We start from the raw sequence: 57,671 nt of genomic DNA, 5'->3' as shown, positions 1-57,671 counted from the left end.
GCTCAACCGGAATGGAACAGCTCAATCATTTTCGTTTCAACAAAGTTTTTATGGGCATGAATGGCGCTCATCTTAAGTTTGGTTTAACAACACCGGATCCTGAAGAAGCAGCTTTAAAACGTTTGGCCATTGCGCATGCGGAAGAAGCATATGTCTTGATTGATCAAACGAAACTAAATAAAGTAACATTCACAAAAGTAACTGAACTTGATGATGTCATTATTGTCACCAATCAATGTTCTCCTGAGTTACTTGAAGAATTCCAGAAAAAAACAACGATTAAGGAGGCAATACAATGATTTACACAGTGACATTAAATCCTTCAATTGACTATATTGTTCATGTAGAAGGACTTAAGTTAGGCGACTTGAACCGAATGACCAACGACTTTAAGTTACCTGGCGGCAAAGGTATCAACGTTTCCAGAATCTTAAAAAGAATTCAAGCTGAATCAACCGCTCTCGGTTTTTTAGGCGGTTTCACAGGGAATTTCATTTCTGAATGGCTAAAAAAAGAACAAATTCAAACGAAATTTACAACGGTTCGAGAAGATACTCGAATCAACATCAAACTAAAATCTGAAACTGAAACTGAAATCAATGGATTAGGTCCTGCCATCTGTAACGAAGAAATACAAGACTTGAAACAAACATTAAGTATGATTTCAGCTGGTGATATTGTGGTTTTATCAGGTAGTACACCTGCAACACTTCGAAAAGGCTTTTATGAAGAGCTGATTCAAATTATCAAAGATAAAAAAGCTGAATTTGTCATAGACACAACTGGCAAAGATTTATTAAATGCCCTACCGCAAAAACCTTTACTTATTAAACCAAACAATCATGAACTAGCAGAATTATTTGATGCAGAATTTCAAACGATGGAAGATATATTGCCATTTGGAGAACGTTTATTAGAAGATGGTGCGCAACATGTGATCATTTCAATGGCTGGTGATGGCGCTCTATTATTCACCAAAGACGGCATCTATCGTTCAAACGTATTAAAACGAACATTGAAAAACTCTGTTGGTGCTGGAGATTCAATGATTGCTGGATTCGTAGGAACATTAACGAAATATAACAATCCTATTGATGCGTTTAAATGGGGTGTTGCATGTGGTAGTGCGACTGCTTTTTCAGATGATTTAGCATCTGTTGATTTAATCAATGAATTGATTTCAGAAGTGAAAATCGAAAAAATCAAGTAACTTGAGGAAAGAGGGAATAAAAATGAACATCAAAGACTTACTAGTCAAAGACGTTATGATCATGGATCTACAAGCGACCGACAAAAAGAGTGCAATCGATGAAATGGTTCAAAAAATGTACGATGGCGGTAGAATTTCTGATATCGAAACATATAAAGAAGGAATTCTAGCCCGTGAAGCGCAAACATCAACTGGCCTTGGCGATGGAATCGCGATGCCTCATGCCAAGAACAGTGCGGTTAAAGAAGCTACTGTTTTATTCGCTAAAAGTAATAGTGGGGTTGACTACGAAGCATTAGATGGACAACCAACTTACTTATTCTTTATGATTGCGGCTCCAGAAGGCGCAAACGATACTCATTTACAAGCATTAGCTGCGCTATCTCGCCTATTAATCGATCCAGATTTTGTAGCAAAATTAAAAGAAACTAAAGCACCTGAAGAGGTTCAAACTTTATTTCAAACTGCTGAAGAAGCCAAAGAAGCGCAAGAGAAACAAGAACAATTGGAAGAAGCAGTCAAAAATAATCAGGATACAACTCGTAAATTCGTCGTTGCCGTTACAGCTTGTCCAACCGGAATCGCTCATACCTACATGGCAGAAGATGCTTTAAAGAAAAAAGCTAAAGAAATGGGCATTGACATCAAAGTAGAAACAAACGGTTCTGAAGGGGTTAAAAATCACCTAACCACAGAAGATATTGCTCGTGCTGATGGCGTGATCGTTGCTGCTGATAAAAAAGTTGAAATGAATCGTTTTGACGGCAAAGAATTAGTAAACCGTCCAGTGAGTGATGGGATTCGTAAAACAGAAGAATTAATCACTTTAGCTACGAGTGGTACAGCTCCGACTTTTCACAGTTCTGAATCAGATACAAATGACGAAGATGGATCAGCTGATGGTTCAGTTGGTTCAAGAATCTATAAAGACTTGATGAATGGCGTCTCACATATGCTGCCATTTGTTATCGGTGGCGGAATTGCCATTGCACTTTCATTTATGATCGATCAATTTATTGGTGTTCCTCAAGATCAATTAAGCATGCTTGGTAATTATAATCAAGCTGCAAGTTGGTTCAATCAAATCGGAGGAGCGGCATTCGGATTCATGTTACCCGTTTTAGCAGGCTTTATTGCTTCAAGTATTGCTGATCGACCAGGGTTAATTGTAGGTTTTGCTGCTGGTGCGTTAGCCAATACAGGTGGTGCTGGTTTCCTAGGTGCTTTGGTCGGTGGTTTCTTAGCTGGATATGTCATTCTTTTCTTGAAAAAACTTTTCAAAGGATTACCTAAATCACTTGATGGAATCAAAACAATATTATTTTATCCGGTATTTGGTTTACTGATTGTTGGTGGTTTGATGCTTTTGATCAATGTTCCAATGAAAATCATCAATGATGGATTAAATAATTTTTTATTAAGTTTAGATGGAACAAACGCTGCACTTTTAGGTGTCTTACTCGGCGGAATGATGGCAATCGACTTAGGTGGTCCAATTAATAAAGCGGCTTACGTATTCGGCACAGCTTCAATCGCTGCAACAGTCACAGAAGGCGGCAGCATTATTATGGCTTCTGTAATGGCAGGCGGCATGGTTCCTCCTTTAGCAATCTTTATTGCAACATTGATTTTTAAAAATAAATTTACACAAGATCAAAAAGATGCTGGTTTGACTAACTTAGTAATGGGACTATCCTTTGTAACAGAAGGCGCGATCCCTTTTGCTGCGGCAGATCCAATACGTGTTATCCCAAGTTTTGTCGTTGGTTCAGCACTAGCTGGTGGACTAGTTGGTGGTTTTGGTATTCGCCTGTTAGCTCCTCATGGCGGTATCTTCGTGGCGCTACTCTTGAGTCATCCGATCTTATATCTAATATTTATTGCACTTGGTGCAGTCGTTTCTGCTGTCATTTTAGGTATTGTAAAAAAACCAGTCTCTCAATAAATTTCTATTCTTAACTAATCATTATCATCAAGCCTCAAATGACGTTGATTTCGGTCACATTTATTTGAGGCTTTTTACTTAATGAAAATCGTGATTTTTTGGATTCTATTCTTCACTTTACTAAAATTTCTACATTAAAATTATAGATAGATATACATATTCTTTACAGTTTTAAAATTTCTTCACTAGTAGACTCTGTATTTTTAGGTATAGCGTTTTTTTATGAATAGATTATTAGGTAAAGTAATATCACTCGCGGAAGCGCAAAGCAGTAATGGTATTTCAACTCTAATAGCTGTCAAAGAAGTAACAACTTGGGGTTGGTTTAAATACACTCTCTTGTATTATTTCAGAGATAACTCAAGCTGAATGGGAAGCAACGCATAGTTTTTGCCACTATAAGTAACCATGGGAAAATTGATAGTTTAGTCAATAATATTGGAATCTATTTATCAAAAATGATCGTAAATTTACAAATAGCCTGACATACGGTTTAACTGAAATGATTCCACTAATGATTAAAAACAGCGGTGGCTCGATCGTCAATACTTCATCCATTGAAGGTTTAGTAGCTTTTTCTGACAACTATCCTTACACTGCTTCTATAGATGTTATTGGTTCACTTTCCCTTAATGCCATAATTTCTATGTAAAAAAACTATGTACTTAGGGCGTGAAACAAAAGTAAAAATCGCTTCTATCTCACACCCCAAAATGAATAGTCGGTAGATCTGGCTTTTTTCTCTAAATTAAACACTTATCTCAATCTCTATTTTCTAAAAAAAGCTACTCACTAACATCCATTGTCTGATTCTTTGTCTCTAAATAACTCAAATCTAAAAATACAACGCGCAAATGATTCTTCGCTTTTTTCAAATCAAAACGTGTAGACGCTTCTTTTTGTTTCAAATTGCTAATATTTACATCGAATAATTTATCCCATAATGCTTCTAAAGGAATTCTTTTTATGGCTTCTTTTGGTAAATAAAAACGTAAAACAGAGACAAAATCATCATATTTTTTATCCAAAACATCTATTTCTAAGAATTGCCGTATATAAAATTCATACGCTGAAAGTCCATCATCAATTGCCATTTCTGGATTTAACACACGATAATTCATCATCTTGCGGCTTTTCTCATCGATCCACGGAAAATAAGCCTGAGCATTTAATATTCCTTTCTTTCGGCTTACCACATATTTTTGATGTAGCATATCATAACTTCTAGTGACAAAATATGTTGCTTTTTTCTTTTCAACTGGTTGATAATAACTATTTTGGTATTGAACAGTTTGTGTAACTTCTTCAGCAAAAGCATATTCAATATACGGCTCACGTAAAACGCCTGTCCCATTATTCCAAGTCAATTGATCATACCCCATCTGATCTCTAAACAAACGCTGATACTTTTGATTAACAGACAAATCCCAATTAAACGGATCCTTGAATAATGTCACCTGGATCACTTGATTATTCATTTCTTCTATAGATTGAACTTGCTGTACTTCCAAGAAAACTGGTTTAGGAATGATTTGATAGTATAGACTTGAATAATACATTTTCCAACATGACGTCAAACACAACCCTTTAAAATAAATATCATAGCCAGAAAATTGATTACAATCAACGATTATTACTTTTTCATTATTATAACGTTTGGGCAATTTTTCGATTTCGCTATTCGTTTCAAATGTTCTTTTTTCAATATTCTCAACGTTATTATATAAATATTCATCTAATGAACGAATATACCCATAGATGCCATTTCTAACCATTCGAGTTTCGCAATAATTTTCAACCATCGCTTGATTCGCTAGAAAAACAGCTCCATCTAAAATCGTCCGTTCATGAAGATTTAACTTAGAAATATGGAGTTGAAATTCGCCACCTTGGCTACTCACCTTGATCCATAAATTCTCTTCTTCAGTCAGCTGTTGAATCTGATGAATAATTGTTTGTAAGTCAAATATCTGCGTTTCTTCATCACCAAAACGATAGCTTTCAGGTGTTGTCAAAATTCGTAAAAAGCTTAACCAGTTAAAAATATCCAGCTTCAACTCTTCTAAAGAAATATCAGTCCGAGCGATTACCATATATATTTTCTCAGTCTTTTTCATTTGCCCACCTCATTCCTTTAGATAAGTATAACGAAAATCAAGACAGACTTCATCTAATATACTTCTGGCGTTGTAAAGTTGCTTTTGAACTGCAAAAAACATCTCTTTCTTTCAATGATGAAAAGAAATAAGACGTTTTTTGTACGCGTCTATCAATATGTGCGTTTATCCTTATCTCCAATAAAGCGATTGATGAAATAAAACAGAAAAGTTCCGATCCCTATAATTAGAATCGCTAAATAAAATGCATAAAGCTTAGAACCAGTGAGATCAGAAATTTTCCCAGTTAACGACGGTACAATAACTGAAGACGACATACCAAAAAAATTAAATACACCATACATTGTTGCCACGCTTCCTCTGGGAGCAGATTCTCCTAACCAAGAAATAATGATCGGTTCAACAGCTAATTTCCCTAAAAATCCATAAGCCATAATCCCAATCACTAAGATCGTTTGATTCGTAGTTGTCACAGTGATAAACAACACACTAGCGGCTAGTATTTCAAGTGAAATAATCAATTGAACTTTTTTCTCAGGAAAATCATCTGCAATCCGACTAAAAATAAGTGCACCTGGTATTGCAGTAAAAAACACTAATGAAGAAGCTAGCCCTACTGAAGTGCCAGAAAATCCCTTTTCAGTTTCTAAAAAATTAGGTAACCACGTATCAATCAAATAATACGTGTACAATGTTGAAAAATATAAGATATAGGCCGAAATCATTCGAGGCTTAAAAAGTGATTTAATCGAAGTTTGTTTTTCAATTTCAGATTGCATATTAATCCGCTTTTTTGGCTTTTCCAATCGAATGAAGTGTAAAAACATAACCACTGATAACAAGATTAGTACAGTCGTAGCAAAAATTAATGCTTGCCAAGGTAGCACTCTTGTTCCAACTAAATAACTAGAAGAAATCAGACCTAAACCACTGCCTATTGCTGTTCCGCTATTGATAATTGCTGTTGATAAGCTTCTTTTAGACACCGGTACATATTCGGCAGTCAATGAATAAGCAACTCCATAATAGGTTCCGCAACCTAGACCTGCTAAAACACTACCAATAAAAACAATACCGATATCTTGCGCTAATCCGACAATCAACGTGCCTAGACCGAATAATAAAAAGCCGGGAATCAGAATTTGTTTTTTTCCTAATTTATCTACTAACAGTCCTGAAGGTATTTGCATACAGACATAGCCTAAAAAATAAGAACTGGAAATATTACCAAGTTGAGCATCCGTTACTCCGCCAAAATAATCACTAATGATTGGATAAACAGGTGTTAAAACGGTTCGATAGATCCAAATAACGATCCACCCAATCGTTAATACATAAATAATCTGTTTCCAATATGGCGTTCGTCCAGTCAGACTTTTTTGTTCATCCATCGTTCACGTTCTCCTTTATTATGTTAAATCACTAAACGAGTCGTTTTTCTATTCTTTATCATAAAAATAAGAAAGATCAGACAATAAAAATAACTATTTCCATGTCTGATCTCCCTATTATTCTATTAGCTTAGTTATTTCTTGATAAAGGCACCAACAAAATCAGTTGAAACTCCATCTTCTTTCGTATAAATCACGTGACCTCTTAAAATAGTTTGGACAACTTGAGCACCGATTTCACGACCAATATATGGACTGATCTTATTGCGATATTCCAAATCTTCAGCTTTTAATGTATAAGGAGCATTTGGTTTAATCAAAACAAAGTCAGCATCTTTCCCAATACTGATTCGGCCTTTTTGATCTAAATCGTAACGATCAGCAGGATTAGCAGCAATAATAGCCGCGAATTGTTTCAATGACATCCCACGTTTTTGAACGCCTTCATCAAAGAGAACATCAACATTATTTTGAACCCCAGAGATTCCGCCCCATGCTTCAAACGCATTGTCTTTATCTTTTAAATCAGGTGTACATGGTGAATGGTCAGAAGTCACAAAGTCAATTTCTCCTGATAATACTTTTTCCCACATCCCCTTTTGATTTTCTTTATCACGAATCGGCGGAGAACATTTTACCACTGGACCAATTTGATCTAATTCATCTGTATCAAAATAAAGATAATGAGTACAGGTTTCACACGTTACATCAACACCAGCTCTTCTTGCCTTTGTTACTTCATCTACACCTTCTGGACAAGCAATATGACAAATATGGATGCGACAGCCTGTTTCTTTGGCAAACAAAATCGCTCTGCGAATAGGTTCAACTTCAGTGAACACTGGACGACTTGCAACATAAGCTTTCAATGTTGTTTCTCCATTTTTATAGGCAATTTCTCCTAATTTATCTGTAATTGCAGCATTTTCTGCATGAATTGCTAGAACTTTACCAGTTTTAGCAACTTGATTCATTCCTTCGTAAAGTGAATAATCATCGACATTCATAAAATCCCCATCGATGCTACGATCTCCACAAGTCGCCATAAAACATTTATACGCTGCAACTCCGCCATCATTTAACTCTTGAATACCGCCTGTAAGATTAAATGGCACTAAACCTCCAAATGAACCAACATCTGATTTTAGTTTACCTTTTCCAGCACTATATTTTATTTCCAACGATTCACCGTCGACCGTTGCTGGCACTTGATTTAAAGGCATTTCCATAAATGATGTAACTCCGCCTTTAGCACATGAAGCGGTGCCTGTGATATACCCTTCCCATTGATCGCGATAACCTCCGCCAGGATCAGTAATATGGACATGAGCATCTACCATACCAGGACTAACAACCAAACCTTCTGCATCAATAACTTTAGCTGCTTCACCAAGGTCACTGCCAACTGCCACGATCACTCCACCCTTTACAGCGACATCCGTCTTAACCTCTCCCGACTCTAGAATAACTAAACCGTTTTTGATCAATAAATCATAACTCATTTGCTTTCCTCCTCGTATAGATTAGCAACACTTCACTTTGGACAAATTTTTTTCTTATCAAAGAATTTTCTTAATGTTAAATATAAAACAAAAGCAGATACAAAACCAGAAATCCAAGAAATATCAGAAAATACTTTTAAAGCAGGAATAAAATTACCACTTAAACAAATAACCAATGCCACAACTGTAGCAACGTATGCTGGTTTATTTAAACCTTTATAAATATTATGACTGTTATCTATTTGTTGATCCATATACAACTGATTCAAGTCGATTTTTTGTCTCTGAACGAAATAGTAATTGGCGATCATCGTTCCTGCAACAGGTCCTAAGACCGCACCAATCGTATTCAAGAAAATAAAGATACTAGCTGCATTTTCCATTAATTTCCATGGCATAATTAGAAAACTGATGACGCTGGCAAGTAGAACACCTTTTTTATAATCGATCTTTTTAGGAAATAATGCGCATAACTGATAAGCAGCTGGAATAATATTTCCCGTTGCATTTGTAGAAACTGTTGTTAATAAGAATACTAGCATCGCAATAATAATTGCAAACGAATTATCCCAACGATCAACGATGTTTAAAATATTCCATTCTTGTATTCCATAGCGAATAGAACCACCAATTAAAATTACAACACTTGAAAAGGCAAATATTCCATAACCAATTAAAAAGCTGGCTGTCTGACCAACCGTCTGAGCTTTCGTTGACTTTGCATTTTGAGTAAAATCCGAAACGCTTGCACCAGGCGCTGCCCAAACTGCCAAAACTGAATTAATAATCATAAAATAGACAAACACTGGCGAAAGGTTATGTGCTGCCCCGGAAACATCATAAGATAAAATCGGTCCTAAACCACCTGCAGCTCCAATCGCCCAAATAGCCATTCCACCAAAAACAATATAAATCAACGGACTCAAAATAGCGGTGAATTTATTAAGAATCTTTCCTCCACCAAAGCCAATCAAGACATTCACTGTCCAAAAAATCGTAAATGCGATCAATCCTGGAATAGAAATTCCCAAGATCTTTGTATCTCCGCCAAGTGTCAAAAATCCCGGCCAAATTTTACCAAGCAAAATTAACAACGCTAATGATCCAGTATAATTTTGCAACCCAAACCAAGCAATCGCTGCTACACATCCTCTAAGAAACCCTGGCAGTTTCGCACCAATATCACCATAAGTTGAACGCAAGTGAATCGCAAAAGGAATGCCGTATTTTGATCCTGCTCGACCATTGAATGTCATGAACAAAGCAACTGCTAATGCACTCATCACTAAAGCCAACATAATGTTGATCGGAGAAAGTCCTAGAAATAAAAAACCTCCTACTGCTGCATAATTGGGAATATTATGCACCGAGCCCATCCACAGCGTAAAATAGTTCAGTTTTCCCATCATTCTTTTAGACAACGGTTTTGGAAGTAAATCTTCATTATAGCCACGTTCTCGATAACATTGAAGTTCCTCTTCAGTGATTTGATAATCTTGGTTTTCCACTATTTCGCCCCCTTTTTTTAAGCGATTACATTCACTAAAATTCCAAATATATATTATTTTATGTACTACTTCTATATAAAAATATGATGTGTTTATTTTCTATCAACTATATTTCGTCTCAGAAGATAAACACATCATTATCTCTTTCATATAATTACAAATACTTATTCAGCAGTTGCTTTCTTTTTGTTTAAGTTCGCTAGTAAGAATAGCGCCGTTCCAACTACTAATAAAATAACTGAAATATAAAAACCCATTTCTTTAGAACCAGTGGCATCAGAGATTGAACCCGTCAATGTCGGTGCGATAACTGACGACATCATTCCGAAGAAGTTAAATACGCCTAATGTTGTACCAATACCGACTTTTGGTGCATTTTCCCCAAGCCAAGAAATAATTATCGGCTCTACAGCTAGTTTTCCTAAAAATCCATATAAAATCAAGCCAATTAATAATAATGTTGAGCTTGTTGCTTGTACAGTCAATAATAACATCGCAGCTGCCAAAAATTCCAAGATAACGATAAACTGGACTTTTTTGTGCATAAATTTATCAGCTAAACGGCTGAAGAACAAAGCGCCTGGGATCGATGCAAACGCAACAAGAGATGCAGAAAAACCAATCGCTGCCCCTTCAAATCCACGTTCAGTTCCCAAAAAGTTCGGCAACCAAGTAACCGTCATATAATATGCATAACAAGTAGCAAAATATAAAATATAAGCAAATAACATTTTTGGTGAAAATAATTTTTTGATTGACACATGTTCTTTTTCAACAACTGGAGCTTCTGGTGCAGCAGCCGCTGCTTCAGCTGCCTCTGCCGCCTCAGATTGCGCTAAAAATTCAGCATCTTCTTTATTATTACGAATAATTGCAACAAATGCCACTAACATCACAGCAATCAATGCTACAGAAATGTACATCATTGTTTGCCATGGAAATTGTAATTGAACAACTAAGAAACTAGATAAAATCAAGCCTAAACCAGAACCCACAGCGGATCCACTATTTACAATGGCCGTCGAGAAACTTCTTTTTTCTCGTGGAATATTTTGAGAAGTTAGCGAATATGCTGAACCATAAAAAGAGCCACATCCTAAACCTGCTAAAACACTACCAACGTAAATCATTTGAATGTTCGTTGCTTGAGAAATCAATAAAGCAGCTAGTCCAAAAACGATAAATCCTGGAATCAATACTTTTTTCTTTCCAATTTTATCTACTAAGAAACCTGCTGGAATCTGCATTGCTACATATCCAAAAAAGTAACAAGTAGAAATAAAACCCAGTGCTGTATCAGTGATATTTCCGCCAAGTGACTCATTGATCTGCGGATATGCCGGTGACAAGGCTGAACGATATACCCATATCGTTACCCAACCAGCACATAACAAAATAACAATTTTTTTCCAATAATCCATTCCTGAACCCTTACTTTTTGCATCCATGTCTTTTCCTCCATATGTTATTTTTTAAACGTATGATAACAAAAATGTTTGTGCAATTTTCATTTCAAACATCTAAACAAATAACTTCTTATTCGTTTCAATTGTAAGCGGTAGCAAACTTTCATGCATCATAATTTTTCACAAACTTGTTAAAATGTTTGTGCAATACGAACAATCACTTGTTCTTTCACACAAACATCTTCTAATTTTTCTATTTTTTATAGATTGATAATGCTGCTTTTACAGCCTCACCTTTATTAATAGACGCTCCATAGTAATTAAGGGCACCCTCTAAAGCAGATAACACGTGAAGAACATTAGATTTTCTACTGCTGTATCCCATATTTCCAATACGCCATACTTTGCCTTGAAGCGCACCAAAAGATGAAGCAATTTCTACACCAAACTCATCCAGCATCAGCGCACGAACTGCTTCGCCATCAATACCTTTAGGAATCATGATCGGTGTAACTGTTGGCATTTTAGTCGTCAATTCACCATAAAAACCTAAGCCCATCGCTTTTATACCAGCAACAATTGCTTGATCATTTTGAGCATGTCGGGCATAAACATTGTCCATGCCTTCGTTGATCATCATTCTAAGACCTTCATGTAGCCCGTAAATCATGCTTGTCGCTTCGGTGTGATGATTAATTCGCTCCTCACTCCAATAACGCTGTAACTGGCTTAAATCAAGATAATTACTACTAATATGATTGTCATTGCGGATATCTTTACTTAATCCTAATTCTTTTTGATAACGACTCGTAAGAACTTTTTCCACTCGATCATTGTACGTGATTAATGACAAACCTGAAGGAACGCTCACACATTTTTGTGTTCCTGCAATTGCAATATCAACTCCCCAAGCATCTACTTCAAGAGGTACACCGCCATAGGTTGCAACCATATCGACAACAAAGAAAATATTATTTTCTTTACAGTGTTGACCAATTTTTTCCATTGACTGCATTTGTCCATTCGCTGTTTCACCATGTACCATAGCAACAATTTTCGGTTGAACTTTTTTGATTTCCTCAATGATTGTTTCTTGTTCAAAAGGGGCATCCCATTCTTTTTCAAGATAATGAATCTCTGCTTTAGCACGCTCACAAATCTCTCCTAAAAGATATGCAAAACGACCATATACTGGAATCAATACTTTATCTCCTGGTTCAATCAATGCAATCAAAGCCGCTTCCAGTCCTGAACGAGATGTTCCATCAATTGCAAACGCTTGCTCATTTTTTGTACCAAAAGGAATCTTAATCATTTCTTTTACTTCATCCATAATTTGTAAAAAAGCTGGATCAAATTGACCTAAAATAGAAGCAGACATCGCTCTTAACGCTACTGGATGAGCCTCAACTGGACCAGGTGTCATGATTGTTCTACTTGGTACCGAGATTTCTGAAAACATAACTAATTCCTCTTTTCTGTTTTAATTTTATCCTACCTTTATATCAAAAAAAGTCATTGTCACTTTTGAATAAAAAAATTGAATATTCGGTTATTATGTACAAAACATTCTTGAATCTGCACGCGCTATCATTTAGAATGTAGATATGTTAAGAAATACAGCAATATTATGAGTTGCTGATTTCCCATTAAAGCGTTATCGTGAAGCAGAAAAAGTTAAGATATGCTTGTGGTAAAATATGCCACCCTCAATTTTCACTATTTTTCTGTCGAGTCTGAACAAGTCTGCTTCGCTTTTAAATTAGGAGGACATCTATTGACCACTTTAGAAGATTTATTAAAAATACCAAGATTTTCCGATTTAAAATTATTAACACATCCTACAAAAGCTAATACCATTGTTGAAAGTATCGAGATTTCTGAAACACCTGATGTGGCAAATTTTATTCCTCAAAAAATTTTTCTTTTAACTACAGCTATGGTTTATAAGGATAATCAAAAAGAGCTTATCACTTTGATCGATTCTTTAAAAGAACAAGAAGCTGCTGGCATCGGTATAAAAGTTGGACGGTTTATTGAAGCGATTGATCCTGAAGTTGTCGCTTATGCAAATAAAATTAATTTTCCAATTGTTCAAGTGCCTAGTACTCAACCGCTGGGCGCTTTGTTGCACCAACTTTTAAATTACTTATGGGATACTAAAACAGAGCAACTAAGTTACGCCTTAGACATCCAAAAGCGATTTTCTGATTTATTGATTCATGATGTGAGCATCGCTCGCTTTGTCGCTGATTTTGGTAAAATGATTAACACTCCTGTGATTTTATTAAGCCCTTATCGCAAAGTAATCGCTCATTCAAAACACTTCACTCAGACGTCAAAACCCGCTGAGTATTATGTTGAACAACTCTTTAATAAATACACTAATTGGAATGAAGATAGTCATGCATCATTTATGATCGAAGATTTAAATCAAGAGCTATTGCAGATTGCAGGTTTTTCAGTAACTGTGAATAGCTACTTCCCTCATTACTTGTTGATTTTAAATCCGCAGCAAGTTCCTTATCCAATGTCAGAATTTGCAGTAGAACAAGCCTGTTTAGTCTTGTCATTTATGTTGTATAAAAATCAAAAGATTCAAGAATCTTTAGATTTTCTCAAAAGCGATTTTTTAGGTCAGTTAATCGAATATCAGCAAACACCTCATCAATCAAGACGCGATTGGCTTGACCTAGGTGCAAACTATGGATTAAAAAAAAGCACACAGTATCAAGTTGTCTATGCAGTTTGCAACCAAACTACAACCACTTCAACAAAAATCAAATATCAACAAGAAGAAAGTGATGTTGCTTATCAATGGTTATCGGAAACTTTACCAACAAGAATCAAACATATTAGTATTTTCAAAGTGAAAAATACGAATCATTTAGCTATTTTAATTCAAAGCAGAGTAGATGATTTAGAAAGAATTTTAAGTGATCTATCTTTGGAATTATCTGAAAAACTTCCGATCACTTTAACATTTGCCTTGGGAAATTTGTATGAAACGATCGAACAAATCGCAAGCTCCTTCATCGAAGCAAAAACTGCCTATGAAGAAATGCTGACAATGACTACTAACACACTTACTCATCGCTATCATCCTAAAGGAATGAAAAGCTTATTCGAAAAAATGAGCCTGGAAGACATTCATTATTTCTGTGAATCGACGCTAAAAGAGCTTGCCTATCCCGTTGAAGACTCATTTATCGAACTTCGTAAAACACTAAAATGTTATTTAAGTTTTCAATGTGAAATTTCAAAAACTGCTAAAGAACTTTACTTACATCGTAATACGATTAAATACAGAATTGATCATTGTGCTAAGTTACTCGGAAAAAATATTCAAGATCCCTCAAATAGCTTGAATTTACGTCTAGCTTTAGAGTTATCAGAACGCTCAAACCAGCATCAATAATAAAAATAGAAGTTGAAAGTAAATCGTTTCTTTCAGCTTCTATTTTTATTTTTTTATCCTACAATTCTTGTCCCTGCTCTGCCCAGTAAAGCTTGGTCAGCTTCTTCTAAAGAACAAATAATCGCTGTTTTCCCTTGTGCTGCAAACCCAATAGCAGCTTCCATTTTAGGTCCCATGCTGCCATCAGCAAAATGACCTTCATCCATATATTGTTGTGCTTGTTTTACAGAAATTGTTTCTAATTTTTCTTGGTTTTCTTTACCGTAATTAATATATACGTTGCTTACATCCGTCAACATCATGAAGACATTGGCATCCACTTGTTCTGCTAATTTTTTACCTGTACGATCTTTATCAATTACTGCTTCAATTCCTTTTAGTAGTCCATTTTGATCACGAACGATAGGAATTCCGCCACCACCGCCTGCAATAACGATCGTATTGCGGCTTAATAAATTAACGATCGAGTCTACGCCATGGATCGCTTTTGGTTGCGGAGAAGGTACAACGCGACGGTAACCACGTCCAGCATCTTCCATCATCACCCAATTTTTTTCTTGCTCCATTTTTTTTGCTTCTTCTTCTGTATAAAAAATCCCGATTGGTTTGTTTGGTTTAGTGAACGCTTCGTCTTCAGCAGAAACTTCCGTTTGAGTTAATAACGTAATAACATTACTCGTCAACCCTTTTGTCTCCAATGAATTTTTTAAACTTTGTTCTAACATGTACCCAATAAAGCCTTGAGATTCAGCATTACACACATCCAAAGGAAATGGTGGAACTACATCTTTTGCTTCTTCATTTTGTCTTAGAATATTTCCGACTTGAGGGCCATTCCCATGAGTTAAAACGATTTCATAATCAATTTCTTCTATTTTTGCAACTAGATCTGCGCTAACTTTAACATTATCTAGCTGTACCTCAAGTGTTGCTTCTTGGTTTGGTTTTAAAATTGCATTGCCTCCCAATGCGATCACGACACGATTTGCCATAAAAATCCTCCTTCATTTAGTGCTCAGTAATTTGATTGTAGTCATTAAGCCTGCCAATAAATCAACACCAGATGTGTGTCCAACTGAAATGACTCTCTTAACTATTTTTTCAATGTTTTCTTCGCTACTGTTTGTCATTAATGCTTCAATTAATTTAAGAACCGGTTCACTAAAACGATCCGATATTGCGCATAACAAATAGTGCTTGCTGATATCCGTTGTCACAGATTGTTCTGCTGACAGTTCAGTAAGTAGTAAATTGGTTAGTATAGAACTTTCTTGATTCAATAGCCGTCTTGCTGCAAGATGCCCGACAATCATATCGTCACCAGAAGGAGTTAACCCCAATCCTCTGCCTAAAAGAAAATCAAGTCCTGCTTTTTGTTGTGACTGATTCTCAAAACATAAGTTGTCAATGGCGTCTTTAAAGGGATGCATTTCCTCTAAAAATCGATACAACGTATGTTTACTCCCAGTTTCTTTTACAACTGAATTTGCATATACAAATAGTCTTTTTCGACTGGTTTCCACTATATCTCCTGTTTCCTCAAAGACAGATGAATACTGTTTTCCATGCGTCAGTAACAGATGATTTTTAGAAAAATGCAAACACTTTTGTTCCCAATTAATCCATTCACCAATTTCAATTGTTGATAATAATTGAGTAAAATCATTGGCCTCCAAGTATATACCATTTGGCATAAAAGGATAGTTAGTGGTCGTCACGACCACTAACTGTTGCTCCTTTTCGCCTTGAATATTGAAACTATTCTTATATTTACTGTGAACACGCCATTTTTGTTCTTCGAACTCATCAAACAAAAGAAACTGATCCATAAAACAAGCATTAACAAACACTATTATCACCTTTTATTCTGTAAAACCTAATTTTTTTGCATAAGCTAAAACGGCTTTTTCAAAGCAATCGATCGGCGGCGTTACTGTACCTGCTCCGATTTGACCTAAGCCTGCCTTTTTATTTGCGATCCCTGTATTGATCACAGGAAGGATTCCTGTTTCTACCACTTTTCTCGCATCAATTCCTAGACAAATCCCTTTAAAGTCCCAAGTTGGAACTGGGAAATTAGGGTTAGTGTCAATACAAATTTCTGTCATTTCATTACTTGTATTCAACGCATCATAGAAACCGCCTGAACCAACAAAACGAGTTACTGCTGGTGCTGCGATCATTGCCATACCACCGACGCCAAAAGTCTCAGTGATGGCACTATCTCCCATATCAGGCGCTGCATCTGCTTCACTAAACCCTGAGAAATATAATCCTTGAGGTGTGTTAACAGGACCTGTGAACCATTCATCACCCATTCCAGCAATACGGATACCAAATTCATGACCATTTCTACACATTGCAGTTACGATTGTTCCTTCTTGAATTTGTCTTGCCCCATCCATAACAGCTTTCGCTGAAGCCATCATAATGTTTAAGAAAAATTGATCTGTATCTGCTAAGAATTGAACCACTTCTTCACGTTTTGTTTGATCGATTTCAGTTAATCCAACAATGATTGGCGCCATTTCTTTTAAGAATGCTAATGAAGCAGCAATATTACGTTGGTGGAATTCATCTCCCATAGCAATTGCTTTAGCAACTAATACATTGATATTTAAGCCGTCTTCTTTCGTTTTCAAGGCTGCACTTAAAACAGGAGCTAAAGTGTCTCTCATCCATCTTAAACGATTGATTACTTCATCAGAATACGCACCAAAACGTAATACTGCACCAATACCTTCGTTCATCGTACAGAAAGCGAGATTGCCGTCTGTTTTGTTTTCAACAACTAAGACCGCCATGTTCCCTGAAGTAATTCCACCCATTGGTCCAACGGCATTTACATGATGACAGGGGATTAATTTTACTTCGCCAGATTCTAACATTTTTCTTGCTTCTTCTTCGGTTTCACACCATTCTTCAAATAGTGCCGCACCGACACATGCTCCTTGGATTGGATCAACCATTTTATCATAAGTAATCGGAGGTCCTGCATGTAATAGGACTTTCCCTTCGTTTAATTCTGGGATTACTGTTTTTGCTGGGACTACATCTAATAAGAAAGGAGAACCAGCAACGATTTTTGCTGCTACCGCTTGGTTTGCTTCATCGATTGTTTTATATGACATTTTGATTTTCCTCCGTTAAAAGCTGAATGAGCTTGATCAGCTCCGACTGAAAAATAGGAAAAATAGAATGTGATGCTTTTTACCACAATCTATTTTTATCTTTTTTCTGAGGAGCTAGCTCAGTAAGCTGGATAATTTATTTAGCTAATGCTACTTTATTTAAGAACTGTAATGCTTTTTGCAACGTGATATTTCCGCCTGCAACAGGTTGCCAATCATACTGAACCACTTTACCACCATGATTGATGATCGCTTCAGAGAAACTACGTAAACCGACATTGATAAATCCTTGATTTGTCAATAAGGCCAACATTGCTTCCGTTGGTTCGATTGCAACTGGAGTCACTGCTGGTGTCGATTCGATTTCTTTATCAGTTTGAGTCAATGGATGATCTAAAATAGCTAATGCTAAGCGAACTGCTTGCGCGTTACTATCGCAAATGATCACACCCGCATCTTTCATGATTGTTTCTTGCTCATGGATATTTTGAGGATCTTCATCTGTTCCTACAATCGTGCTGATTACAAACAATTCTCTGCCATCAGAGGCCGCTTGTGCTTTGATTTCTTTGATTGTTGGCGCTAATTCCTGCGCCATATTGGCATGAGAACCATAACCTAATACAACATCCAAAAGGACAATTGCTGTTTCAGAATCTCTGCCCGCTTCTTCTAGCATTTCTTTACGCTTTGTTGGATCAATCATAGGATGCGGTTTTCCTTGAGTGTAAACATCATCCCCTAAATCGATGATTTCATGCCCTTTATTTTTTAAGATAAAGCCTTCTGGTGCGTGTTCGTCACCGGTTAAAGCTAAACCTTCTTTAATTAACATCGCTGCTTCATACGCAAGAGTTCCGCCAGAGTACAAACCTTTAACAAATTTTTGTTCAGGTTTGAAAGAATGAGCTGGAACAGTCAATGTTTCTTTCACTGCTTGAACATTTTCTTTATTCAATAATTGAACAGCCGTTTGTGCAGCTTCTTCTAAAGTATACGCACGATAAAGATTTTCTTCATGAGAGGTTGGTTTTTCACCTAGGAAAATCGTTACAGCAGGTTTTGAAATACTTCTCAAAAGATTTAATACTTCATCACGAACTTCTGGTGCAGGTGGTTTTGAAATAACAACAACCACTTCTGTATTAGGATCTTTCTCTAATGTCATAATACTGTCTTTTAGTGTAATCCCGCCAATTTCAGCTTTTAAGTCACGTCCACCAGTACCGATTGCATTTGTCACGCCACCACCTAATTTGTGGATAATTGTAGTGACTTCTTGAATACCTGTCCCAGACGCGCCAACAACACCGATTTTCCCTTTACGAACAGCATTTGTGAAGGCTACAGGAATACCATTGATGATGCCAGTACCACAGTCAGGACCCATTAATAAAAGACCTGCCTCATGTGCTTTTTCTTTTAATCGTTTTTCATCTTCAATCGAAACATTATCACTAAAACAAAAAACATGTTTCCCTTCATCTAGAGCTTTTTCCATTTCAAGTGCTGCATGCGTTCCTGGAATAGAGAAAACAACTACGCCAGCATCTTTGCCAAGTTCAAACGCTTTATCCCAAGTTTTTACGACCTCTTCCCCAGTTGCATCGCCGCCACCTTTTGTTTGCTCTTCCAAAAATACATCGATTTCTGTCAATACTTGATCAATCAATGAGTCATCTTCAATATCTAATACAATCACCATATCGTTAGAAGAAGCTTTTTCTAACTCATCTGTGTATAAACCACCTGTTTTGAAAATATCTTTATTTGCAGGGGTTCCCATCATTACAGAAACATTATGAACGCCATCGATTGTATTTAATTTGTTTGTTAATAGCATCAATACGATTGAATCTTGATAGCTATTTGTTTTAATTATTGTGTGCAGCATTGAAATTCCTCCTTAAAATATATGAAACAACGTTACGCTTAACTAGATAATTTAGTTTGCAAAAAAATTATTCCGCAAACTTATTTTTATGATCATAACGATCATAATGAATGTCATCACTGATCAGATACTCATAAATATCATCCACAATTTCAATTCCATTTTCTTCATAATTTTTTTCACGTGCACGTCCCCGTTCTCCAGGGTAATTGACTTCTGTGAAACCAGGGCTAGGACTAATTTCTTTTAGCTCATCCAACATTGTCGAGATATTCTTTTTGAACACATCTAAACCAATAAAAAAGTCTGGATTAATCACAATATGAAGTTGTCCTAGTTCACGTCCTTTCGATAAATCATGATACATGGAAGACACATGTTCGCCAAAGGGTACGCCTAGTAAAATACCAGATAGAATGTCTACCATCATCATCAAACCATAACCCTTAGGACCTGCAATCGGCAGCAAAGCATTAACAGCTGTCGAATCTGTTGTAGGATTTCCTTTTGCATCAACTGCCCATGAATCTGGTATCGCTTCTTTTTTAGAACGAGCATGCAGTATTTTCCCCCACGCCTGAACGGTTGTTGCCATATCAAACGTGATAACACGATCATCGTTACTTGGTGCAGCAAAGGCAATCGGATTTGTCCCAAAGTAGGGTTCACTTCCACCAAATGGTACGACCATTGGATCAGATTGACAAACAGACAGGGCGACCATATCTTTTTCAGCCGCTCTTTCTACATAATAGGCAAGCGCTCCACTATGAGAGATATTACGTACACCAACAACTGCTACACCATTTTTCTTAGCCATTTCAATGGCTAGATCCATCGCTTTTTCTGCCGCAACAAAACCTGAACCATTATCGCCTTCAAACATACCGCAACTTGGCGCTGTTTGCTTAAAAGAAAAAGTAGGATTGTTTGTAATGCCACCTTTCGCGATTCTTTCTGAATAATATTCCACACGCATTGCACCGTGGGAATGTATTCCTCTTGCATCAGCAAATGTTAAAACATCACTTACGATTCCTGCATGTTCCTCTGACAAACCAGCTTTTTGTATTTTATTTTTAATCAACTGATGTAACTCTGATTTTTTCACTCTCATTGTAGAGCACCTCCTTATTATATTAGTAACATCATTCCGCTTTGCTATTCTTTTAGTTAGTTTCAAAACAACTTTATTTTTTCTCTCCAAACGCATTTGTATTTTCGTATCGATCAAAATGAAGTGTATCACTCTTTAAATAATCATAAATATCTTTGACAATGTCGATTCCATCAGTCAATGATTTTTCATAATTGATTTGATTGATTTCTCCTGGATAATAGACTTGCTCAAATCCGTCTGCCGCTGGAATTTCATGCAGTTCTTTTACCATGCCATCTACTGATTCTTTGAACATATCTAAATCAGTGAAACGTTTTGGATCGATCAAAATATACATTTGTCCAACGTTACGTCCTTTGCTTATATCGTCATACATAGAAGAAACGTGCTTGCCAAATGGTAACCCTAAAAGCATACCCGATAAGATGTCCACCATCATCATCAAACCATAACCTTTGGGACCTGCAATTGGTAATAATCCATTTACTCTATGAGGATCAGTTGTAGGTTTCCCCTCTTTATCAACTGCCCAAGTATCAGGAATTTCTTTGTTTTTAGAACGGGCATCTAATACTTTCCCCCAAGCTTGAACTGTTGTAGCCATATCAAACACAACTGGTTCGTGACCTTTTCTAGGAGCAGCAAATGCAATTGGGTTTGTTCCAAAATAGTTTTCTTTTCCACCAAATGGTACAACCATCGGATCTGATTGGCACATTGCAATGGCGATCAAATCTTGTTGAGCTGCTTTTTTTACGTAATAAGATAACGCACCACTATGACTTATTTTTGATATGCCAACTGCAGCAACACCTGATTTTTTTGCCATATCAATGGCGTAACTAAGGCCTACATCAGCAACGAATTGCCCAGCACCATTTTTACCGTGAACAATTCCTGAACTTGGTCCCGTTTCCTCAAATTCAATTGTTGGATCAAGCGTCACGCCGCCTTTATCGATTTGTTCTGCATAATATTCTACTCTCACTGCACCATGCGAGTGGATGCCACATGCATCCGCAAATACCAAATGTGTCGCCACTTCATCTGCATGTTCTGGTTTTAATCCAGCTGTTGTTAATTTTTTTTCGATCAAATCATGCAATTCTTCTGGTTTCACTACAACAGTTTCATTCATTCTTAAACTTCCTCTTCATTAAATTTCTGGATCACGGTTGCAATCTTTTGAATAAACATACATTAAAGGTTCATCACGTCCTACAGCGTATGCTGCTTGTTGTACGTATGAACTCATGAAAATGTAATCCCCTTTTTCGACGGGCATCCATTCGTTATCTAAATTATACATGCCTTGTCCAGAAAGTAAGTATGCACCGTGTTCTTGATAGTGTGTTTCGATATAGCCATGACTTGCTCCTGGTTCAAATGAAAGGATATGAAAGTTCATATCAAAACCTAAATCTTTCGGTAAGAAGTCCCATAACAAAACATCTTTCATGCCTTCATATTCGATGGGTTCCATGTCATTTACGTTGCCGACTACTTTATGCGCTTCATAGCCTTCTAAAGGTTGATAGCGTTTTTTGTATAAGAAAATTTCTGTATCAGTATCTTGACCATTTTCTAGATACATCAACGTGCTGGCCGGTAAATAAGCATAGCCACCTTTTATTAATTTATGTGTTTCTGTACCATCATTAACGTTTAAAACACCATCGATTACATAAACGATCGTCTCAATACCTTCTCCACCAAAACCACGTTGATTTTTACCACCTTTGTGCATTGTAATAATGTAATCTACAAAATTTGCTCCTAATTGTTTTGAACCTAAAATTGAACAATCACAGTTTTCAAAACCAGGAATTACATTATTTACTAACCCGTCATGTGGGATCAACGCATAATTATTTTTTTTGATCACAGCTCTAGATGATAATAATCCATCTAGATAACCTGTTTGATTATTTTTATAACCCATTTCTATTTCTCCTACTTTCTTTTATTTATAAGCTAATTCATATAACGTGCTAGCTAATACTTTGACACCATTGACTAAGTCTTCGATATCAGTGGCTTCTGCCGGATTATGGCTAATACCATTAATACTTGGTACAAAGATCATCGCTGTTGGAAAATTAGGTGCAATGATTTGAGAATCATGACCTGCTCCGCTATGCATTACTTTGTATTTCATATTTTCATTAATAGCTGCCGTTTCAATTGCTGTTACGATTTCTTCATTCATAGGTACAGGCGCTTCATCCATCCACAAGTCAATATTGATTTCTAAGCCATGTTCAGCTGCGATATCTTTCATCATCTGCTCAATTTCTTGCGTAAAGGTATGAAGTTCTCCACTATCCGTATGACGGCAATCCATTGTAAACAAGACTTCTCCTGGAACAACGTTTACTGTATTTGGTTTAGGTTCAACTTTACCAAACGTCAAAACTAATGGATCGCCTACTTCTAACGCACGATCGATGGCTTGTGAACAAATTTTAGCAAATCCGTAAACCGCATCCTTACGATAGCCCATCGGCGTTGTCCCGGCATGGTTTGCTTCGCCTTTCAATACAATTGTATAACGTCTTTGACCTGCGATGTTGTTAACCACGCCAATTTGTAATTGCTCTTTTTCAAGAACTGTTCCTTGTTCGATATGAATTTCTACAAACGCTTTGATGTCATCTCTAGCCGCTTTACTTTCATCTCTAAAGTCAAAACCATGACGCTGCATTTCTTCAACAAATTTCAAACCTTCAAAGTCAGCGATTTCAATAACATCTGCTTTTTTCGATTCACCAACAAAATTTTTGCTCCCCCAAAATACTGTTGGGAAACGGCTACCTTCTTCTTCAGCCATCGAGATAACTTCTAATGAACGTTTGGGTTTGCCGTGTGTTTCTAGTAAATACTGGATTGCAACATATGCTGCAATAACGCCAAATTGGCCATCTAAGTTCCCACCGTTAACAACTGTGTCGATATGAGAACCTGATAGAATTGTTTCTTCTGGATGTTCAGTTCCTTCTACTCTACCAAAGAGGTTACCGATCTCATCAAATGAAGCCGTCATGCCGATTGCTTCTAATTTTTCTTTTACAGATTTTTGCGCTTCCAACCAAGAATCAGAATATAATAAACGCGTCATTCCGCCGGTCGGATCATTGCCAATGCTTGATAAGTGATCGATATTTTCTTGTAAAACTTTTTTTAAGTCCATTTGATACATCTCCCTCTTTTATTATCATAACCATTGTAAGCGGTTGCCAGTTTTCATACACTATCCATATTTCACAAATTAACTCCTATCTTTGTGCGCATTAAACATAAATACTGGGATCATTTAGGTTAAAATGGAAATAAGTTAGTGAAATTTTCTGGATTTGCATGCCAAACTACATAGAAAAATGATAAAATACTCCTATGACCAAAATCTATAGCTTATATTTTTCTATTTTACTGTCAGGGCTAAACAAAGACTTTGTACTTTTACTTTAAAACGTACTTCCATCCATTAACTAGATGCTGAACAATACAAAGCTAACTATTGTTACTTAAAATTCAAGGAGGACTGTTGATGATTAAAAAAAAATTTCTCTATAGTAAGTTGGCCAATTTAGATTTAACTATGACTTTTTACTTCAATGAAGAAAACTTTTCTACTAAAGCTACACTCCTTTATTTTCATGGTGGTGGACTTCTTTATGGAGATCGAGATGATCTACCTGAGACCTATTGTCAGCTTTTAGTAGAGAGTGGGTATAATTTATTGACTATTGATTATCCTCTAGCACCTGAAGTCAAACTTCCAACTATTTTTAATTGTTTAAAAGAAGCAATTGACTGGTTTTTGAAAAATTATAAAAAAAAATTAGGATTAGAAAAACCTGATTATTTTTTGTTTGGACGTTCAGCAGGTGGTTTTCTTACTTATTTATTATCTGCTCGTTATCTAATGACTGAGCAAAAAGGTCTGATAGTTTTTTATGGGTATTATGACTTGAGGAATCCAGCTTTCAGTCAGCCTAGTAGTTATTACAACCAATTCCCTAAAATAGCACCGCTCACTGCTCAAGCATTGATTAAACCTAACCCAATTGCGGAAATTTCTATTAATGAACGGTTCTCACTTTATTTATCCGGACGACAATTTGGTAATTGGTTGAGTTATCTCGTTACTAACCCTGACGAAAAAGAAATATTTAGCCTTTCAGATGAAGAGCTGACAAAATTACCTCCAGTTTTTTTAGCTCACAGCTCTGCAGATCAAGATGTGCCTGTCGAAATATCACACGAGACTTATAATAAACTTTCAAATGTTACATATAAAGAAGTTGAAAATCTTCCTCATGATTTCGATGGTGATGTTACCAAATATGAGGGGCTTCACGTTTATCAGTCATTAATTGAATGGCTAGATAAAACATTAGTAATTTGATTTTAACTGGTTGAACCTAAAAAAGACATTCCCGATCACTCAGGAATGTCTTTTGGCTCTATAATTCAAAAGACTGATGAATCAAAAATGATTCATTCATAATTAAACTTTCATTTAGCTCACCAGTCCTTATTGACAAAGAGCTTGTCTTTTAAAAGTATTTTTATTTTTCAGTTGCCGTTTCAGTGACTACTTCTACTGCACGTTTCATACGGATATCATGTTTTAACATGTCTTCTGTTAAGACTTTTTTCACTTGATCGATCGGCATATTATATTGTTCAGACAATTCTTTGATTTCATTATCCATATCTTCTTGAGATACTTCAATGTCTTCCGCTTTAGCAATCGCTTCGATTACAAGGTTTGTCTTCGTGCGAACTTCTGCTTCTGCTTCAAATTGTTTGTGCAAGTCAGCTTCAGTTGTTCCAGTTAATTGATAGTACATATCTGGAGCAATCCCTTGACGTTGCATGTTGTTTAAGAATTCATCCATTGAACGGTGAACTTCATCATGTACCATTACATGTGGAAGGTCAACGATTTCTGCATTCTCAACAGCTTGATGGATAGCTGCTTCGTCTTTTGCTTCTGCTGCAGCGGCTTCTTTAGATTCTATTAATTCTTTACGGTATTTTTCTTTCAATTCATCTAATGATTCTACTGAATCGTCAACGTCTTTTGCGAATTCATCATCTAACGTTGGTAATTCTTTAGCTTTTACTTCATGAATTTTCACTTGGAAGACAGCTTCTTTACCAGCTAAATCTTCTGCTTGGTAATCTTCTGGGAATGTTACTTTTACTTCAACATCTTCGCCAGCTTTTTTGCCAACTAATTGTTCTTCAAAGCCTGGGATGAAAGAGTTAGAACCTAATTCAAGCGAATAGTTTTCGCCTTTTCCACCTTCAAAAGCTTCGCCATCTTTAAATCCTTCAAAATCGATTACGACAGTGTCACCTTCAACAGCTGCTTCGTCTTCTTTGATTACTAATTCAGCTTGTGCATCTAATTCACGTTGGATGCGTGCATCTACGTCTTCGTCTGTCACTTCACGGTCTTGTTTTTCAACTGTTAAGTTTTTATATTCGCCTAATTTAACTTCAGGTTTTACAGTCACTTCAGCAGTTACAACCCAATCTTCACCTTTGTTCATGCTTTCAACATCAATTTTAGGTTGAGCTACAGGATCGATTCCAGCTTCTTTAACGGCTGTTTCATATACTTCTGGTAAAACTGCGTTCAATGCATCTTCATATAATGCTTCTTCGCCGTACATACGGTTGAATACCTGACGTGACACTTTTCCTTTACGGAATCCTGGTACGTTAAGATTTTTTTTGACTTTATCGAATGCTTGTTTCAAGCCTTTTTCAATTAGAGTTTGATCAACTGAAAAAGTTAACACACCATCATTGGTGCCTTTTTTTTCCCATTTCGCAGACATTTGTTTCCCTCCGAATAACTTAATTTTATACATGAATTTATGTTATGCATACCTTTAAATAGTACACTATCACTGGTTAAATGTAAACATTTTAGGTGAGAAGAAGGGAAAATAAACTGATTTTTTGAATTGTAAAATGAATTACTTGATAAACGAACTAGACTAACTTGCCTATTTTTATATTTTTCGGCTAATTTTAAATACTCATTATGGATCTCTAAATCATTTGAACATTTCTTTTTGGTTTAAAATAAGCTCTTTTGACGAGTTTGCTTTTTATGCAAAGTATATTCCACTAATCAATAGTAACAGCATAATAATTGAAAAAAAAAAAAACTAGGTTCTTTATTTTGACCATACGTCATCAAAAGGATCAAAAACTACTATAAGTTAGCCCTTAAATTGTAGTTATTTATGTTCTAGCAAATAATATCAAGTAGATTATAACGCTTAATTAATACATAATTTATTGTAATTACTCCTTCTACTATCAAATACTTTCTTATTTCTCAACCAATTTTCTAAATGTTTGATCATGCTTATTCATAAAAAAGTCTATATCATCAGAAAATCGATTAAAAACATTTTCTGATTTGATTGTTAAAGTCTTTTCCAATGAGACTTGTCCATCACGAACAATAACATCTAGTGTATTATCTTCCTTTAGAGACAATAATGCTTAGTTTACTGCCTTAAGTACTTCCAAACCTTCTTATTTGTTTAGATTTTCTTATTATTTCAGCCATTTTTAGTTTCTCCCTAACCCCCTTTTTACATAGTATAAAAAAATCTGCGTGAAATCTAGTCAAAATCAACTATGACATAACGAATTGAGTAATTATCTATTAGAGTAAAAATGACAAAACTTCCAAAAAACGGAAGATAAACTTCTTATCACTATAATTTAGATATCACCGAAAAAACTATTGATATTAGGATAATTACTTTCCCTAGCACAATAGCTTTTACTATAATTATTATTAATCAGCACGAGTGAGACCGCAAATGAAAAAGCAAAAATTCTTAGTCTCAAGTTTATGAATCCTTTGTATTTATTGCGTACATTTATCAGTGAATATCAGAAACATCAGACTAAACTAGTTTTTAAGAGCAATGATTTGTATGTCGCAACCTCATAATTAAACTATTCCTTATTACGCCTCTTTCACTCGTTCTTCCAACTCTCTTTTAATCTCCGGATAAATCTTATCCAACTGATAAAATAGCATCGTCGCAACAGAACAAACAATCAACCCCATCGGAATATACAGATACATCGCCTTGATCGCCACAATCGCTTGACTGCTTTGAGCAGCTACACCAGGTCGATAATTTCCCCAAGCTAAAAGTGCACCCGCAATCCCACCAGCTAAGGCTTGAGCAACTTTTCCTAAAAAGCCATTGATTGCCGATAAAGATCCAGAAACATTCAACCCTGTTTTCCATTCTCCATAATCCACTGGATCGGCCTGCATCGAAAAGTAGATACTCTCTTTCATCCCATACCCAATCGCTGAAATAAACGCTCCCACTAAAATCAAAACATGAGCAACACCAGCAATCATCATAACCAGCAAGCCAAACAATTGCACAAGAGAAGCGGCGATATACAGATTTCGTTTGCCCAACCGCTTTGCAATCATCGGTACTAAAAAATTAGCAAACATCGGTACCACTGACAGGATCGTCGCAACCGTAATTGATAAACGTTGGCTGTTCACAACCACCGCAAAATAATACACCAACGCACTGGTTTGAATAAAAAAGCCTGTCCACATAAACAAAATATTCAATGCAAAAATCAACCACGGTTTGTTTTTTCTCAATGAGGAAAGCACATTTTTTAAAGAGACCTTTTCCGTTGAAACTACAGGAATTTCTCGCACATTGAAAAAAGTAAAAAAGAACAAACCACAACCAATGATCCCGAAAATCGCCATGACAAATTTAAAGCCAACAATTTGATTTCCATGTCCTAAACTATTTACAAGCGTGAGTGCTGTTGAACTGACGATCGTTGCCCCTAGAAAACCAAAGAATTTGCGCGAAGTCGATAACGCTGTCCGCTCATTTGCATCATTAGTTAAGCTAGGTAAAATCGAAGCCATCGGCACATTGACCAGGGTATATGCACATGAAAGTCCAAAGTAGGTAATATAAGCATAGACAAGTTTACCTGTCTCCGAAATATTTGGAACATTAAAACACAGGAAAGCAAACAGTGCAAAAGGAATTGCGCCATAAAGAAAATATGGTCGTGACTTACCCCAACGTGTATTGGTATGATCGATCAAATAACCAACGAGCAAATCCGTGATACCATCCGCAAATCTCGTCAATACAAACATCAAACTAACTGCTGCTGCACTTAACTGCATGATATCCGTGTAAAAAAACAATAAATACAACGAAATCATCTGCCAAATCAAATTGCAAGCTAAATCAGAAACACCATAGCCGATTCGTTGCCGCCATTTAGAAATCGGTTTGGTTTGTCTATTTAACCCATCCATTTTTACCACTCCCTTATCAACTAGTTAAAGAGATAGTCTTTGATCAAGTATGCTGGCGTACAGCTCCAGGCATGACAATAGCTATTGATGATTGGACTGCCATATGGTGAAAAATCTGGGTCTTCTAATTTGAATGCCTCCCAAAACGTATCAGCACCCATTTCAATCATTTTGCCCCAATAGTTTTTCATCAGTTCTTCGCCATCGTTTGTAAGTTCGGCGACAAACAAAGCTTCAACGATATGATGGTACATATAAGGCGTAGCAATCCCTGTAATTGGAAATTGCGTGCGGATGGTTTCTTCCATGATCTCCTTGTTTGTTTGTTCATCCATCACCTCAGCTAAAACCATCCAAACTTGACTAGCTACATTGATTTCACCTGTTCCTTCAATGACAAATTGTTTTTTTTCGGAATCAAATAACTGTTCTTTAGCAAAAGTTTCCATCTTATCCAAAGTAGTCTGATAAAATTTTAAGTCTTGATCACTTGCTTGACTTGCTAATTCTATAAAACGTTTCAACGTATAAATCAACACAGCTTGTCCTGCCGTCGCTTTATCAAATTCATTTGACCAGTCAATAAACACGGGCCATGCTTCATCTAAGTGCAATCGGCCAGCTTCATCCACCTGTTTCAAAGCCAAGTCGATTTGCTTTTTAGCCACTGGATAAAGGTCTTCCAACACTTCTTTATCATCAGTATGTTTCATATAATCGAATAAAATTACTGAAAAAAATAAACTATAATCAAACAAAAACGTATCATCTGGAATCAAACTAGGTGTAGTAAAAACATTTGCAGGAATCTTCCCTTCTTCTGTGGTCATTCCGCCAAACAAATATAAACAACGTTTCACTAACACTAACTCGTCAAAGGTTGCATAATTTGCTAAGGCTTGTAATCGTAAATCACCGATCCAAAGACGACGATCTCTTTTTGGTCCATCTTCAAAAACCGTTTGCATACAATCTTGTAATGTTTTGACAGATACGTCATGGATTGCTTGTAGCTGTTCATCTGCTAATTCAATTTTTTCAACATCATCCAACTGAACTGAACTTTCTGCAATAAATTTTGGGTTGCTAAAACTAGCCTGCCATTTAGGTGAAGTATCGATTACTTCAAGTTCAATATAGCGGCAACTATAACGACGAGGCAGTTCTAACGTCGTCGGTAATACATCAATATGCACAAATTCCTCTTGAATCCATGACTTAGATAACCAACCATCATATTCTTTCGAATCAGCCATCATTTCTGCTGGCACTTCAGCAAATTTCAACTGTAAATATAAAGGTGCATCCATCGGTGAACCCACAGAAGCAATATCAATCGAAAATTTACCGACATAATGATCACCTAAATCCAGTACCAATTTTTCATCACGCTTCAATCCATAATCTGACAGTTTAGCGATTTCTTTATCGCTAGAAACCGCTTTAAATCCGTTGATAAAATGATCATCCACAATAATTTCAACGATTGCAGTTGGATTGATTTCTGTTTGAATCAGTTCAGGTTTATTTTTTTCCGCTTTCTCAAGTAATCGTTCATTACGATTCCATACAACATCATCATTGATTTGAAAAGTAAAAGCCATTTTTTCATTCCTCCATTTTAAAAGAGTCCTCCCAGCCTAATAGCCAGGAGACTCTTTCGATTATTTTTGAGTATCTTGTGCGACTTTATATTTCTTTTGTAGTCGCATCATCACAATTCCTGCAATGGTAGCCAGTAACACAATCCCAGCAAAACCATACATTGACGTTTGAATTCTGGCCGGTGCCACTAAAAATGGGGTTACAAAAGCAAACAGTCCACAGCACATTCTAGAAAACCCATTGATAAATCCTTGTAATGAAGCTCGCGTTTCAGCTGGAAAAGATTCTTGTGTCCAAACTTTATAAATCGCTTCACCTGCTAACGGATTCCCAAAATTGTAAAATGCAATCGTAATAGCCAAGGCAATAAAACCTGCTCCGCCGCCAATCATAGCCATGCCAAGCATTGCTGTAAATTGAACGAATGCGCCAATAAAAAACGCTTTATTTCGATATTTTCCACCTGCGATCGATGCAAAAATAATCGTTGTCACAAGAGAAACGACATTCAAAATAATCCCTAAACCAGTCGCTTGCATTTGACTAGCCCCTGCGTTCGTTAATGCATATGTCTGAAATTGGCCCCAAGTATTCGCTAACAAATTCCAGCACACATAGAAAATCAAAATAGCGAAAAAGAAACCTAAATATTTATTTTTATTTTTTCCAAATAACACAGTTTTAAATGATACCTCTTGTGAATCGGAAGCAACAGATTTTTGTAGTGCTTGACGGGCTGCCCCTTCATCATGAAACCGTTTGAATTTACTCGAAAAACTTCGCCATAACCACGTAATAATTGCAAAACCAAAAAGAATTCCAAACACGATCCTAGCACCGAGCACACCCTGAATTCCTGACAACAGAAAAGAACAAATATAAGAAATGAAAACCCCGATTTGCCAGAAAATTTGTGTAGATGAAACTAAACTTGCAGAGGTCGTTTCATCAGGCGCATCGTGAGATACGACAGTTAAACTAATTGGCAAATCTGCACCCGAAGAAAAACCCATCACGATCACACCTGCTAATAACATCGTAAAACTATTTGACAAGATACAAATTGCGGCTCCAATCGCATAAAAAAGATTTAGCCAGTTAAAAGATCGAATCAACCCAAAACCCTTAGTAATTTGTCCAGCGAATAATGAACCGAATGCAATAGCAAACGTTAATCCACCTGAAATAATCCCGACTTGTCCTGTTGTTAAGTTTAATCCTTGTTGCCAAACAGGAATGGTTGCTGATAATCCGACAATACATCCTGAACCTAACATCGAACCGATTCCAGCTGCTGTTGCCAATGGTGAGTATTCTTTCACCAAAGCCGAATTTGATCCACTTTGTTTACTCATAAATGTCACGCTCCCTTACTCTTTTAGCTAGACTTTGAATGATTCAACTAATCATTCGTTTCGCTAACAACTATAATTGTAAGCGTATTATTCTTTTTTCACTATAGCGAAACCACACACATTTCTTTGCCAAATCACAGGTATAAAGATAAAAAAGTAGCCTCCAACAATTGTTAGAAGCTACTTTTCAACAAGTTGAATTTTCAATTCTGGTCCTTATTTAATAGGCTTTTTACTGTTTTTGGCGTCTGATCTGTATATTTACTAAATAATTTGTACAGTGAAGGAACTGCTTCAAACCCTACATCATGAGAAATATCTTCTAAACTCTTATCCGTTTCCCTCAGTAAATCTAACGCTGTTTGGTAACGCATATTATTGACTAATTTTTGAAAAGAATAACCTGTTTCTTTTTTCAGTTTATTGCTCATGTAGTTAGAATTATAACCAAAATATTTGGCTAGATCTGATAACGTTAACTCTGTAAAATGACCTTCAATATAACGAAGAATCGTTACAATTTCTTCATCTTGCTCTTGAGAATTTTCTAAGCTATCGGTTTCAATTACTCGAGTCAGTTCGATCATAAGTAAAGACAATAATAAATTAATTGAACGCATATAGTAGTTTTCTTTTTGATAATACTCCAGAATCATTTTATGCACGATTTCTTGAACCTCTTTTTTCTGACCAGACCGAAAATAAATAAAGGCATTATGATCGCTATAATCATTAGAAGCACTTAATAAAAATTCGTTAACTAAGCCATTTGATTTCACCATATTGACGATAATACCTGTCGTAATCGAATCACCTTTTAATAAGATGTTGATCAAGATATCATCCTTACCCAAAGGTTCAATTCGCTGTACGATATCTTTATCCATCAACAAAATTTCACCTGCTTGTAGGTCGATTCGCTGCTCATTCACATACTGCACGCAATGACCTGAAAGCATATAATTGAATTCAACAAATTCATGAGTATGAGCGGGCATTTCAGAGTAACGATGATGTTTATTGATAAAGATATTGCCGTCTGCAAAAAAATTAGCTTCTGGCATTTTAGGTATCGCTATTTCTTCAAAAGGCAGATGCTGATCGTTAACATTATGTCCTTCCAAGCGCTGTTCTTGCTCGATCTTATTTTCTTGCCACAATTTGATTTTTACTTCTTCAAAGTCCATCGTTTCTCTTCTCTCTATTATCCTGATCAAGTTTTTTTACCATCATTATTTCATAAGGCTCATTTATCGGGAAAAATCCCCCCACTGTTTTAAACCCCAATTGAAGATATAAATGCTGCGAATACTCTTCACTGGAAGTTGACAGCATAAGTTCTTTAAACCCTTGAACGATCATTTCACGTTCAAAAAAATGCATTAAATCTGTCCCATATTGTTTACGTCTAAAAGGTTCCAAGATAAACAACATATCCACAAATGGAATCGACTCCCAAAAGAAACTGAACCTAAGCCAACCGATCAATTCGTTTTCTTCAATAATCATAATTCTCTTTTCCTCAATAGCTAAGCGAAGTCTTTCTTGAGGTATGTGAGTATCATGTATCGCTAATAAATCTAGATCCATTAATGTTGCATTCCGTATCATCCTTGATAACCTTCTTTCATACAGCTTTATAGATTGATTATACAATAAAAAGTCTGTTTCATTTCTTAATTATTCACACTTAAAAAAAATGAGCCAAAACTAATCAATAGTTTTTAACGGCTCTATACTTTCTGATGTTGGTGAGAAATCACCGGCATCTTTTTTAATGCAAAATAATAGAAAAGACACCCTGATATCCTTTAGAATTAAGTCGTCTAATACCATTCAAAAGGAGGAAATCAAGATGTTCTATACAAATCTTATCAAAGAAATCTTAGATATTCTAGACTTAAACATTACTTTTAATGAAAATTCTTTAAACAAAGAACGCATCAAAGGACGAATCTGCCACGTATTTTCTGGTACATTGGATTATTTCGCTCACTCCTGTCCTCATTATGGTGCCAAAGAAAACGGAGCGATTATTCTTTGTAGCTTTACAACGTGTCTGATTTTACTGAATGATGTTAGAGAATGAACACGTTTCTTCATCAGGGGAATACCGGAGCGAAAAAGTATCGACACTTGAAGAAATACTGGAAACTTCTTCAAAAAAATCAATCGAAGCTTGATTTTGAAAAACGGCTTTGGCGTTCTTCCTTCCGCACCTATTTAACTGAAACAGAAATCGTTGATCGTTTACTTGCGTATGATAACGAGTTGAAAATTGGCTACACCTGTTATCAGGACTTTTTTATGCCATACAGACAAGAGATTTTGCACGGTTTTACGCCCTATTAAACGAAGTTTTCCGCTGTCTTTCTACTTATTATCAAACGACTATTGGTACTTTCAAGAAGGTCCAAAATGAAATTAGACATGCGCTAGAATTGCCTTATTCTAATGGACCACTGGAATGTCTAAATAGCCATATTAACGTGTTGAAGAGAAATGCTTATGGGGTTCGTAATTTTTACAATTTCAAGTTGAGAATTTCTTTATGTTTTGGTACCATTCTTTTCAAGTAAATAAAAAAAACTAGAGGAAAGTTCCTCTAGGAATCATACCACTTGATTTAATTCTTGGATTTTCTTTACCAACATTCGTTGACAAAGAGCCACTTTAAATTGAAATAAATAGCATAAGAAAGTTTTTTAACTTTTATTAACATTTAATTCTTTTTATCACGTTTTATTGGTATACATTATTAACTTCAATAGTAATAAACACTACTTTATTTTTCTTCTTCAACAGTTACTTTCAAATCTATCACTTTAAATTTATTGTCTTTTGTTTTAACAGTAAGCTCTTCAAAAGTAAAATTTTTCAATTGATTTTTTTCGGTATAATCCATTTTTTCTACCATATTTATTGAATAACTATAAAGCGAATAGCCAAGAGTCGCTTCTAATTGCTTGTACAACTCAGCACGCGTCCATTTTGATCCACTTTTTATCTTTAGTGTAAATTCTTGTGGATCAATACCGTTTACGATCTTAACAGATAAATTGATTTTTTTCTTTTGTCCTTCACTGTTTAATACTTCAAAATCATTAATAGTAAACTTACGTGTTTGATTAGTTAAATAATTTCTCATTTTTTTAAATTGCTCATCCGGTAGTAATGGTGATATAAAAAGGCCGTGATCTTTATTCAAGCCAATATTAATGTGTTTGAATGTCCATTTATCGCGTCCAGGAACATGGGCAACAACCTCTTTAGTTTCAACTGCTTCTAATCGTTTTTCAACAACATTAGCTGACCCTTCATTTTCTTGAGCGTATGCATTTTGTGACGTAGCTGCTCCTAATAAGAATAAGCTAAATAATGCAATACCAAAACTTAATTTTTTCATTTTTCATTCCTCCAAATAGTTTTATAACACATGTTATTGTATTGTATATCGTACTTAAAAGCAATATATATTTTTTTTATCTTGTATAATTTTGATTTTATTTTAAATTATATATTGCATTGAGCTTTGAAGTGAACGTCTTCTTCATTGTGAAGTTACAACATTTTTATTTTATTTTTGAAGCATTCATTTATTGTACGTAAATATTTCATTTATTTCTAATTAAATAATGTATCATGTAATTTTTTGGCATATCCATCTGTCATATTACATACAAAATCAACTGCCATCTTCAAACGATAATAATCTTTATTAGATTCTGAACAGCCTACTGTTTCTCGCTTAAATAATTCTTTAGCACTTACAGGTAGGTTATTAAACAGGCGTTCCTCATATTTGTTCATCTGTCCTTTACCATATTTTAAAACAACAGGAATAAATTCATCTAATAAACGATTAATGATGTTAAATCCAAGCACTTCTTGATCTAGTATAGTTTTTGTTTGAAAAATATACTCACAAGAAAAATCTTTTAATGCATGAAAGCATCTTACTTCATCGCATGTTTCATTAATGATTTCTCCACGAAACGTTCCGGACATAATTTCATCGTAATGATCTACAAAGGTCTTGCTAGCACTTTGATATACTTTTTTTTGAGTAACCCTTAAAAATTCTTGGATTGCCGCTGCTTCTGAAACATTATTGATTAAAAATTTGTCGGTTCCTGTTTTCTCATCAATGAATGTTTTTAATTTTCTATAACTATATAAATCATAGTTATACGCATCTTCAATATCAGAAAATGTATACGCAATATCATCTGCTGCTTCAAGTAAAAACACCAGTGGGTGTCGTTTCCCAGCAGATCCAGTCACAAATTTAATATTTTTAAACACCTTTTCTTCAGAATAAAAGTAACCAACTTTTTTAGTTAGTAAATCGTTATTATCTACCTTGTCTGCAGGAGCTATATACTTGATCACTGCATCTAACGTTGACGCAGTGAGGTTCATCCCTGTTTCTGAAGAACCATTATCACTATGAAGTTTCGTTAGTAACCGAATCGTTTGAGCATTCCCTTCAAACCTCAAAAAATCTTCTTTTTGTTGCTCAGTAAATGAAAACCAACAAGGAAGTGATCTTCCTTTTTTGCTAAACCAAATTCGAATAGCTTCTTCACCAAAATGTCCAAATGGTGGATTTCCAATATCATGAATCAAAGCTGCTGTTTCCAATAAACGAAAACTTTCATTTAATTTATCAACATTAATTCCTTTTTTATTAAGTTTACTAATTACACCTGTCAACAAATCTCTCGTATGCATCGCAACTTCTAGACTGTGGGTTAAACGAGTACGAACAAAATCATTTCTTTCTAAAGGAAAAACTTGAGTTTTATCCTGTAATCGCCTAAAAGAATCACTCTTGACAACACGGCGATAATCACTATTAAATGCAGCACCTAATGCTAAAAGATAATTTTTGTGTACTAATTTGTCATTTGGCCAAACTTTATCACTCTTTAAAGAAATTCTGAACGTTCCAACTAAGCGACTCCACTGCATCATTTATTAATCCTCCATTTTTATACATTCCACTAGATTTTTTCAAGATAAGAAACATAAATATTTTTGCATTTACCAATATCTTTAAAAAATTTTTCTTCAAATGGAAATTGTTCTTTCAATTGAAACCTAACTTTGTCGCCTTTCTCAAACTCTCCCTTTTCTCTATAAAAAAATAACCAATGACTATCTTTATTAGGCAATTTATCAATTCCCAATGCGTTCGGTTCAATTAAGCTAGAAAGCTTAAAGCAATACGATTTATCCTTCCAAGTATCTGGTAACTCTCTTTCCTCATCTAAAATAGCTTCAAAAAATCCTTCTTCATCAGGAAATAAATAATGCTCTTGCTCTATTAATTTTTTGACTCTCTCCTGAAAAGGTTCAATATTTCCTTTGATATCAATTACTACATCATCGTCCGCCGTTATTCCTGTATCCTTAGAAAGACATTTCAATAAAGAATGAATTTCCTTTACACTAGTCTTTTCATTTAACAAAATTGTCAGTCTCTCTTTTGTTATAGCTCCTTCAATATTATCAGGCGAAAAACCCGGTAAGGCAATTGGATAGTGCTTATCAGTCATCATCCATGAAGCACCCATTTCATTTAAGCAAACAATACTGTTATAATAATTTTTTGATAAAAAATATATAACAATCGGCTTATCTTCCAATTCTGATTTTAAGGTATCAAAAATTAACTCTCCTGGTTCTACACCATTAGAAATATTGGAGCTATAGAAAATATCTTTATCACGAAAACCAAATCTTTTCAATAGTTCGACAAACTGATCTACATACTTTCGATCTAATGAACTATGACTAATAAATACTTTTTTTGCCATTTCAATCCCTCCGATAACAATTTTATCTACATTATAACAAATTATTAAGCTGATGATAATATATTTATTTCCTAAAACATAAAAAATATTTGTAAAAATAGAAAAACCATATTTTTGTTTGATTGTACAGTTTTTCATTAAAATTTCCTTCTGTTTTGAAAAGCAATATAAATACCGAAAAATAGCTTCTTACCCAAGAGATATAGCAGTCACAAAATATTATCTAATTTTTTTATCAACGTGCATATTCATAATCTTCGTTTAAATCAATTGTAATGTTAACTTACAGCCAAAATTTGGTAATCAGATTCAATCTCTAATACTAGATTACATTCTTCAATTTTATAATTTACTTACCTTCCCACAAAAAAGACACTTCTTTCATTAGTAGCTCTTTAATATAAAAGTCTTTACAATTTATTTCCATTGTTATAGTCGAGAAATTTAGTAAAAATTTTTATTTTCTTCATAATCATATTTTTCAAAGAAAAATCATGTCTTTTCTAGTTCTTTTTCTATAATTTCAATATTTATTTTCTTCCCAGAAAAAGTGTAAGTGATCTTTGTATACTTTCTCTATCAACAACTCTTTACAGATAATCATACAAAATATCATAGGTAAAGATAGCTCAAATTTATAATTTTTTCCACTTCTTCTAAAGTAGTATCTTGAGGAAAATATCCTAATTGTCCTTTGTTCATGTCTTTTACTTTCATTTTAGATTCTAGTGTACACATATTTTTATGTATAACTTTTGAGCAATAGGGAAATCCAAATCCGTCATCACCTTCAAACACAACCTTAACCTCATCTCAAAAATACTTAATTTCAAAAGCTAATATTCTCAGTACTTTTCAATACATTCACACGCATTGATGTAGCACCATTCTAAATCTGGGCATGCTGTTTTGGCTAAGCTCATTTCTTGTTCGACAATTTGTTTCACTTGTTCAAATTGTTCAATTTCGGCTAACACTTGGTCTTCGAGGGTGTCAATTCCACAAACCATGCCTTGATAGTCACTGAGCAATCTCTTGTCGGCACTTTCTAGCGCTTCTCCTGTCAAGGTACAACGGTGTATAAACCACCATAAAATAGCTTTTAACTGAATCGTACGCCTTACCTGATAAACAGGCTTAGATGCTACTCTGTAGTGAAACAATCGCTTGGTTCGCTTGACTAGTCATCTGTGACGCTTGATTAATTTGTGCTTGAACTTCACTGACGTAAAATTTAAATCTCACTTGCTTTTTCCTCCCTTTGTTTCCAAAAAGAGGCTTGTTCTGCGTTTACGGAGTCTTCTTGATCGACCAACAACCAATACTCTTTTTGTCATTCAACTTGTTGTTCTTCAAATTCTTGTTCTGCTTTTTTCGCTAACTTTTTTCGCTAAATGGAAACTTTCATCGCCCCGCTCTTGATAAAATATCAGAAAAAAAGGGTTGTTATTTTTTCTGATATATAAGAGAAGGGGATTTGGGTGTTATTTAATTGAGGAATGTATACTTTTATATTGTGAATCCTTACTTGTTATAGAACAATAAAAAGTTACATTTCATTGTCCAATTATTTAAACTAAAAAAAGATGAGCCAAAATTAATAAATAATTTTGCTCATCCAAACTTGTCAATTCTATTTTATTTACCCGTAATTGAATCCCAAAGTCCACTAAAGAATCCTTTAATATTTCCCCAAAGTCCCTTAGACTTTTCCTGAATCTGCTCTTTCGTTTTAGATAAATCTAATTGTCCAACAAAATCTTCAAAAATATTTTTATCTTTCATATCGCTCATCAATGTTGTCAGTTCATTGACCTGATCCGAAGACATAACATCTTTGATCCCTTGATTTTGCAACGCGTTTTCAACAGCTTGCTGAATGTCAGCTTGGGTTAAATTTTTACCATCAGCAGTTTTTGCTGCTAGTTCTTTTTTCGCTTGTTCTTGAGCCGCATTTAAAGCTTTATCGGAATACCCATCTTTATCTTTATTTTCTTCTGTAATTTTAGAAAGTACATCCATTTCATCTTGAGCGACCCCTACACGATCTCGATTAATGATCCCACCAGATTCCTCAACGATTTTATACACACCAGCTAAAGCACCGGAACCATCGATTGGCACAGCAGATGCAACGGTCAATTTAGCATCTGAGATTCCAGCTGTTAATGCCGCATTTTGATACTGATCTTCTGTGATTTTCGTGATATTTTTAGGTGTAGCAATATCTACAGAGATTCCAGCCCCTTTTTTTTGAGTTTCCATCCGAACAGAACTATACACCGCCCACTCTGGTGTGAAGCCGCCATCAGGGATAAAACTCATCAAATCCTTGCCAGTTGTTGTATATTGAGGTGTTTCACCTTTAATTCCTAATTCTTTTAACGTAAAGTCCTTTTGCTCTTGCGTTAATGCGTTACCTAATGCAACTGCGTTGATTTGTAGAGTCTTCTCAGAACTTTGAGTGGTTTCTGTATTACTAGAACTTACTGAAGTACTTTCTGCTGCGCTACCTTGTGTCGCCAATGCTGTTTTTCCAGTGTATAAACCTGTAGAGATCAACAATACTGTCATCGCTACAGTGAGTTTTTTTTGTTTGTTTTTCATAGAAGCCTCCCAAATATTTACTAGTTTCTTACTATACAACAATAGTTTAGGTTATTCCTTAAAAAGGGGTTATTTTAAGAAAATTTTATTGATTTTCATTTAACATTATTATTCTACCATCTTCTTGAGATTTACAGCTTATAAAAGCATTCTAAATGACAATTTCTAATCAACGAGTGAAAAATACGTAAAATAAATGGAACTGCCTTGTAAATCTAACAACCATGGATTCTGAAGTACACCAATAATCGCAGTGATTAAAGTTGTTACTTGTATTCTAGTAGACCACATTACTGAAATGAAAGCACACATTGCAATTTAATTTGTACAAAAAAAGACACATCTAAACAGAAGTTGGCTTTTTTTAATAAGTTTTTTTCTATTCTATAAAACTGAAGAAATCAAAATGACCTCATTACTGCGCTAATGCTCTTTTATAAAATCAATTTTACTACAATCGATAAAGAATATACTAATACTAAAACTATGAAAATTATTCTATCTTTTGCTGTCAACTTTTTCTTGAGATCCAAATAAACAAAAAAACCTGACAAAAATAGCATAACTATTCTCCAACTTTCTAACTTTACCAAGACTTAACCTTATACACTAAAACCTAAGACATTTTTAAAATAACTACTTGACCTCTATTTTTATCGCAAACAAATTTAATTTATTTCACCATTAGAATTAAATATATTCAACGTACCCTATCTATTATTTCTTTGGACAAAAAAGCTTTCGCAATTCAGAATAAATTCTGAACAGCGAAAGCTTCTAATTACTATTTATTTCGTATACTCTTTAACCAAGTCAATAACTTCTTCCATTGTATCGCAGTCATTCAACGCACGATCCGCAAGTTCAGCCATTTTCTTAGTGTCTAGACGTTTCATCAAGCTACGTGTTTGAAGAATAGATGTCGCGCTCATTGAGAACTCATCTAAGCCCATTCCTACCAATAATGGTACCGCCATTTGATCGCCACCCATTTCTCCACACATACCCGTCCATTTACCTTCAGCATGTGAAGCATCAATAACGTTTTTGATCAAACGTAAAATTGATGGGTTATACGGTTGGTATAAGTAAGAAACGCGTTCGTTCATACGGTCAGCTGCCATTGTGTATTGAATCAAATCATTTGTTCCAATACTGAAGAAATCAACTTCTTTGGCAAATTTGTCAGCAATTACAGCTGCTGCAGGAATTTCGATCATGATTCCGACTTGAATCGTATCAGAAACTTTTGTTCCTTCAGAAACTAATTTTGCTTTTTCTTCTTCAAAGATTTTCTTCGCTGCTCTGAATTCTTTTAACGTTGCAACCATTGGGAACATGATACGTAAGTTACCATGAACAGAAGCACGTAATAATGCGCGCATTTGTGTACGGAACATTTCGTCACCACGTTCAGATAAGCTGATACGTAATGCACGGTACCCTAAGAACGGGTTCATTTCATGCGGTAATTGAAGATAAGGCAATTCTTTATCTCCACCGATATCCATTGTACGAACCACGACAGGTTTGCCGTTCATGCCTTCGAGAACTGCTGTGTAAGCTGTGTATTGTTCATCTTCAGTTGGGAAATCTGGAGAATCCATGTAAAGGAATTCTGTACGATATAAACCAACAGCTTCAGCACCATTGTTGTGTACGCCTTCTAAATCTTTAGGTGTACCAATATTTGCAGCTAACTCTATGTGTTTACCATCAGCAGTCACTGTTTCAGCATTTTTTAGTTTTTCCCATTCAACTTTAAGGTCAGCATATGCTTTTCCTTTTGCTTCAAAATCAGATTTTTCAGCATCAGTTGGGTGGATGATAACATCGCCATCGATTCCGTTAACAGCTAAGATGTCGCCTTCTTTCACTTTAGCAGTGATTTCCTTTGTTCCTACAATTGCAGGAATTTCAAGTGAGCGAGCCATAATAGCTGAATGTGATGTACGTCCGCCAATATCTGTTACGAATGCTTTCACATACGTACGGTCTAATTGAGCAGTATCACTTGGTGTTAAGTCATGGGCAACCACAACGACTTCTTCATCGATCATTGAAGGATTTGGAAGAGTAACACCTAATAAATGAGCTAAAATACGTTTAGCAACGTCACGAATATCAGCAGCACGCTCTTGCATGTAAGCATTATCATCCATTGCCTCAAACATACCAATATACATATCAGTCACTTCTTTTAACGCAGATTCAGCATTTACTTTGTTATCTTGAATGTTTTGTTTGATTTGACCGATCATTTCAGGATCAGATAAAACCATTAAATGAGCATCAAATACTTGCGCTTCTTCTTCACCAAGGCTTTGCGCTGCTTTTTCTCTGATTGCTTTTAACTCAGTAGTAGATTTTGCTAAAGCGTCATCTAAACGGCTTTCTTCAGCAGATGTATCCTCTACAGACTTTTTGTCGAAAGATAAATCAGGTTGAACTAACAGGTAAGCTTTAGCGATAGCGACACCATCACTTGCGGCAATTCCTTTTAGCATTTCAGACATTATTCTGACAATCCTTCTTTTTGCATTGTGTCTACGATTGCTGCTAATGCATCAGCTTCGTCAACACCGTCAACTGAGATTGTTACGTCTGAGCCTTGGCCAACGCCTAAAGACATAACGCCCATGATTGATTTAAGGTTAACAGATTTACCTTTGTATTCTAAGTTAATATCTGAGTTAAATTTACTTGCAGTTTGTACTAATAATGTAGCTGGACGAGCGTGAATCCCTGTTTCTGCTACGATGTGAAATTCTTTCTTTTCCATATGAATCGGTCTCCTTCGTAAGTAAAATAATTTTTTATGTTAGGGTTTTCCTTTCTTAATAAGTTTCGAGTGAAACTATGATCTGGATAATACCCTTTCAATTTTTAAGATTACCATTTTTTTTGAGTAGTTACAACACTTTTCACCTATTTTTTAATAATTGAAACGATCAATTATCATTCTTCTTTCATATAACGATATATAATTCGTCCATTTAATCCAGCTTCGCCAACAATGGACATCCTATCTGGCAAGTTTTTCCAAACTTCCCTAAAGGCTGTAAAATCTTTTGGTTCTATGATAAGTTCAGAAATAGAGCCTTCTTTTAATGCATTGATTTGTTCTTCAAATGGATTTTCGATCATTATTCACACCACTCTCTTTTTTTAGCTTGTTGCTATTTTAAGATAGAACGACCGAATTGTCTAACAAGATAAATAATTGAATAGAATTATTCTTCGCTTAGTTCCTCAAGCAAGATAAACGTTCTTCTCAATTCTGTAAATAAAAGCTGAGCAATCAAAAAATACCTAGTTTTCTCGTGCTTAACTATTTTCTTTTATTCCTCCATTGGTTTGGCAGTTGCTCTTCGGTAATTAGCAAGTTTAGACGTTTCTATAATATGTGCCATATTTGATTCAAAATTCTTAGCAAATATAGCGGAATATAGAATATCAAGAATATGAAGTATAGAAGTATTCGTTGAATATTGACCTATTTTTGAATACAATTTTTCTCTAGTCGTCATATGAAGAACGATATCTGAATTTAGAGTCAATAAATTCTCAGTTAAACTAGTAATTGCAATAATTGACAAATGCTTAGATTTAAGGGTTTGCATAATTTCGTCCATTTTTTTGCTACTTCCACTATAAGAAATCACTAAGGCAACAGAATCTTCTTTCATATTTAACACATCATAGATATGTTCACCTTCCAATGAACTCAATGTTACATTTTTTAAGATTCTTTTCATTTTAAATTGGAATTCACTTGCAAGCAGCAGATTGATATTACTTGCAAATATTTTTATCTCACCTGCACTATCTAAAACATCAACTGCAGAGCTGAGTGTTTTATACGATAGTAATTCAACGGTATCTTCTAACGATTCTTTCTTTATTTCCGTAACTTTATTGGCAATACTAATGATCGTATCTTTGTTATCAAAAGGAATATTTAAATCAATGTCATTAACCTGTCTATCAAAATAAGCTATTTCTCTTAAGAAGCTCTCTTTAAATTCGTTCCAGCCCTTGAATCCTATTCTTTGTGCCACTCGAACAAATGTTGCTGGCGAGGTAAAGCTTTGCTTGGAAAGTTCTTTTAAAGTCAAGTTATTTATATTGTACCCTTGTCTAAGTATGTACTTAACGGCTTCTTGTTCAGCACTCGAAAATGTTGCGGCCTCGATTAAATCAATAATAGACATTTATTCTCTCCTTCCTTCATTGAAACGTCATTTCAATAATAACATATGAAAACTCAAATAAATGGAAACGTTTTTTCTATTTCTCTTTAAGTTATTCTAAGTAATTATTATAGGAAGTATAATTTGACTTGTAAACAGGCAAATATAGAAAAGGGTTTTCAAAATGGATTATGTAAAGTTGGCTGAAAACATACTGGAGAATGTTGGAGGAAGTCAAAATATTCTAGCCGTTTGGCATTGTGCGACTAGACTACGTTTCAACTTAAAAGATGAAACAAAAGCCAACACAAAAATAATTGAACATTTGGATGGCGTAGTTACAGTTGTTCAAAGTGCTGGTCAATATCAAGTTGTGATCGGCAATTCGGTTACAAAAGTCTATGACGCCATTACATCACTAAACTCAAATTTAGGAAATGATGAAAGGAATAACAAAAATGTAGAAGAAAAGCAAAGCCTTATCAACAGACTACTTGCTTTTGTTTCAAGTGTATTTACACCATTTTTAGGCGCCTTAGCAGCCTCAGGAATTTTAAAAGGCTTATTGGTTTTAACAACAACTTTTAACATTTTTTCAGAAACAGATGGCACTTATCAAGTTTGGAATGCTGCCTCTGACGCAATTTTCTATTTTTTACCACTCTTTATTGGTTTTACTGCTGCAAAGCAATTAAAAGTGAATCAATTTGTGGCTGTTACCATTGCTGGCGCTTTAGTTTATCCTAATCTCGTTTCTTTATTATCTGAAACAGGCGGTATTGATTTCTTTAGTTTGCCCATTCAAGCAGCTACATATTCTGCTTCAGTTATTCCAATTTTACTGACAGTCTGGGTATTATCATACATTGAACCGTTATTTGATAAGATATTCCCTGAATCTGTTAGAAATATTTTTACACCTTTGTTATCAATCATGATTATGGTAGCACTGACTTTATTAGTTGTTGGACCTATCGGAAATGTGGTCAGTAAAGTATTGGGCACTATCTTAGCTTCTTTATATAATTTCTCGCCAATGATTGCTGGGTTTATTTTAGGTGGTATTCATCAAGTTATCGTAATCTTCGGCGTTCATTGGGCCTTGATTACGTTAATGATTACTAATATTTCAGAATACGGGCAAGATCCATGGTTACCAATTGTTTGTATTGCAGTTTTTGCTCAAGCTGGTGCTGCATTAGGCGTATTTTTGAAAACGAGAGATAAAAAAATGAAGTCACTTTCAGGTTCAGCTTTTGTAACTGCCATTTTTAGTATCACAGAACCTGCGATTTATGGCGTTAACTTAAAATTGAAAAAACCAATGTATTTTGCTTTAGCTTCAAGTGCGATTGGTGGTGCTATTGCTGGTTTTGGAGAAGTAAAAGCTACAACATTTACTTTTCCAGGAATTTTAGCTATTCCAACTTATTTAGGTGATGGATTTATCTTTGAGGTCATAGGTTTACTCGTTGCCATTGGACTAGCAACAATCTTGACGTATTTTTTTGGTGATGTGAATAGCACTATTGACGATAATGTGGTTGACCTCAATAACAGTAATTCTGATGATTTTAGTGTTTTACCTGTAAAAGGAGACCTTATTCATTTATCTGATGTAAATGACGAGGTATTCGCTTCAGGAGCAATGGGCAAAGGGCTAGCTGTTATTCCAACTGATAATACAGTTCGTTCTCCGATCCAAGGAACTGTAACTGCTATTTTTGAAACTAAGCATGCCATTGGTTTAACAAGTAAAAATAACGTTGAAGTCTTACTTCATATAGGTCTTGATACCGTTAATTTAAAAGGACAATATTTTGATGTGTTAGTTAAAGCAGGCCAAGAAATTACGCTTGGTCAAGAATTAGTTCAGTTTGATCGTACGAAAATTAAAGAAGCTGGATACGATCCTACAGTCATTATGGTCATTACTAACAGTCTAGATATTCCAACTCTAGAAGTAAACATTGCAAATGAACGTCCAGTAACAATTAATTAAACACTAAGGAGATGGTTCCAATGAATTTAAGAAAAAACTTTCTTTGGGGTGGCGCTACTGCTGCCAATCAATATGAAGGTGGCTATTTAGAAGGCGGAAAAGGTCTAACGATCAATGATGTCGAAATGGGCGCAGAACACGGTAAAAAACGAGAAATCCATGATTCCATTCAAAATGGTGCTTATTACCCAAGTCATGAAGGTACTGATTTTTATCATCGATACAAAGAAGATATTTCTATGTTTGCGGAGATGGGCTTTAAAAGTTTTCGTTTATCCATTTCATGGGCACGCATTTTCCCTAATGGTGATGATTTAATTCCAAATGAAGCAGGTTTGCAATTTTATGATGATGTATTTGATGAACTCTTGAAATATGGAATTGAACCTATCGTAACCTTGCATCATTTTGAGCTGCCTTTAAATCTCGTGACAAAATACGGAGCTTGGAGAAATAGACAACTTGTTGAACTATCAGTTCGTTATGCCCAAACTGTAATGGAACGGTATAAAAACAAAGTAAAGTATTGGATTACTTTTAATGAAATCAATGCACTATTTATTTCATCAGCTCCTTGGCATATGGCTGGAATTTTATATAAGGAAGACGAAAATAGACATAATACAATGTTACAAGCCGCTCACCATCAATTAATTGCTAGTGCTTTAACCGTGATAGAAGGGAAAAAAATTAATCCTGATTTTCAGTTTGGATGTATGCTGCTATACCCTTGTACCTATGCCGCAACATGTAATCCAGAAGATCAAATTACAGTTCGTAATAAGCTCCTGTCAACTTATTATTTTGGTGATGTCCAAGTCAGAGGAAAGTATACAAATACTTGCTCATCCTATATTGACTCTTTAGACGGATCTATCAATTTTGAACTCGGTGATGAGGCAATTCTGGCTAAAGGGACTGTTGATTACATCTCATTTAGTTATTACTTTTCAGGGATCGAAGGGGTCGGAGAAGATATTGAGATGGCTGAAGGAAATCTGTCTAGTGGAGGTAAAAACCCTTACCTTGATATGACAGAATGGGGTTGGCAAATCGATCCAATCGGTTTACGCAATTCTTTAAATAGTTTGTATGATCGTTACCAAGTCCCCTTATTTATTGTCGAAAATGGCATTGGTGCACTTGATGAAGTGAAAAATGATGGTTCAATCGAAGACGATTATCGAATCGATTATCTAAGACAACATATTTCTGCGATGGTTGACGCAGTAGAAAAAGATTTCGTCGATTTAATTGGTTATACAGTGTGGGGCCCAATCGATATTGTTTCAGCAGGAACTGGCGAAATGAGAAAGCGCTACGGCTTTATCTATGTTGATAAAGATGACCACGGACACGGAACGCTAAATCGCTCTAAGAAAAAATCATTTGCTTGGTATAAAAAGGTCATTGAAACCAACGGGAATTATGTAAAATAATTGAAAGGAGCCCTTCCTTATGGAAGATTTTGATTTAATTTTAGAATCCGGGGAAAAAAAGTTTACTTATTTTTTTGAAAATAGCTTTAAGTTCTTTTTAAAATCATTTATGGCCGGTTGCTATTTAAGCATTGCAATGGTTTTATCGCTTTTTTTAGGAAGTATATTAAATACTTTTGATGCAAATATAGCGAAAATAGGTTACTCTATGTTTTTCGGTTTAACCTTCGTTTTAATTGTTTTTTTAAATGGAGAACTTTTTACTGGTAATTGTTTAACAACTATTTTTCCGATTTTCAATAGAACCAGAAGCATTACAGAGATGGGGAAAATGTGGTTTATCTGTTTAATTGGTAACATTGCAGGTGTTTCATGGTTTTTGTGGTTGTTTGTTAAAAGCCAATCTTTCACCCATATAGTGAATCCATATATAAATACACTGCTAGAAACAAAATTGAATTTTAGTTTTGATACACTGTTTATTCGTTCAATTCTCTGTAACTTTATAGTGTGCATTGCCACCTACATTGCTTTAAAAATAGACAACGAAATGGCAAAAACTAGTATCATGCTCTTGGTAATTTCAACATTTGTAATTGCAGGTTTCGATCACTGTATTGCAAATATTGGTTTATATGTGATGGAAATAACATTAGGACAAGTAGATATTTCTCTATTAATGTTAAATAATATTTTTATATCGATCGTAGGAAATATTATTGGCGGTTCCCTAATGTTAGGCATTCCACTCTACTTGATTCTAAAAAAGAAATGATGTCTGAGGATAATTTAGCCTCTAAGACGATGTCACATTTCAATTATCAAAAAATAACCGAACTAGCTATAGCTGACGGTTATTTTTTTGTCTTTTGAACCCAGCATTTTTTTAAGTCACTTTATTTATAAAACTAAAAGATAACATTTCAAAACGAGTTCAATTGCTTGATTCTTGTCAAAAAAATGCTATAATAATTTCAAAGGTCAAAAATGGTCAGCTAATTATTTGACTTTATTACAAGGACTTTGAAACAATATTAGCTCTATATATGAAAGGACGTGTTTTATCCTATGGTTTGTCAAAATTGTCAACAAAATCCAGCTACAATTCACTTATATGCAAATGTTAATGGTCAAAGAAAACAATTAGACTATTGTCAGAGCTGCTATCAAAAATTAAAAGCACAAGCAAACGATAATCAACCAACAATGTCACAACAAGATCCTTTTGGTTTTGGAAGTTTAGATGATCTATACCGTTCTTTATCTCGTCAAATGCAGGAACAACAAGGGAATCCTAATGGTCAAGTACCACCTACTCAATTTGGCGACGGAAATGGCTTTAACGGTGGACAACCACCTCGAGGAGGAGCTACTCAAACAAATGGCTTATTAGGTGAATACGGTATCAATATTACTCAAGCTGCAAAAAATGGTGCGATCGATCCTGTGGTTGGGCGTGATGAAGAAATTAAACGTGTGATTGAAATCTTAAATCGCCGTACAAAAAATAACCCCGTCTTAATCGGTGAACCTGGTGTCGGTAAAACAGCTGTTGTCGAAGGTTTGGCGCAAAAAATCGTTGATGGAGATGTTCCTCAAAAATTATTAGACAAAGAAGTCATTCGTTTGGATGTTGTTTCATTAGTTCAAGGCACCGGCATTCGAGGTCAATTTGAGGAACGTATGCAAAAATTAATTGACGAAATCAAACAAGCAGAAAATGTCATCTTATTCATTGATGAAGTTCATGAAATTGTTGGTGCAGGCTCTACTGGCGATGGGAATATGGATGCAGGAAACATTTTGAAACCGGCACTTGCTCGTGGAGAGCTGCAAATGGTTGGTGCAACAACCTTAAATGAATACCGCATTATAGAAAAAGATGCTGCCTTAGAACGTCGAATGCAACCTGTTCGTGTAGAAGAACCGACAGTAGATGAAACAATTGCCATACTTAAAGGTCTGCAAAAACGCTATGAAGATTATCATCATGTAAAATACACGGATGAAGCGATCAAAGCGGCTGCTAACTTATCAAATCGCTATATCCAAGATCGTTTCCTACCAGATAAAGCCATCGATTTATTAGATGAATCTGGTTCTAAAATGAACTTGACAATCCAAATCATTGATCCTAAAACAATTGAGAAGAAACTTGCTGATGCTGAACAACAAAAACAACAAGCTTCTGCAGAAGAAGATTTTGAAAAAGCGGCTTACTATCGCGATCAGATCAATAAATTACAAACAATGAAGGATAAACAAATCAGCGATGAAGAAACACCTGTGATTGATGAGAGCACTATCGAAGCAATCGTAGAGCAAAAAACAGGTATTCCTGTTGGTGATCTGAAAGAAAAAGAACAAACACAATTGAAGAACCTAGCTGTTGATTTGAAAGCAAATGTCATTGGGCAAGATGCTGCTGTCGATAAAGTATCCAAAGCCATTCGCCGTAATCGTGTTGGTTTAGGCAAACAAAATCGTCCAATCGGTTCATTCCTATTTGTCGGACCAACTGGTGTTGGTAAGACTGAATTAGCTAAACAATTAGCATACGAATTATTCGGCTTTGAAGACTCCATGATTCGTTTTGACATGAGTGAATACATGGAAAAACACAGTGTATCTAAATTGATCGGTTCGCCTCCTGGTTATGTTGGTTACGATGAAGCAGGACAATTAACTGAAAAAGTCCGCCGTAATCCATACAGCTTGATTTTATTAGATGAAATTGAAAAAGCACATCCAGACGTTTTGCATATGTTCTTACAAATTCTCGACGATGGTCGCTTAACAGATGCCCAAGGCAGAACGGTTAGTTTCAAAGATACGATCATTATCATGACAAGTAACGCAGGAACTGGCAATGTAGAGGCAAATGTCGGCTTCGGTGCTGCTCGTGATGGTCTTACAAAATCTGTTTTAGGTCAATTAAATAATTTCTTTACACCTGAATTCTTAAACCGCTTTGATGGAATTATTGAATTTAAAGCGTTAAGCAAAGAAAATCTAATGAAGATTGTCACTCTGATGTTGAATGAAGTCAATGACTTATTAGCTCTTCAAAGAATCCACATTGAGGTCTCAAAAGAAGTCAAAGAAAAATTAGTTGATTTAGGCTACGATCCTACAATGGGTGCTCGTCCTTTGCGTCGGACGATTCAAGAACAAATCGAAGATGGTATTGCTGAATATTTTCTAGATCACCCAGAAGAACATCAATTAATTGCTAGATTAGATGATGATGAAAAAATCATTGTTACAGGATCAACTGCTGTAAAATCTAATGATACGAGTGTAGAAGCTTCAGAAGAAAAATAAAAAGTGAGGTCAATCAGTCAAACTGATTGACTTTTTTGTGTTTTTTGAGACAAATTTCTTTTTATTTAGGTTAAAAGATTCTATAATTGATTTAACTAGATTTTACATCAAATTTCAAAAGGACTATTTATTCCACTTTTTATTATTACTGTAAAAAAATAAATCGAGGTGAAAAAAATGAAATTAGTGAATGTAACCAACAGCTACAAACAATTAGTCAATAAACAATTAGAAAGCACTGATGCATACTTTGTCAAAGTCTATTCAGTGGGAAACACAACTGTCGTTTATACAGAAGCTACTCAACATGCTGAAATATTAATCGTTAATAAAAAACGCGCTATCCGAAAAACTGAAATCAACGAAGTCTTAAATTACTTTTTAAAACGTATTCCTAAAGAGAAGTATACCCGCGATCAAATTTCGATCATCGAACTAAAAGATGTCGTAGAAATTTCAATTCCAATAACTTCTAATTTGATCGCTGGTTAAAAAAGAAGTCGGAATAGAAGTAGATAATTCCGAAAACCAAGCAGATACTGAACAATATCAACTCCTACCTCATTCATGTTTTACAAACGTAAAAAAAGGGGGCCTTCTTCCCCCACCATTTATTCATAATTAGGGTGTAAAATTTTGTTTTGCACTCTAATTACAATTAAACAGCCTCTCGCACATTCATCTTATCAGATTGATTCCAATCCTTAGCCCATAGATTCCTTCTTGCAACAATCCATAATCTATTGTTTTAATTTCCTTTATCAACTAACAATCCAGTTAGAAAAGTAAGAAGATTCTATTTTTTATTCTCAAGTAATTTCATAATGATAGATGATAGCTTTAGTTCTGATAGAAGACAAACTATTGTTAAAATATTCGCTCCCTATAACTAAAAACTTGTTAACGTTTGTTAAGGTGACGTACTATACTCCATCGCAAAAATAAGTGACGGAAAATGTTTATTGTTTCAGCTAATTGCCCTATAGTCGAGTTGTTCATTTTTGTCAATGCTTGAATTCTTTTTTCCTGCGTCCATCTGGTTCATTTATGTTCGATTAACTTATCACTATTTTTTATACAAAAAATACACTTATAGCTTCATTTGCTTACCTAACTATGGTACGATTATCTAGTTGCTTCTGAAAAGAAAATAAATTAAAAAGGAGCCTTAGTAAATAAATGTTATTTAGTATCAATAAAAATGAATGGTTAGGAAATGAAAAAAACGATTTATTCGCTGGTCTTGTTTCTTCCATAGCGATTCTTCCAGAGGTTATAGGTTTTGCTATTATCGCCGGTGTAAATCCTATTTCTGCACTTTTTGCTTCTGCAATCACTCTTTTAGTGATTACATTTACTGGCGGTCGTCCTGCTATGGTATCAGCAGCTGCTGGCTCAATGGCTCTTGTTATTGCTTCTCTTATTGAATCCCATGGCCTTAGTTACATGATTGCTGCGACTATTTTAACTGGATTTATCCAATTATTTCTTGGATATGCGGGCATCCATAAGCTAATGAGATTTATTCCTAAAACGGTTATGTTTGGTTTTGTAAATGCTTTAGCTATTCTAATATTTTTAGCGCAAATCCAACAACTTCCCAACCAAACAATTTGGTCTTATATGATGATATTGACGACAATTATACTAATGTATGTCATTCCTAAAGCAATCAAAGTCGTTCCACCCGCTTTAATCATTATTTTAATAACAACAATTATTTCGTTTTTATTCAAAGACAATCTACAAACAGTAGGTAACTTAGGTGACATGAGTGCTATTTCGCCACGTATTACTTTACCAGCAGTCCCACTTACAATACAAACTCTTTTAATCATTTTACCTACTTCACTGGCCTTAGCAATGATTGGCTTAATTGAATCCTTGTTAACTGTTCCTATCGTTGATAAGATGACTGACAGTCAAGGTGATAGTCAACGAGAAGTCAAAGCACAAGGTCTTGGAAATATCATCGTGGGCTTCTTTGGTGGACAAGCTGGTTGCGCAATGATTGGACAAGCCGTAGTTAATGTAAAATCTGGTGGAAGAAAACGACTTTCGACACTTATTGCTTCTTTATCATTGTTGCTATTCATTTTCGTCTTCAAAGATATTATGGTCCAAATTCCAACTGCAGCTTTGATCGGCATTATGATAACTGTTGCAGTAGACACCTTTGAATGGGAAAGTCTCCAGTTAATACGTACATTTAAAATAACTGAAAGTTTTATAATGATTGCAACGGTTGTAGTTATTGTATACACACATAATTTAGCTATTGGAATCATGCTAGGCGTTCTACTTAGCGGAATAGTCTATTATTTCTCCAAAAGAAAAGGTTGGGACAGAAGAGTTTAATCCCGAGAAATAAGCTGAAAGGGTTGCTTCTGCTCTCACCGTTTATTCGGATTTTAGGTGACTGGGACATAACTCTAAGAGTTATGTCCCAGTCACAGTATCAAAAAAAGACATCGCTCTTTTTCGATCTAGTATTCACTTGATTTTTAAGGGTCTGAGAGATATAACCATTCAAGTTATATCTCTCAGACCCTATTATTTCTTTGCTAATGCCGTTAACAGTGACTGTCTTACATCAAACTTTTTAACTCTACATCCGGATATTTATCCGCAAACCAGCGCATAGCAAATTGATTTTCAAATAAGAACAACGGTTGATCGAACCTGTCTCTCGCCAGAATATTACGACTAGAACTCATTCGTTCATCTAAATCAGCTGGATCGATCCAGCGAGCAATTTTTGAACCCATGGGTGTCATAACCACTTCTGCATTATATTCATTCAGCATACGATGTTGAAACACTTCAAATTGTAATTGCCCAACAGCTCCTATAATATATTCTTCTGTTAAATACGTTTTATATAACTGGATCGCACCTTCTTGAACCAATTGATAAATGCCTTTATGGAATGATTTTTGTTTCATCACATTTTTAGCGCTAACTTTCATAAATAGCTCTGGTGTAAATGAAGGTAACTCTTCGTATTGAACGTTTAATTTCCCTTCAAATAGGGTATCACCAATTTGGTAATTACCAGTGTCATAGATCCCAATAATATCTCCAGCTACAGCTTCTTCCACATTTTCTCTAGCATCAGCCATAAATTGCGTTACATTGCTTAACTTGATTTTCTTACCAGTTCTCCCAAGAGTAACGTCCATTCCACGTTCAAAAGTACCTGAACAAATTCGGACAAAAGCAATACGATCTCGATGAGCAGGATTCATATTCGCTTGAATTTTAAAGACAAATCCTGAAAACTCTTCTTCATAAGGACTAACTTCTTGTCCCTCTTCTGTCTTATGACTATAGGGTGACGGAGCAAATTGTAAAAAGGTTTCTAACATTGTTTGTACACCAAAGTTTGTTAATGCTGAGCCAAAGAAGACAGGGGTTTGATCACCACGAGCAATTTTCTCCGTATCAAACTCATCTCCTGCTTCAACCAACAATTCAACTTCTTCTAATACCTGTTGGTACACACTGTCTTTGTGCAATGGCAAATCACTTGAAATATCGCCATCCACCAATGGAATGAATCGTTCCCCATTATTATTTTCAGGCCGATAGACTTCCACACGTTTATTGTAGATATCATATAACCCTTCCAATCCTTTTCCCATACCAATCGGCCAATTCATCGGGTAAGACTCGATATCTAGTAATTCTTCTAGTTCTTCAAGTAACTCCAATGGCTCGCGACCATCTCTATCTAATTTATTGATAAAGGTAAAAATTGGAATCCCACGTTTTTTAACAACTTGGAACAATTTCTTTGTTTGGGCTTCGATTCCTTTTGCGCTATCGATTACCATAACTGCACTATCTACAGCCATCAATGTCCGGTACGTATCTTCAGAAAAGTCTTCGTGTCCAGGTGTATCTAGAATATTTACACGTTTTCCATCATAGTCAAACTGCATCACAGAACTGGTTACAGAGATCCCTCTTTGTTTTTCAATTTCCATCCAGTCAGATTTTGCAAAGTTTCCTGTTTTCTTTCCTTTAACAGTTCCAGCTTGGCGGATTGCTCCCCCAAATAACAAAAGCTGTTCTGTAATCGTCGTTTTACCAGCATCCGGATGGGAAATAATGGCAAACGTGCGACGGCTATCTACTTGTTCTTTTAACTGTGGATTATTCATTCGTTACTCCAATCTATCATTTTTTCTTGAAAAAAACTTCATTTATTTTTTATGATTGATTTATAGGATATTTACATTGGAAAAGTCTCCCTATTCTTTATTCTTCAACTAGTGTAGTATATCATGGAATTACCTTAGTTTTCAAAATCTTTAGCTAAGTTTCTTAAAAAAATGAAGAGCGCAAAATGAAACTCAATACTTTTTCCTTTATTGACGCTTTTGCATCATTTCAATTATTAACAAACTTCTTTAAAAGATAGTCAAGAACGAGGATCAGACAAACTGATTTACAGTCGTCTAATCCTCGCTCAACATTCTATCTTCTAGGCTCATCATCTTCCATTTCTTTACGAAAAAAACGGCGATATTCTTCTGGTTCTTCGTCAACGATTTCTTCATCATGGAAAATAACTTTTAAAGCTAAAACTCGTGTTCCTTCCATTTCTTCAGAAGTCAGTGTAATATTGCCCACATCAAATGACAATTTCTCCCCTTCATCAGGAATCGTACCTAAGGCAGTGATTAAGTAGCCTGCCATTGTATCAACATCGCTCATATGCAGATCTGTTTCAAATGCTTCGTTAAATTCATCGATCAGCATTCTACCTTGAATTAAATATTCATGATCATTGATTTTAGTATATAAATTTTCTACTTCATCTGTCTCATCATCGATCTCTCCAACGATTTCTTCAAGTAAATCTTCTAATGTAGCCAAACCAACAACACCACCATATTCATCTAATAAAATGGCCATTTGGTTTTGCGTTCTTTTTAGTTCGTATAATAAATCATCAATAAAAATCGTTTCTGGAACAAATAACGGTTCTTGAATAAGATTTTTTAAGTCAATCTTATCGAAACCTAATTTATGTGCCGCTTTTAGTAGATTCTTTGTGTGTAACACACCGATTATTTTATCCTTATCATCATTATAGACTGGGATTCTTGAATAATTTTCTGATAAAATCAAATCAATGTTCTCTTTGATGTTCTCTTCAATGTTGATCATAAAAGCATCTGTCCGTGGAACCATTACTTCACGAGCAACTTTTGTATCTAGTGAAAAAACACCTTGAAGCATTTCTAATTCATCATTATCTAAAACACCTTCTGATTCCAACATATAACGCATCTCATCACGCGTCATTTTCGAATCAGCATCATCAAATTTCATCGGTGTCATTTTTGAAAGCAGGTCTGTTGAAGCAGATAACAACCAAACAAACGGTCGAGCAATTACGCCTAAAACACGCACAAATCCAGAAGTTGCTTGAGCTACCTCTTCTGATTTATTCATTGCAATTCGTTTTGGATACAATTCACCAAAAACAATAGACACATAAGTCAACAAAGCTAAGATAATAATATTAGCAAGACTTTTTGCAGCAGCTCCTCCACCAAGAACAGGGGCTAATCTTACAGATAACGCATCAGCTAGGGAAGCTCCTGACAAGATATTAACTAGCGTGATACCAACTTGAATCGTTGATAAGAAACTTGTAGGATCTTGTAAAATCTTTAATAACTTTTTAGCTTTCGCATCTCCTTCTTCTGCTTTTTGTTCCACTCGATTCTTGTTTACTGAAACAACGGCTATCTCCGCTGCAGCAAGAAATGCATTGATCAATGTCAATACAATCAATAATACAATTTGCGCGATAAGCGACTGACTCTCGGGGTCAGCATTCATAATGTGCACTCTCTCCTCTTAATTTTATTCGAAAAACACTATAATTCGTTCTTCAATTTCATTTAGTAACAAACTGTTTACTCATAAGTTTGATAAAAAACGTGACCACTATAGGCAGCCACGTTAAAATCGTATCACAAACAGCAATTAATTTCAATAATCGATGTCATTTTTCTTCCATCTGCATCTCATTTCCTTCACCAGTCAATACAATTTTTTCACTTCTGCTTTCTCGAATCATTCCCATTACATGAATAACTATCGTTTTAACAATTGCATAAAACGGAACACCTAAGAAAATTCCTAGTAAGCCTGCTAGGTTTCCAGCAACCAATAAAACAATGATAATGGTCAACGGATGAATCTGTAATGATTTCCCGATGACATTTGGGTAAATGATGTTGCCATCGATTTGTTGAACCACTAATACCACAATACAACAAAGTACGGCTTTG

47 protein-coding genes and 1 pseudogene (2 of these 48 only partly in view) are annotated in these 57,671 nt (G+C 35.3%); 15 read left to right on the top strand and 33 right to left on the bottom strand.

All coding sequences use genetic code 11. From position 1 onward, the window contains the following. The 4 genes from AC4BBR_RS04580 to AC4BBR_RS04565 all read left to right on the top strand — a co-directional run. Nucleotides 1-299 carry the final stretch of a DeoR/GlpR family DNA-binding transcription regulator gene (locus AC4BBR_RS04580; RefSeq protein ID WP_490461380.1) on the top strand. Its footprint begins 454 nt before the window's first position, so 299 of the gene's 753 nt are visible here — the last part of the coding sequence; its start codon lies off the left edge, out of view; the stop codon is at nt 297-299. Beyond that, on the top strand, nt 296-1,210 hold the full coding sequence (gene pfkB / locus AC4BBR_RS04575) for a 1-phosphofructokinase (protein ID WP_490461379.1): 915 nt from the start codon (nt 296-298) through the stop codon (nt 1,208-1,210). The genes AC4BBR_RS04580 and pfkB overlap by 4 nt, the downstream gene beginning before the upstream one ends. A 22-nt stretch (nt 1,211-1,232) precedes the next feature. Next, nucleotides 1,233-3,155 carry a PTS fructose transporter subunit IIABC gene (locus AC4BBR_RS04570; RefSeq protein WP_490461378.1) on the top strand — a complete coding sequence of 641 codons (1,923 nt, stop codon included), beginning with the start codon at nt 1,233-1,235 and terminating at the stop codon, nt 3,153-3,155. 502 nt (nt 3,156-3,657) lie between these two features. Beyond that, entirely contained in the window at nt 3,658-3,807 is a 150-nt protein-coding gene (locus tag AC4BBR_RS04565) for a hypothetical protein (protein WP_490461377.1), read from the top strand. Nucleotides 3,808-3,940: 133 nt separating this feature from the next. On the opposite strand, the gene AC4BBR_RS04560 is transcribed toward AC4BBR_RS04565, so the two are convergent. The 6 genes from AC4BBR_RS04560 to AC4BBR_RS04535 form a co-directional block, all read right to left on the bottom strand. Next, nucleotides 3,941-5,272 (bottom strand): hypothetical protein, encoded by a 1,332-nt coding sequence (locus AC4BBR_RS04560; RefSeq protein ID WP_490461376.1) that lies wholly within the window; start codon nt 5,270-5,272, stop codon nt 3,941-3,943. A gap of 152 nt (nt 5,273-5,424) precedes the next feature. Beyond that, nucleotides 5,425-6,663, bottom strand: a complete 1,239-nt coding sequence (locus tag AC4BBR_RS04555; protein ID WP_490461375.1) for an MFS transporter — start codon at nt 6,661-6,663, stop codon at nt 5,425-5,427. Nucleotides 6,664-6,797: 134 nt separating this feature from the next. Next, entirely contained in the window at nt 6,798-8,165 is a 1,368-nt protein-coding gene (allB, locus tag AC4BBR_RS04550) for an allantoinase AllB (RefSeq protein WP_490461374.1), read from the bottom strand. A gap of 32 nt (nt 8,166-8,197) precedes the next feature. Then, the gene (allW, locus tag AC4BBR_RS04545; RefSeq protein ID WP_490461373.1) at nt 8,198-9,673 is read right to left on the bottom strand and encodes an allantoin permease; all 1,476 of its coding nucleotides are present in this window, start codon (nt 9,671-9,673) and stop codon (nt 8,198-8,200) included. 164 nt (nt 9,674-9,837) lie between these two features. Further along, nucleotides 9,838-11,121, bottom strand: coding sequence for an MFS transporter (locus AC4BBR_RS04540; protein ID WP_490461372.1), 1,284 nt, complete (start codon nt 11,119-11,121; stop codon nt 9,838-9,840). A 211-nt stretch (nt 11,122-11,332) separates the two neighbouring features. After that, nucleotides 11,333-12,541 (bottom strand): pyridoxal-phosphate-dependent aminotransferase family protein, encoded by a 1,209-nt coding sequence (locus tag AC4BBR_RS04535; protein WP_490461371.1) that lies wholly within the window; start codon nt 12,539-12,541, stop codon nt 11,333-11,335. Between the two features lie 315 nt (nt 12,542-12,856). On the opposite strand from AC4BBR_RS04535, the gene AC4BBR_RS04530 reads away from it, so the two are divergent. Next, the gene (locus tag AC4BBR_RS04530) at nt 12,857-14,497 is read left to right on the top strand and encodes a PucR family transcriptional regulator (protein WP_490461370.1); all 1,641 of its coding nucleotides are present in this window, start codon (nt 12,857-12,859) and stop codon (nt 14,495-14,497) included. A 53-nt stretch (nt 14,498-14,550) separates the two neighbouring features. Here the strand turns inward: AC4BBR_RS04530 and arcC are convergent, their stop codons facing one another. From arcC to allC, 8 genes are all read right to left on the bottom strand, one after another. Next, nucleotides 14,551-15,489 carry a carbamate kinase gene (arcC, locus tag AC4BBR_RS04525; RefSeq protein ID WP_490461369.1) on the bottom strand — a complete coding sequence of 313 codons (939 nt, stop codon included), beginning with the start codon at nt 15,487-15,489 and terminating at the stop codon, nt 14,551-14,553. A 12-nt stretch (nt 15,490-15,501) separates the two neighbouring features. Continuing rightward, a complete protein-coding gene (locus AC4BBR_RS04520; protein WP_490461368.1) occupies nt 15,502-16,311 on the bottom strand; it encodes an oxamate carbamoyltransferase subunit AllH family protein in 810 nt (269 codons plus the stop codon). A 48-nt stretch (nt 16,312-16,359) separates the two neighbouring features. Further along, nucleotides 16,360-17,628: a YlbE family protein gene (locus AC4BBR_RS04515; protein ID WP_490461367.1), complete on the bottom strand. Its 1,269-nt coding sequence runs from the start codon at nt 17,626-17,628 to the stop codon at nt 16,360-16,362. Nucleotides 17,629-17,764: 136 nt separating this feature from the next. Further along, nucleotides 17,765-19,522 (bottom strand): acyl-CoA synthetase FdrA, encoded by a 1,758-nt coding sequence (gene fdrA, locus AC4BBR_RS04510; protein WP_490461366.1) that lies wholly within the window; start codon nt 19,520-19,522, stop codon nt 17,765-17,767. Between the two features lie 67 nt (nt 19,523-19,589). Next, complete coding sequence (allD, locus tag AC4BBR_RS04505) at nt 19,590-20,639, bottom strand: ureidoglycolate dehydrogenase (RefSeq protein WP_490461365.1); 1,050 nt, start codon at nt 20,637-20,639, stop codon at nt 19,590-19,592. A 73-nt stretch (nt 20,640-20,712) separates the two neighbouring features. Then, nucleotides 20,713-21,780 (bottom strand): ureidoglycolate dehydrogenase, encoded by a 1,068-nt coding sequence (gene allD, locus AC4BBR_RS04500; protein ID WP_490461364.1) that lies wholly within the window; start codon nt 21,778-21,780, stop codon nt 20,713-20,715. An 18-nt stretch (nt 21,781-21,798) separates the two neighbouring features. Next, the gene (gene allE, locus AC4BBR_RS04495) at nt 21,799-22,584 is read right to left on the bottom strand and encodes a (S)-ureidoglycine aminohydrolase (RefSeq protein WP_490461363.1); all 786 of its coding nucleotides are present in this window, start codon (nt 22,582-22,584) and stop codon (nt 21,799-21,801) included. A gap of 21 nt (nt 22,585-22,605) precedes the next feature. Continuing rightward, the gene (allC, locus tag AC4BBR_RS04490; RefSeq protein WP_490461362.1) at nt 22,606-23,832 is read right to left on the bottom strand and encodes an allantoate deiminase; all 1,227 of its coding nucleotides are present in this window, start codon (nt 23,830-23,832) and stop codon (nt 22,606-22,608) included. A 357-nt stretch (nt 23,833-24,189) separates the two neighbouring features. On the opposite strand from allC, the gene AC4BBR_RS04485 reads away from it, so the two are divergent. Continuing rightward, nucleotides 24,190-25,050, top strand: coding sequence for an alpha/beta hydrolase (locus AC4BBR_RS04485; RefSeq protein ID WP_490461361.1), 861 nt, complete (start codon nt 24,190-24,192; stop codon nt 25,048-25,050). Between the two features lie 163 nt (nt 25,051-25,213). Here the strand turns inward: AC4BBR_RS04485 and tig are convergent, their stop codons facing one another. From tig to AC4BBR_RS04455, 6 genes are all read right to left on the bottom strand, one after another. Then, nucleotides 25,214-26,497, bottom strand: coding sequence for a trigger factor (gene tig, locus AC4BBR_RS04480; protein ID WP_490461360.1), 1,284 nt, complete (start codon nt 26,495-26,497; stop codon nt 25,214-25,216). 1,154 nt (nt 26,498-27,651) lie between these two features. Then, entirely contained in the window at nt 27,652-29,010 is a 1,359-nt protein-coding gene (locus tag AC4BBR_RS04475; RefSeq protein ID WP_490461359.1) for an MFS transporter, read from the bottom strand. A 20-nt stretch (nt 29,011-29,030) separates the two neighbouring features. Continuing rightward, nucleotides 29,031-30,614 (bottom strand): alpha-L-rhamnosidase-related protein, encoded by a 1,584-nt coding sequence (locus AC4BBR_RS04470; RefSeq protein WP_490461358.1) that lies wholly within the window; start codon nt 30,612-30,614, stop codon nt 29,031-29,033. Between the two features lie 60 nt (nt 30,615-30,674). Next, on the bottom strand, nt 30,675-31,970 hold the full coding sequence (locus tag AC4BBR_RS04465) for an MFS transporter (protein WP_490461357.1): 1,296 nt from the start codon (nt 31,968-31,970) through the stop codon (nt 30,675-30,677). A 203-nt stretch (nt 31,971-32,173) separates the two neighbouring features. Continuing rightward, on the bottom strand, nt 32,174-33,157 hold the full coding sequence (locus AC4BBR_RS04460; protein ID WP_490461356.1) for an AraC family transcriptional regulator: 984 nt from the start codon (nt 33,155-33,157) through the stop codon (nt 32,174-32,176). Beyond that, complete coding sequence (locus tag AC4BBR_RS04455) at nt 33,147-33,581, bottom strand: GNAT family N-acetyltransferase (protein WP_490461355.1); 435 nt, start codon at nt 33,579-33,581, stop codon at nt 33,147-33,149. Before AC4BBR_RS04455 ends, AC4BBR_RS04460 begins: the two co-directional genes overlap by 11 nt. Nucleotides 33,582-33,825: 244 nt before the next feature. Here AC4BBR_RS04455 and AC4BBR_RS04450 point away from each other — a divergent pair, with 244 nt between their 5' ends. Genes AC4BBR_RS04450 through AC4BBR_RS04440 form a run of 3 tightly spaced genes read left to right on the top strand, consistent with a single transcriptional unit; the run spans nt 33,826 to nt 34,549 of the window. Then, the gene (locus AC4BBR_RS04450) at nt 33,826-34,059 is read left to right on the top strand and encodes a hypothetical protein (protein WP_490461354.1); all 234 of its coding nucleotides are present in this window, start codon (nt 33,826-33,828) and stop codon (nt 34,057-34,059) included. Then, a complete protein-coding gene (locus tag AC4BBR_RS04445; protein WP_490461353.1) occupies nt 34,056-34,322 on the top strand; it encodes a hypothetical protein in 267 nt (88 codons plus the stop codon). The genes AC4BBR_RS04450 and AC4BBR_RS04445 overlap by 4 nt, the downstream gene beginning before the upstream one ends. Further along, nucleotides 34,259-34,549, top strand: a complete 291-nt coding sequence (locus AC4BBR_RS04440) for a transposase (RefSeq protein WP_490462071.1) — start codon at nt 34,259-34,261, stop codon at nt 34,547-34,549. Before AC4BBR_RS04445 ends, AC4BBR_RS04440 begins: the two co-directional genes overlap by 64 nt. A gap of 206 nt (nt 34,550-34,755) precedes the next feature. Here the strand turns inward: AC4BBR_RS04440 and AC4BBR_RS04435 are convergent, their stop codons facing one another. The 10 genes and pseudogenes from AC4BBR_RS04435 to AC4BBR_RS04390 all read right to left on the bottom strand — a co-directional run bounded on the left by AC4BBR_RS04435 (nt 34,756) and on the right by AC4BBR_RS04390 (nt 44,613). Continuing rightward, nucleotides 34,756-35,376, bottom strand: coding sequence for a hypothetical protein (locus AC4BBR_RS04435; protein ID WP_490461352.1), 621 nt, complete (start codon nt 35,374-35,376; stop codon nt 34,756-34,758). A gap of 218 nt (nt 35,377-35,594) precedes the next feature. After that, entirely contained in the window at nt 35,595-36,947 is a 1,353-nt protein-coding gene (gene dgt, locus AC4BBR_RS04430; RefSeq protein ID WP_490461351.1) for a dGTP triphosphohydrolase, read from the bottom strand. Between the two features lie 29 nt (nt 36,948-36,976). After that, complete coding sequence (locus AC4BBR_RS04425; RefSeq protein WP_490461350.1) at nt 36,977-37,930, bottom strand: toll/interleukin-1 receptor domain-containing protein; 954 nt, start codon at nt 37,928-37,930, stop codon at nt 36,977-36,979. A 474-nt stretch (nt 37,931-38,404) separates the two neighbouring features. After that, nucleotides 38,405-38,593: pseudogene (locus tag AC4BBR_RS04420) on the bottom strand (hypothetical protein); the annotation flags it as partial. A 44-nt stretch (nt 38,594-38,637) separates the two neighbouring features. Further along, nucleotides 38,638-38,955, bottom strand: coding sequence for a hypothetical protein (locus AC4BBR_RS04415; RefSeq protein WP_490461349.1), 318 nt, complete (start codon nt 38,953-38,955; stop codon nt 38,638-38,640). A 475-nt stretch (nt 38,956-39,430) separates the two neighbouring features. Next, entirely contained in the window at nt 39,431-40,399 is a 969-nt protein-coding gene (locus tag AC4BBR_RS04410; protein ID WP_490461348.1) for a DUF1002 domain-containing protein, read from the bottom strand. A gap of 788 nt (nt 40,400-41,187) precedes the next feature. Continuing rightward, on the bottom strand, nt 41,188-42,915 hold the full coding sequence (ptsP, locus tag AC4BBR_RS04405) for a phosphoenolpyruvate--protein phosphotransferase (protein ID WP_490461347.1): 1,728 nt from the start codon (nt 42,913-42,915) through the stop codon (nt 41,188-41,190). Next, nucleotides 42,915-43,181, bottom strand: coding sequence for a phosphocarrier protein HPr (locus AC4BBR_RS04400; protein ID WP_010760596.1), 267 nt, complete (start codon nt 43,179-43,181; stop codon nt 42,915-42,917). The genes ptsP and AC4BBR_RS04400 overlap by 1 nt, the downstream gene beginning before the upstream one ends. A 176-nt stretch (nt 43,182-43,357) precedes the next feature. After that, on the bottom strand, nt 43,358-43,546 hold the full coding sequence (ykzS, locus tag AC4BBR_RS04395; protein WP_490461346.1) for a protein YkzS: 189 nt from the start codon (nt 43,544-43,546) through the stop codon (nt 43,358-43,360). 194 nt (nt 43,547-43,740) lie between these two features. Continuing rightward, complete coding sequence (locus AC4BBR_RS04390) at nt 43,741-44,613, bottom strand: MurR/RpiR family transcriptional regulator (RefSeq protein ID WP_490461345.1); 873 nt, start codon at nt 44,611-44,613, stop codon at nt 43,741-43,743. A gap of 163 nt (nt 44,614-44,776) precedes the next feature. On the opposite strand from AC4BBR_RS04390, the gene AC4BBR_RS04385 reads away from it, so the two are divergent. The 6 genes from AC4BBR_RS04385 to AC4BBR_RS04360 all read left to right on the top strand — a co-directional run bounded on the left by AC4BBR_RS04385 (nt 44,777) and on the right by AC4BBR_RS04360 (nt 53,715). Beyond that, nucleotides 44,777-46,594 carry a beta-glucoside-specific PTS transporter subunit IIABC gene (locus tag AC4BBR_RS04385; RefSeq protein ID WP_490461344.1) on the top strand — a complete coding sequence of 606 codons (1,818 nt, stop codon included), beginning with the start codon at nt 44,777-44,779 and terminating at the stop codon, nt 46,592-46,594. 20 nt (nt 46,595-46,614) lie between these two features. Beyond that, complete coding sequence (locus AC4BBR_RS04380) at nt 46,615-48,033, top strand: 6-phospho-beta-glucosidase (protein ID WP_490461343.1); 1,419 nt, start codon at nt 46,615-46,617, stop codon at nt 48,031-48,033. Between the two features lie 19 nt (nt 48,034-48,052). Further along, on the top strand, nt 48,053-48,808 hold the full coding sequence (locus AC4BBR_RS04375; RefSeq protein WP_490461342.1) for a formate/nitrite transporter family protein: 756 nt from the start codon (nt 48,053-48,055) through the stop codon (nt 48,806-48,808). Nucleotides 48,809-49,101: 293 nt separating this feature from the next. Then, nucleotides 49,102-51,357: an ATP-dependent Clp protease ATP-binding subunit gene (locus AC4BBR_RS04370; protein ID WP_490461341.1), complete on the top strand. Its 2,256-nt coding sequence runs from the start codon at nt 49,102-49,104 to the stop codon at nt 51,355-51,357. Nucleotides 51,358-51,534: 177 nt separating this feature from the next. After that, nucleotides 51,535-51,849, top strand: coding sequence for a DUF1827 family protein (locus AC4BBR_RS04365; protein ID WP_490461340.1), 315 nt, complete (start codon nt 51,535-51,537; stop codon nt 51,847-51,849). A 687-nt stretch (nt 51,850-52,536) separates the two neighbouring features. Further along, entirely contained in the window at nt 52,537-53,715 is a 1,179-nt protein-coding gene (locus AC4BBR_RS04360) for a SulP family inorganic anion transporter (protein WP_490461339.1), read from the top strand. 230 nt (nt 53,716-53,945) lie between these two features. On the opposite strand, the gene AC4BBR_RS04355 is transcribed toward AC4BBR_RS04360, so the two are convergent. From AC4BBR_RS04355 to AC4BBR_RS04345, 3 genes are all read right to left on the bottom strand, one after another. Beyond that, nucleotides 53,946-55,523, bottom strand: coding sequence for a peptide chain release factor 3 (locus AC4BBR_RS04355; RefSeq protein WP_490461338.1), 1,578 nt, complete (start codon nt 55,521-55,523; stop codon nt 53,946-53,948). Nucleotides 55,524-55,839: 316 nt separating this feature from the next. Next, nucleotides 55,840-57,216, bottom strand: a complete 1,377-nt coding sequence (locus AC4BBR_RS04350) for a hemolysin family protein (protein WP_490461337.1) — start codon at nt 57,214-57,216, stop codon at nt 55,840-55,842. A 166-nt stretch (nt 57,217-57,382) separates the two neighbouring features. Next, on the bottom strand, nt 57,383-57,671 hold the 3' portion of the coding sequence (locus tag AC4BBR_RS04345) for an AI-2E family transporter (RefSeq protein ID WP_490461336.1). 848 nt of this gene lie beyond the right edge of the window; 289 of the gene's 1,137 nt are visible here — the last part of the coding sequence; its start codon lies beyond the right edge, outside the window — the gene reads right to left on this strand; its stop codon occupies nt 57,383-57,385.

It is taken from the genome of Enterococcus sp. AMC1251 (assembly GCF_058216535.1).
This window is presented reverse-complemented; position numbering and strand designations above follow the sequence as displayed.

Excerpts from the sequence above, each read along its gene's own strand:
- allD (WP_490461365.1), bottom strand. The coding sequence starts at position 20,639 with ATGAGAGTGAAAAAATCAGAGTTACATCAGTTGATTAAAAATAAAATA.
- AC4BBR_RS04375 (WP_490461342.1), top strand. The coding sequence starts at position 48,053 with ATGGAAGATTTTGATTTAATTTTAGAATCCGGGGAAAAAAAGTTTACT.
- AC4BBR_RS04555 (WP_490461375.1), bottom strand. The coding sequence starts at position 6,663 with ATGGATGAACAAAAAAGTCTGACTGGACGAACGCCATATTGGAAACAG.
- pfkB (WP_490461379.1), top strand. The coding sequence starts at position 296 with ATGATTTACACAGTGACATTAAATCCTTCAATTGACTATATTGTTCAT.
- AC4BBR_RS04435 (WP_490461352.1), bottom strand. The coding sequence starts at position 35,376 with ATGAAAAAATTAAGTTTTGGTATTGCATTATTTAGCTTATTCTTATTA.
- allB (WP_490461374.1), bottom strand. The coding sequence starts at position 8,165 with ATGAGTTATGATTTATTGATCAAAAACGGTTTAGTTATTCTAGAGTCG.
- AC4BBR_RS04365 (WP_490461340.1), top strand. The coding sequence starts at position 51,535 with ATGAAATTAGTGAATGTAACCAACAGCTACAAACAATTAGTCAATAAA.
- dgt (WP_490461351.1), bottom strand. The coding sequence starts at position 36,947 with ATGATGCAGTGGAGTCGCTTAGTTGGAACGTTCAGAATTTCTTTAAAG.
- AC4BBR_RS04350 (WP_490461337.1), bottom strand. The coding sequence starts at position 57,216 with ATGAATGCTGACCCCGAGAGTCAGTCGCTTATCGCGCAAATTGTATTA.
- ptsP (WP_490461347.1), bottom strand. The coding sequence starts at position 42,915 with ATGTCTGAAATGCTAAAAGGAATTGCCGCAAGTGATGGTGTCGCTATC.
- tig (WP_490461360.1), bottom strand. The coding sequence starts at position 26,497 with ATGTCTGCGAAATGGGAAAAAAAAGGCACCAATGATGGTGTGTTAACT.
- AC4BBR_RS04465 (WP_490461357.1), bottom strand. The coding sequence starts at position 31,970 with ATGAGTAAACAAAGTGGATCAAATTCGGCTTTGGTGAAAGAATACTCA.
- allD (WP_490461364.1), bottom strand. The coding sequence starts at position 21,780 with ATGAATGAAACTGTTGTAGTGAAACCAGAAGAATTGCATGATTTGATC.
- AC4BBR_RS04540 (WP_490461372.1), bottom strand. The coding sequence starts at position 11,121 with ATGGATGCAAAAAGTAAGGGTTCAGGAATGGATTATTGGAAAAAAATT.
- AC4BBR_RS04360 (WP_490461339.1), top strand. The coding sequence starts at position 52,537 with ATGTTATTTAGTATCAATAAAAATGAATGGTTAGGAAATGAAAAAAAC.
- AC4BBR_RS04570 (WP_490461378.1), top strand. The coding sequence starts at position 1,233 with ATGAACATCAAAGACTTACTAGTCAAAGACGTTATGATCATGGATCTA.
- AC4BBR_RS04380 (WP_490461343.1), top strand. The coding sequence starts at position 46,615 with ATGAATTTAAGAAAAAACTTTCTTTGGGGTGGCGCTACTGCTGCCAAT.
- AC4BBR_RS04425 (WP_490461350.1), bottom strand. The coding sequence starts at position 37,930 with ATGAAAAACTGTACAATCAAACAAAAATATGGTTTTTCTATTTTTACA.
- allC (WP_490461362.1), bottom strand. The coding sequence starts at position 23,832 with ATGGACTTAAAAAAAGTTTTACAAGAAAATATCGATCACTTATCAAGC.
- arcC (WP_490461369.1), bottom strand. The coding sequence starts at position 15,489 with ATGGCAAATCGTGTCGTGATCGCATTGGGAGGCAATGCAATTTTAAAA.
- allE (WP_490461363.1), bottom strand. The coding sequence starts at position 22,584 with ATGGGTTATAAAAATAATCAAACAGGTTATCTAGATGGATTATTATCA.
- ykzS (WP_490461346.1), bottom strand. The coding sequence starts at position 43,546 with ATGATCGAAAATCCATTTGAAGAACAAATCAATGCATTAAAAGAAGGC.
- AC4BBR_RS04515 (WP_490461367.1), bottom strand. The coding sequence starts at position 17,628 with ATGTCATATAAAACAATCGATGAAGCAAACCAAGCGGTAGCAGCAAAA.
- AC4BBR_RS04445 (WP_490461353.1), top strand. The coding sequence starts at position 34,056 with ATGAACACGTTTCTTCATCAGGGGAATACCGGAGCGAAAAAGTATCGA.
- AC4BBR_RS04370 (WP_490461341.1), top strand. The coding sequence starts at position 49,102 with ATGGTTTGTCAAAATTGTCAACAAAATCCAGCTACAATTCACTTATAT.
- AC4BBR_RS04535 (WP_490461371.1), bottom strand. The coding sequence starts at position 12,541 with ATGTTTTCAGAAATCTCGGTACCAAGTAGAACAATCATGACACCTGGT.
- AC4BBR_RS04410 (WP_490461348.1), bottom strand. The coding sequence starts at position 40,399 with ATGAAAAACAAACAAAAAAAACTCACTGTAGCGATGACAGTATTGTTG.
- AC4BBR_RS04385 (WP_490461344.1), top strand. The coding sequence starts at position 44,777 with ATGGATTATGTAAAGTTGGCTGAAAACATACTGGAGAATGTTGGAGGA.
- AC4BBR_RS04400 (WP_010760596.1), bottom strand. The coding sequence starts at position 43,181 with ATGGAAAAGAAAGAATTTCACATCGTAGCAGAAACAGGGATTCACGCT.
- AC4BBR_RS04460 (WP_490461356.1), bottom strand. The coding sequence starts at position 33,157 with ATGGACTTTGAAGAAGTAAAAATCAAATTGTGGCAAGAAAATAAGATC.
- AC4BBR_RS04390 (WP_490461345.1), bottom strand. The coding sequence starts at position 44,613 with ATGTCTATTATTGATTTAATCGAGGCCGCAACATTTTCGAGTGCTGAA.
- AC4BBR_RS04455 (WP_490461355.1), bottom strand. The coding sequence starts at position 33,581 with ATGATACGGAATGCAACATTAATGGATCTAGATTTATTAGCGATACAT.
- AC4BBR_RS04565 (WP_490461377.1), top strand. The coding sequence starts at position 3,658 with ATGATTCCACTAATGATTAAAAACAGCGGTGGCTCGATCGTCAATACT.
- AC4BBR_RS04475 (WP_490461359.1), bottom strand. The coding sequence starts at position 29,010 with ATGGATGGGTTAAATAGACAAACCAAACCGATTTCTAAATGGCGGCAA.
- AC4BBR_RS04450 (WP_490461354.1), top strand. The coding sequence starts at position 33,826 with ATGTTCTATACAAATCTTATCAAAGAAATCTTAGATATTCTAGACTTA.
- AC4BBR_RS04470 (WP_490461358.1), bottom strand. The coding sequence starts at position 30,614 with ATGGCTTTTACTTTTCAAATCAATGATGATGTTGTATGGAATCGTAAT.
- AC4BBR_RS04355 (WP_490461338.1), bottom strand. The coding sequence starts at position 55,523 with ATGAATAATCCACAGTTAAAAGAACAAGTAGATAGCCGTCGCACGTTT.
- AC4BBR_RS04560 (WP_490461376.1), bottom strand. The coding sequence starts at position 5,272 with ATGAAAAAGACTGAGAAAATATATATGGTAATCGCTCGGACTGATATT.
- fdrA (WP_490461366.1), bottom strand. The coding sequence starts at position 19,522 with ATGCTGCACACAATAATTAAAACAAATAGCTATCAAGATTCAATCGTA.
- AC4BBR_RS04485 (WP_490461361.1), top strand. The coding sequence starts at position 24,190 with ATGATTAAAAAAAAATTTCTCTATAGTAAGTTGGCCAATTTAGATTTA.